This window comes from Stenotrophomonas sp. Steno-Z1, assembly GCF_056393175.1.
Genome location: NZ_JBWJPB010000002.1, coordinates 671,491 through 727,937 on the forward strand (window position 1 = coordinate 671,491; position 56,447 = coordinate 727,937).

A 56,447-nucleotide genomic window follows, 5' to 3' on the forward strand; every position below is an offset into this window, starting at 1 on the left:
AACGCGGTACCGCCGGCAGCGGCGAAACGGTTCACGTCGGCCTCGCCGTTCGGATACACCCGGGCCAGCAGCGGGATCAGCTGCGAGAGCTGGTCCATGTCGTCCCAGGTCAGCACGATGCCGGCCGCACGCGCCACTGCGATCCAGTGGATGGTGTGGTTGGTCGAGCCGCCCGTGGCCATCAAAGTGACCACCGCATTGACGATCGCGCGCTCGTCGATCAGCCGGCCGAGCGGACGGAAGTCATCGCCCAGCGCGCTGATTTCCAGGGCGCGCTCGCCGGCGCGGCGGGTGAGCGCGTCGCGCAGCGGCGTGTCCGGATTGACGAACGACGCGCCCGGCAGCTGCACGCCCATCGCCTCCAGCAGGGTCTGGTTGGAGTTGGCGGTGCCGTAGAAGGTGCAGGTGCCGGCGCCGTGGTAGGAGGCCGCCTCGGCTTCCAGCAGTTCCTCGCGGGTGGCCAGGCCCGCGGCGTAGCGCTCGCGCACTTCGGCCTTCTGCTTGTTCGGGATGCCCGGGGTCATCGGCCCGGCCGGCAGGAAGATCGCCGGCAGGTGGCCGAACGCCAGCGCGCCGATCAGCAGGCCCGGCACGATCTTGTCGCACACGCCGAGGTAGACGCTGGCATCGAACATGTCATGGCTCAGCCCGATCGCGGTGGACTGGGCGATCACATCGCGCGAGAACAGCGACAGCTCCATGCCGCCGCGGCCCTGGGTAACCCCGTCGCACATCGCCGGCACGCCGCCGGCGACCTGCGCGGTGGCGCCCATCTCGCGGGCCACCTGGCGCAGGATCTCCGGGTAGTGCTCGAACGGCTGGTGCGCCGACAGCATGTCGTTGTAGGCGGTGATGATGCCCAGGTTGGGGGTGACGCCGCCGCGCAGGCGCGACTTGTCGGTCGGGCCGCAGGCAGCGAAGCCATGGGCGAGGTTGCCGCAGCTCAGGCGCGAGCGGAACGGGCCGTCGCGCAGCGCGGCATCGATCCCGGCAAGGTAGGCGGCGCGCGAGGCGACACTGCGCTGGACGATGCGCTGGGTGATGGCATGGAGTTGGGGATGCAGGCTCATTGGCTACCGGCTATGAGAAGGCGAACGGAACAACACCGGAGGAGATCAGTCACACCAGTGGACGCGCAGTTTGGCGCCGTCGAGATCGATCGCGTTGAGGATGGGATACAGCTGCGGATTGTTGCTTTCCAGCGCCTGCTTGAGCACTTCCAGCTTCTGCTTGCCACGCAGCAGCAACAGGCGCTGGCGACTCTGCTTGAGGCCGTGCGGGGTGAGGGTGATGCGCAGCGGCCACTGGTTGGAACCGGGGCAACCGGTGGCGTCCAGTGCGGCGTAGGGCAGGGTGCTTTCCAGTGCGCGGGCCAGGTCGCGGGAGCCGGGGAAGAGCGAGGCGGTGTGCCCGTCGTTGCCCATCCCGAGCACGCTCAGGCACGGCGCCTGGCTGTGCTGGGCCTGCAGGTTGGCGGTGTAGACGCATTCGGGCAGCGGCTTGCCGACCCGCACCAGCGGATCGAAATGCGCGCCTTCGGCACGCGCGAGGAAGCTCTCGCGGACCAGCCAGGCATTGCTGTCGCGGTCCTGCGGCGACAGCCAGCGCTCATCGACCAGGCTCACTTCAACGCGGTCCCAGTGCACGTCCAGTTCGGCCAGCGCCTGGTACACCGGCGCCGGCGTGGTGCCGCCGGACAGCAGCATGCGCGCGCGGCCGAAGGTGGTGATGTCCTGGTTGAGCGCCTGCGCCATTTCCGCGGCGATGGCCTCGATCCAGCCATCGGCATCGCCGTGGCGGATCAGCGTGAAGCGATCGGAGGTGTCCAGCGTGTTCATGCGTTGATTCCTTGCAGGTCGCGCTCGACATCGGCAGCGTAGGCGGCCGAACCGAGCAGGCCCGCATGCGGGTGCATCACCGCCAGCGACGGGACGCGGGCCATGATCGAGGAGAAGCGCCCCTTGTGTTCGAAGCGCTGGCGGAAGCCGGAATGCTGCAGCGAGTCGAGCATCTTGGGGGTCAGGCCGCCGGTCAGGAACACGCCATCCCAAGCGCCCTGCATCAGCACCAGGTCGCCGGCGATCGCGCCGAACACCGCGCAGAACACGTCCACCGTGCGCATCGCCTGCGGGTCGCCGTGCAGCGCACGGGCGGTGACGTCCACCGGCTGCAGCTGGCCCGGATCGATGTCGGCCATCTCGCAGACCGCGCGATGGATGTTGACCAGGCCCGGGCCGCAGATCAGGCGCTCGTTGGAGACGCGGCCGAACTGCTCGGAGAGGATCTCCAGGATGCGGATTTCTTCCGGCGTGCCGGGCGGGAAGCTGACATGGCCGCCCTCGGTTTCCAGCGGGTAGCAGCGCCCGTGGCGCAGGATCAGGCCACCCACGCCAAGCCCGGTACCGGGCCCGATCACCGCGTAGTTGCGCGACTGGCCGGGCTTGCCGGGTACCCACGCCGCGCCGCCGACCTGGACCACGTCCTGCGGCTGCAGCAGCGAGATGGCCATTGCCTGCGCGGCGAAATCATTGATCAGGTGCAGCTCGTCGAAGCCGAGCATGTGCGCGGTGCGGCTGCGCGAGATCACCCACGGATGGTTGGTGATGCGCGCTTCGTCGCCGTCCACGCGCCCGGCCACGGCGAACACGCCGCGGGTGGCCTGTGCACCCACCTGTTCAAGGTAGTGCTGTGCCGCCTCGCCCAGCGAGGGAAACTCGGCGACCGCGAATTCGCGGATGCTGTCCTGCTGCAGCGGTGCGTCCAGGCTGGTGTCGGCCAGGGCGAAGCGGGCGTTGGTGCCGCCGATATCGGCGACCAGGACCGGTTGGTTCTGCAGCGTCATGCGTTGCCGTCCTTGCGGCCGGCATCGGCATCGACTTCGGCGGGCAGGAAGCCAGCGGCCTCGGCCGGGCCCCATTCGCCGGCAGGGTAGGGCTGCAACGGCAGGCTGGCGGCCTTCCATGCATCGCTGACGCTGTCGATCCACGCCCACGCGGCGCGCACTTCGTCGTCGCGCACGAACAGCGCGTGGTTGCCGTTGAAGGCGTCCAGGAACAGGCGCTCGTAGGCGATGCGGCGGTGCAGGCCGGTGGGCACGGACAGTTCCAGTTCCAGCGGATGCAGTTCCAGCGCGCCCCATTCCGGGCCGGCCAGCGAGCTCATCAGGCCCAGCTCGATGTTCTCCTGCGGCTGCAGCTGGAAGACGATGCGGTTGGGCGTGGCGTTGCGACGATGCGGCCGCTCGAACAGCCAATGCGTGACCGGCTTGAGCGTAACCACCACGCGGGTGGTGCGCTCGGCCAGGCGCTTGCCGGTGACCAGGTGGAACGGCACGCCGGACCAGCGCCAGTTGTCGATATGCGCGGTGACGCCGGCGAAGGTTTCCACGTCGCTGCCTTCCGGCGGCTGGTAGGCCTGGGCGGGCTGGCCGTTGATGGTGCCGGCGGTGTAGCGGCCGCGCACGCTGTCGCGCGCGGCGTGCTTGGCGTCGAGCGGGCGCAGGGCGCGCAGCACCTTGACCTTCTCATCGCGGATGCGGTCGGCTTCCAGCGAGGCCGGCGGCTCCATCGCCACCAGGCACAGCAGCTGCAGGATGTGGCTCTGGACCATGTCGCGCAGCGCGCCGGAGCGGGCGTAATAGGCATCGCGGCCATCCACGCCTTCGCTCTCGGCGACCAGGATGTGCACCGACTCGATGTAGTTGCGGTTCCAGACCGCTTCCAGCAGCGTGTTGCCGAAGCGCAGCGCGATCAGGTTCTGCACCGCGGCCTTGCCCAGGTAGTGGTCCAGGCGGAACACGCGGTCTTCGTCGATCCACTGGCCGATGGTGGAGATGATCTCCTCGGCACTGGCGCTGTCGCTGCCGATCGGCTTTTCCAGCATCAACCGGTGCGGTGCGGCCAGGGCGCCGCCCTTGGCCAGGCCTTCGCAGGTGGAGATGTACAGGCCCGGCGGGATGGCCAGGTAGCTCACGCAGTGGCGGTCGACCAGGTCGCTGACCGACTCGGCCACCGAGTCCGGGTTGCGCAGGTCCACCGAGCGGTAATCGATGCGCATCAGCAGCGAATGGATGTCGTCCTGGCTCGCCATCGGCATGGCCTGCTGCAGGCGCGGCCGCAGGATCTCGCGGAACCCCTCGGTGTCGTGCGGGGACAGGGCCAGCGCACGGATCTTGAAATCTTCCGCCAGCAGGCCGTCGCCCAGCAGGCGCAGCAGGGAGGGGAACAGGTAGCGCTGGGCCAGGTCGCCGGTGGCGCCGAACAGGAAGAGGGTGTCGTGCATCGCTCGAGTTTCAGATCCGGGTGACATCGTTGTCAATCGCTTCTCGTCTATGTTCTCGGGGGTCTCGCCGGGCGTGATGTCCGATGTTGCAGAGGCAACATGAACAGGCACGCGCCTGCGCATCATGGGGCATGTTGCGGGCGGATCGGGAGACTGTGGACTCCCCGACGCGTCGCGGTCATGACCGACCAACGGATACTGCCACGTGAAAACGTTTACATGGCAGAATGAGCAGACTGTATTCGATTGCAGTGGTCGCCGTCATGCGGCACCACGCCATCGACCTGCCATCGGGAGGGCCGAAGGCAGTTCCGCACAACAGCCCGGCAGCGGGCGGACTGGAATGGGTGATATGGCAAAAGTGCAGTTGCAGGGCGTGCGCAAGGTCTACGACAACGGCCAGGTGGCCGTCCAGGGCGCGACCTTCGAAGTGGCCGATGGTGAATTGATGGTGCTGGTCGGGCCGTCCGGGTGTGGCAAGTCGACCTTGCTGCGCATGGTCGCCGGCCTGGAAGAGATCAGCGGCGGCACGCTGACGATCGGTGACCGGGTGGTCAACGACGTGGCGCCCAAGGACCGCGACATCGCCATGGTGTTCCAGAGCTATGCGCTGTACCCGCACATGACCGTGGCCGAGAACCTGGCCTTTGGCCTGAAGCTGCGCGGCCACGACAAGGCGACGATCGGCAAGCGGGTCAGCGAAGCGGCCGAGACGCTGGGCCTGACGGACATGCTCGACAAGCTGCCCAAGGCGATGTCCGGCGGCCAGCGTCAGCGCGTGGCGCTGGGCCGTGCGCTGGTGCGCGAGCCGGCCGTGTTCCTGCTGGACGAGCCGCTGTCCAACCTGGACGCCAAGCTGCGCCACAGCGTGCGCACCGAAATCGCGCAGCTGCACCGCAAGCTGGGCACCACGATGATCTACGTGACCCATGACCAGGTCGAGGCGATGACCCTCGGCCAGCGCATCGTGGTGCTGAAGGATGGCGTGATCCAGCAGATCGATACGCCGATGGCGTTGTACGACCGCCCGGCCAATCTGTTCGTGGCCGGCTTCCTTGGCAGCCCGGCGATGAATGTACTGCGCGGCACGCTGCAGCGCACGGACAGTGGCATCGCGGTGCAGGAAGCGCAGTTGACCGCGCCGCTGGGCCAGGCGACGGTCGATCCGGCCTGGATCGGCAGGACCGTTGCGGTGGGCGTGCGCCCGGAGCACCTGCAGCCGGCGGCGGCGGGGGATGCGACGGGCTTCGAGGCGACCATCGACGGTATCGAGCCGGTCGGCAACGAGATCTTCGTCAACATGACCCGTGGCGGCCAGGCGCTGGTGATGCGCGTGGCGCCGCAGGCATTGCCGCAGGTCGGCGAGAGCATCCGCGTGGCGATCCACCCGAAGGGGCTGCACTTCTTCGACGCCGAGACCGGCGAGCGCTTGAACGCGGGCTGAGGTGGCAGGGTGCGGTGGATGCCGGCCAGCGGCCGGCTCCCCGCACCCCCATCAACGCGCCTGGGATGGCGCATCGACGTGTAACGTCTCGACCCGCGTGGGGATGCCTACCGGGCCAGCCCGTCCAGCAACGGCAGCGGCGCGGCGTCGAGGCCGTCCACCGACAGCGGATCGCTGGCGATCTCCAGCGGCAGCACCGCCAGGGCGAGGTCACCGGCCACGCTGGCCACCGTGCCGATCGCCGCGCCGTTCTGCTGCACCTGCGCGCCGCTGGCGATACCGTCGCCGACCCGCAGCAACTGCAGGGCCCGCTTGGCCTTGCCGAGGAAGTGGGTGCGCGCCACGATTTCCTGGCCGGGATAGCAACCTTTCTTGACGCTGTAGCCGTTCAAGCGGTCCAGGCCCAGCTGTTGCGGCGTCCATTGTTCGCGCTGGTCAGCGGCCAGGCGGGGCACGCCAAAGCGCAGGTCCGATTGCCGCCAGGCCAGCGCAATGCCGGCGTCGTCGAGCGCCGCGGTACCTGCACGCGGTGCGATCCGCAGCGTGCGAGGCAGCGCATCGCTGCCCACATCCAGCTCCAGCGTCTCACCGTTGACGGCGATTGCTGCGCCAGCGGCGGCATCCGGCGCGGTGAAGCTGCCGCCCACGGCATGGTCATCGCGCACGGTGATGCTGAGCTTGCGGCGGAAGACAAAACGCTGCAATTGCGACGCAATCGCATCGGCATCGCCGTCGGCGAGCACCAGCAGAATGCGATCCTGGTCCACCCGGATCAGCTGGAACACAGCAATGGTGCGGCCTTTGGCGTTCAGCCAGGCGCTCCACTGCCAATGCCGGACGGGCAGGGCGGTCACGTCGCTGGCGAATTGGGCGTGGGCAAACACGGCCGCATCGGGCCCGTCCAGACTGAGCAGCTGGTGACCGGAGAGGCGCGGAAAACCGGTGAAATCCATGGGCAGGTTGTCAGGCAAGTGAACGGGGTCTAAAATTTGTGCGTTGCGAGACCACCCATGATAGGCCAAACAACCCCCACTCCAGATACCGACTCCGAAGCCCCGCAGGTCGACCAGGCGCAACCGCTGCCTGAGACGCCCGCGGTGCCCGTGGAAATTGGTGGCCGCGGCGGACTCGATCCGGTGCGGTATGGAGACTGGGAGAAAAACGGACGCTGCATCGATTTTTGATCAGCATTGAGCCAACGCGGCATTGCGCCGCCCAGCCGAGACAACGAGCCCAGCGAATGGCCGCCAGAGAACGTCCCCTTTCCCCGCACCTTCAGGTGTATCGCTGGCAGATCCAGATGGCCACCTCGATTCTGCATCGAGCGACCGGCATCTTTCTGTCTGTTGGAGCCCTGATCATTGCCGGCGGCCTGCTCGCCCTCATGATGGGCCCTGCCTCCTGGAACTGCTTCACCGATCACGCTGGTAGCTGGTACGGCAAGCTGTTCCTGTTCGCCTGGACCTGGTCCTTCGCCTACCACCTGTGCAACGGCCTGCGCCACATCGTGCAGGACTTCGCGATCGGCTTCTCGATCCCGGCGTTCGTCCGCAGCAGCTGGATCTCCGTCTTCGCCAGCCTGGTGATCACCGCCTTGGTCTGGGCCTATGTGTTCGTCGGAGCCGCCGCATGAACAAGTTCCGTACCCCGTTGAAGAACGTGCGTGGCCTTGGCGCTGCCAAGACCGGCACCGAGCACTTCGTAATGCAGCGCCTGACCGCCACCGCGCTGGTCGGCCTCACCGTGTGGTTCCTGGTGTTCGTGCTGAGCCTGATCGGCGCCGATTACGTGACCGCCACCGACGCGGTGTCCAAGCCGTGGAACGCGGTGCTGCTGGTCGGCTTCCTGGTCGCGATGTTCTGGCACGCCCAGCTCGGCCTGCAGGTCGTGCTGGAAGACTACATCCACAACTCGCTGCTGGCCCTGGCGCTGCAGACCACGGTGAAGTTCATCGCCGTGCTCGGCGCGATCGTCAGTGTTTTTGCGGTCGCCCGCATTGCGCTCGGCGTTGCCTGAGTCCAGGCACCAAGACAGGAATCCAGATTAGATGTCCGCTTACAAGATTACGGAACACAAGTACGACATGGTCGTGGTCGGCGCCGGTGGCGCAGGCCTGCGCGCTACGTTCGGTCTTGCCGCCAAGGGCCTGCAGACCGTCTGCCTGACCAAGGTCTTCCCGACCCGCTCGCACACCGTGGCCGCGCAGGGCGGTATTTCCGCCGCGCTGGGCAACATGGGCGAAGACGACTGGCGCTACCACTTCTTCGACACCATCAAGGGCTCGGATTGGCTGGGTGACCAGGACGCCATCGAGTACATGTGCCGCGAAGCGATCCCGGCCATCATCGAGCTGGAACACTACGGTGTGCCGTTCAGCCGCACCGAAGACGGCAAGATCTACCAGCGCCCGTTCGGTGGCATGACCACCAAGTACGGCGAAGGCCCGTCCGCGCAGCGTACCTGCGCCGCCGCCGACCGTACCGGCCACGCCATGCTGCACACGCTGTACCAGCAGTCGCTGGCGCACAACGCGCGCTTCATGATCGAGTACTTCGCCCTCGACCTGATCTTCGATGAGGAAGGCGTCTGCCGCGGCGTGCTCGCCCTGGACATGGCCGACGGCTCGCTGCACCTGTTCCGCGCCCACGGCGTGGTGCTGGCCACTGGCGGTTACGGCCGCGCCTACTTCAGCGCCACCTCGGCCCATACCTGCACCGGCGACGGCGGCGGCCTGGTCATGCGTGCCGGCCTGCCGATGCAGGACATGGAGTTCGTGCAGTTCCACCCGACCGGCATCTACGGCGCGGGCTGCCTGATCACCGAAGGCGTGCGTGGCGAAGGCGGCATCCTGCGCAACAGCAATGGCGAGCGCTTCATGGAGCGCTACGCACCGCACTACAAGGACCTGGCCTCGCGCGACGTGGTGTCGCGTTCGATGACCATCGAAATCCGCGAAGGCCGCGGCGTCGGCGAGCACAAGGACCACATCCTGCTCGACCTGACCCACCTCGGCCCGGGCGTGATCGACGACAAGCTGCCGGGTATCGCCGAAAGCGCCCGCATCTTCGCCGGCGTGGACGTGCACAAGCAGCCGATCCCGGTCATCCCGACCGTGCACTACAACATGGGCGGCATCCCGACCAACTACCACGGCGAAGTCGTGCGCAAGGTCGGCGACAACCCCGATGCGGTCGTGCCGGGTCTGTACGCGATCGGCGAAGCGGCCTGCGTGTCGGTGCACGGCGCCAACCGCCTGGGCTCCAACTCGCTGCTCGACCTGGTGGTGTTCGGCCGTGCGGTGGCCAACCGCTGCGCCGAGACCATCAAGTCCGGCGCGCCGCACAAGACCCTGCCGTCGGACGCGTGCGACAAGGCGCTGGGCCTGCTGGACAAGCTGCGCTACGCCAACGGCGACACCCCGACCTCGGTCATCCGCGACAACATGCAGCGCACCATGCAGAACGACGCGGCGGTGTTCCGTACCAGCAAGACGCTGGAAGAGGGCTGCAGCAAGATGGCCGAGATCTTCGACTCCTTCCAGGACGTCAAGGTCTCCGACCGTTCGCTGGTGTGGAACTCGGACCTGATCGAAACCTACGAGCTGAACAACCTGCTGCTCAACGCGGTGGCGACGATTAACTCGGCCGAACAGCGCAAGGAAAGCCGTGGCGCGCATGCGCATGAGGACTTCCCGGACCGCGACGACGTCAACTGGCAGAAGCACACGCTGGTCAACGTCGACGACAACGGCAAGTGCAGCTTCGACTATCGCCCGGTGCACATGTACACGTTGAGCAAGGACGTGGACGTGGTGCCGCCGAAGCCGCGCGTGTACTAAGAGACCTGCGGCATGACCTCCGGCCACGCAGCGCCAGCACGCCTTCCTGCCCGCCAGGGCAGGGGGCTGCGCGCGCCGCTGGTCGGCGGTGTCGACTTCCTCACCTTCCGTGCTAGCCGCGCCTGCATCGCAGCGCGAGCCGCCTGAGCCAACGAGAACAGCCATGGCCGAGTTTTCCCTCCCCAAGAATTCCAAGATCGGAAAGGGCAAGCACTTCCCCGCCAAGAGCGGTGCGAAGAATACCCGCACGTTCAAGATCTACCGCTGGAGTCCCGACGACGACAGCAACCCGCGTACCGATACGTATGAGATCGACCTGGACAGCTGCGGCCCGATGGTCCTGGACGCGCTGATCAAGATCAAGAACGAAATCGATCCGACCCTGACCTTCCGTCGTTCCTGCCGCGAGGGCATCTGCGGTTCGTGCGCGATGAACATCGACGGCACCAATACGCTGGCCTGCACCCGCGCCATCGCCGACTGCGGCAAGGCCGAAGTGCCGATCTACCCGCTGCCGCACATGAGCGTGATCAAGGATCTGGTCCCGGACCTGACCCACTTCTACGCGCAGTACGCCTCGATCAAGCCGTGGATCCGCACCCAGACCCCGCCGCCGCCGGATCGTGAGCGCCTGCAGTCGCCGGAAGACCGCAAGAAGCTGGATGGCCTGTACGAATGCATCCTGTGCGCGTGCTGCTCGACCAGCTGCCCGAGCTACTGGTGGAACGGCGAGCGTTACCTGGGCCCGGCGATCCTGCTGCAGGCCTACCGCTGGATCGTCGACTCGCGCGATGAAGACACCGGTGCGCGCCTGGACGATCTGGAAGACCCGTTCAAGCTGTACCGCTGCCACACCATCATGAACTGCGCCCGGACCTGCCCGAAGGGCCTGAACCCGGCGTTGGCGATTGCCGAGATCAAGAAGCTGATGATGGCGCGCCGCGCCTGACCTGGCGGTTCATGTCATCGCTGCCCGTGCGGCGGCGATCGCGGCGGCACCGACCGGAAGGTCCGGTGCCGCTGTTGTTTCCGGCCCTGGTTGGCCGGCACCTTGAGGAATGCGATGTCGATGGACGAAGCCACTGAACTGAAGAAGCTGCGCTGGCGTTGCCGGCGTGGCATGCGCGAGCTGGACCAGCTGTTTGGCCGCTACCTGGACCGCTGCTGGCTGCAGGCGCCTACCGAAGAGCGCGAGGTTTTCCTGTTCCTGCTGGAGAGCGAGGACGATAAGTTGTGGCGCTGGTTCATGGGTTACGAGGAATGCCCGCATGCCCAGCCTGCCGCGCTCATCGCCCGGATCCGCGCCCTGCCGGCTTGAGTGGCGCCCCTCGCGCTGGCAGTGCGGCGCGCAGCTGCTGATGACCGCGCTGGCGCCGTGGGCGCTGTACCGCACGGCAGTGCCGGATGGCTGGCACGGCCCGGCTGCCGTGCTGGCGGTGGCCTGGGGGCTGGCGCAGGCCTGGCGCTACTGGCACGCGCCCACCCGCTCGATCGTGATCCCGCCCGACGACGCGCCGGCGCAGGTCGATGGCGAGCCGGTGCAGGACCTGCAGCTGTCCGACCGGGGCGTGCTGCTGCAGGTGGCCTGGCGCTGCCGGGGGCGCCGCCACTGGCGGCTGTTCTGGCCCGATACGCTGTCCCCTGCACAGCGACGTGAACTGCGACTGGCCGTCCGCGCACACTGCATTTCCCGTTCACGTCCGGCAGTGGCACCATAGCCTGAATTGTCCGGCGTACCTGCATGTTCAAACCCATTCCTGTCTCGATCGGCCTGCGCTACCTGCGGGCCAAACGCCGCAACGGTTTCATCTCCTTCATCTCGATGGCCTCCATCCTCGGCATCGCGCTCGGCGTGACCGTGCTGATCACCACCCTGGCGGTGATGAGCGGGTTCCAGAAGGAGATCCGCGACCGCCTGTTGCAGATGACCGCCCATACCACCATCACCACCGACGGCGCGCCGATGTCGGACTGGCAGCGCGCGGTCGATACGGCAAAGAAGGATCCGCGCGTGGCCGGTGCCGCGCCGTACATCGAGATCCAGGCCATGCTTAGCGGGCCGCGCGTGCAGGGCGCGATCGTGCAGGGCATCGACCCGGCGCTGGAGCCGGGCGTCTCGGTGATCAACCAGAAACTGGTCAAGGGCAGCTTCGACAGCCTCACCCCCGGCAGCTACCACCTGCTGGTCGGCAAGGAGCTGGCGCTCTGGCTGGGCGTGGACGTGGGCGACACCGTGCTGGTGACCCTGGCCGAAGTGCAGGGCACCCCGGTCGGCGCGATGCCGCGGCTGAAGCGCTTCACCGTCAGCGGCATCTTCGAGGCCGGCTACAACGAAATCGACAAGGGCGTGGCGTTCGCCAACATGGCCGACCTGGAGCGCGTGCTGCGCATGGACGGAGTGACCGGCGTGCGGCTGAAGCTGCATGACATGGACAAGGCGCTGGACGTGGGCGTGGACCTGGCCCACACCCTCGGCGGCGGTTACCGGGTCAGCGACTGGACCCAGCAGAACGCGAACCTGTACCACTCGCTGCGCATGGAGAAGGTGGTGATGGGCATCCTGCTCTCGCTGATCATCGCCATGGGCGCGTTCAACCTGGTGTCCTCGCAGGTGATGCTGGTCACCGACAAGCAGGCCGACATCGCCATCCTGCGTACGCTGGGCCTCACCCCGGGCGGGGTGATGCAGGTCTTCATGGTGCAGGGCTCGCTGATCGGCATCATCGGCACCGTGGCCGGCGTGATTGGCGGCATCACCCTGACCTTGAACCTGGAGCGCATCCTCGGGGCGATCGAGACGCTGTTCAACGTCAAGCTGCTGCCCGAGGACGTTTACTACATCACCGGCCTGCCGACCGACATGCAGACCCCGGACATCATCGTCATCACCGTGATCGCGCTGGCCATGAGCTTCCTGGCCACGCTGTACCCCGCGTGGCGCGCCGCCCGCACCCAGCCGGCGGAGGCCCTGCGCTATGAATGAGCCGATCAACCGCGGCGATGAAGTGATCCGCGCCGAAGGGCTGGCCAAGACCTATGCCGAAGGCCGCATGCAGACCCCGGTGTTCAATGGCCTGGACCTGAGCGTGAGCGCCGGCGAGACGGTGGCGATCATCGGTGCCTCCGGTGCGGGCAAGAGCACCCTGCTGCACCTGCTCGGCGGGCTGGATACGCCCACCGCCGGCGAAGTATTCGTGGCCGGCCAGCGCATGTCCGGGTTGTCCGACGGCCAGCGTGGCCAGTTGCGCAACCGCGCGCTGGGCTTCGTGTACCAGTTCCACCACCTGCTGCCGGAATTCACCGCGCTGGAAAACGTGATGATGCCGGTGCTGCTGGGGGGCGAGGACGTGGCTGCGGCGAAAAACCGCGCGCAGGCCTTGCTGGAGTCGGTCGGGCTGGGGCATCGCCTGGAGCACAAGCCGGGCGAGCTGTCCGGTGGCGAGCGCCAGCGTGCCGCCGTCGCCCGTGCGCTGGTCAACCGCCCGGCCTGCGTGCTGGGCGACGAGCCGACCGGCAACCTGGACGACAAGACCGCCGGCACCGTGTTCGAGCTGATGCTGGAACTCAACCGGGCGTACCACACCAGCCTGGTGCTGGTGACCCACGATCGCAGCCTGGCGCGCAAGCTCGACCGCGTGCTGGAACTGCGCGAAGGGCGGCTCCACGCCTTGGCCCACAGCCAGGTCTGAGCTGGCCGCTGAATGGCCGGCGCGACGCTGTCGCCGGCCTCACGCGATGGGTGCATCATCGGCGTAGTCATCCCTGCTGGAGGCGCCATGAAGACCCTGATTGCAACGGCCGCGCTGTGCCTGACCCTGGTCGGCTGCGCGACCACCGGTCGCCTGAGCGGCGAGGAGCGGCTGGCGCTGTACCGCGCCCATGCCGCGCCGCCGCAGCAGGACATGCCGCTGTACGGCGCGTTGTCGGGCTGGACCGAACTGGGCGACAGTGCGCTGGCGGTGTGGACGCGCCCCAGCGAAGGTTATCTGCTGGAACTGCGCGGGCCCTGCCAGGGCCTGGATTACGCGCCGGCGATCGCCCTGACCAGCCGGGTCGGGCGGGTGTCCGCGCGGTTCGACAAGGTACTGGTGCGCGACCCGACGCCGGGCCCGATGAACATGCCGTGCTTCATCGGCAGCATTCGCAAGCTGGATGTGCAGGCGCTGCGCGCGTCGGAAAAGGAATTGCGCCAGGCGCAGGTGCAGGAGCGCGAGGAAGGCCAGGCCGCCCCCGCGAAGTAAGCGGGAGCCGTCGATCGCGTACCAACCGAGGGTCGGTACCGGCCGGAATCATGCTTCGGGGATGAAACCCGCCGGCTTTTCCGCATCCTTCTCGAACAGGTATTTCACCAGTTCGGTTTCCAGGAACGCGCGATGCTTGGGATCGCGCGGCGACAGCCGGTTCTCGTTGATCAGCATGGTCTGGTGGGCCAGCCAGGCGCTCCAGGCGCTCTTGCCGATGCCGTTGAAGATGCGCTGGCCCAGCTCGCCGGGGTAGGGCACGAAGTCCAGGCCTTCGGTGTCGCGTTGTTCGTACTGGCAGAAAACGGTGCGGGGCATGGCTTACTCGGACTCGGGTGAAGGTGGTGCGCCACGCATTGTACGGCGCTTGGGCCGGGCCGGCGGGGCGCCGGTGGCCAGCAGCTTGCGGATCGGGGCGGGCAGGCCGAGGCTGGGCAGGTCGGCTGCGGCGACCCAGCGCAGGCCCGGGGCCTCCTGTCGCAGGCCGTGCACGCGCTGCACCAGCACCTGCAGGTGCAGTCGATAGTGGCTGAAGGTGTGCTCCAGCACCGGCAGCGCATCGGCATCGTCCAGCGAGCCGTCCACGTGGGCATCGAACCAGTCCTGCAGGTCGCTGCCGGCGTCGGCCTGCGGCAGCGTCCACAGCTGCGCCCAGATGCCGGTATCCGGGCGCTTCTGCAGCAGCACGCGGCCCTGGCCATCGCGCAGCAGCAGCGCGGTGGCCTCGCGTTCCGGCAGGGCCTTGGCGGGCTTGGGCGTGGGCAGGTCGTCGATGCGGCCCTCGCGCCGCGCCACGCAGTCCTCCTGCAGGGGGCAGATCACGCAGGCCGGCCGGCTGCGGGTGCACACCGTGGCGCCCAGGTCCATCTGCGCCTGGGTGTAGTCGGCCAGGCGCGCGTCGGGCACGTGCTGTACGTGCGCGTCGGCCAATGCCCACAGCACCTTTTCCACCGCTGGCAGGCCGGGAAAACCCTCGATGCCGTGGTAGCGGGTCAGCACGCGCTTGACGTTGCCATCGAGGATCGCGAAGCGGTCGTTCCAGGCCTGGCTGAGGATCGCCGCGGCAGTGCTGCGACCGATGCCGGGCAGTGCGTTCAACGCCTCGACATCGCGCGGCAGCTCGCCGCCGTGCAGCGCGACGCAGCGCTGGGCGGCGGCGTGCAGGTTGCGCGCACGGGCGTAGTAGCCCAGCCCGGCCCACTGCGCCATCACGGCATCGTTGCTGGCCGCGGCGAGGTCGGGCAGGGTGGGAAACACGCGCAGGAACGCCAGGAAATACGGAATGACCGTACTGACCTGGGTCTGCTGCAGCATGATCTCCGACAGCCACACCCGGTAGGGCGAACGCGGGTGCTGCCAGGGCAGGTCGTGGCGGCCGTGGCCGTCGAACCACGGCAGCAGGCGCGCGACGAAGGCGTCGTCGGTGGGGGCGGGGTCGCGGGCGGTTGGCTGGCGTGGCATGGGGCTTCCGCAGAAGGATAGAGCCACCCCATGGGTGGCTGCGGCGGCGATGGCTGCGGCGGCGGTGGGAGGCCTTGGCCGCACCTGGGCGAGCAGCCACCCATGGGGTGGCTCTACCCCGACGCGCGTGGCGTGCGCGCGCGCGCGCCTGGGTCAGCCGCCCAGCGCGTCGGGCAGCAGGGCGTCGACGAAGGCTTCCGGGTCGAACACGCGCAGGTCTTCCGGGCGCTCGCCGATGCCGGCGAAGCGGATCGGAATATTGAACTCGCGGGCCAGCGCGAATACCACGCCGCCCTTGGCAGTGCCGTCCAGCTTGGTCACCACCAGGCCGGTCACGTTGACCGCGGCGTGGAACTGGCGCAACTGGGAGAGGGCGTTCTGGCCGGTCGTGCCGTCGATCACCATCAGCACCTCATGCGGTGCGGCCGGGTCGATCTTGCCGAGCACGCGGCGGATCTTGCCCAGTTCGTTCATCAGCCCGCCCTGGGTATGCAGGCGGCCGGCGGTATCGGCGATCAATACCTCGGTGCCGCGTGCCTTGCCGGCCTGCAGCGCGTCGAACGCCACCGAGGCGGCATCGGCGTTTTGCCCCTGGGCGACCACGGCCACGCCGTTGCGCTCGCCCCAGGCCTGCAGCTGGGCCACGGCGGCGGCGCGGAAGGTGTCGCCGGCGGCCAGCATGAGGCTGTGGCCGTCGTCCTTGAAACGCTTGGCCAGCTTGCCGATGGTGGTGGTCTTGCCGACGCCGTTGACGCCCACGGTGAGGACCACGAACGGCTTGGCGCTGCGGTCGATCACCAGCGGTTTGGAGACCGGCTGCAGGATCGCGATCAGTTCGCCACGCAGCGCGGCGAGCAGCGCGGTGGCGTCGGCGAATTCGCGCGCCTTCATGCGCTTGCGCAGGCCTTCGACCAGTGCGGTGGTCGCGCCGACGCCGACATCGGCGGTGATCAGCGCGGTTTCCAGTTCATCCAGCAGGTCGTCGTCGAGCTTGGGGTTGCGCGAGAACAGGCCGCCGAAGCTGCGCGCGATGACGCTGTTGCGCAGCCGGTCACGCCAACCGGGCTTGCCCGGCGCGGCGGCGGGGGCGCTGTTGTCGTCGGGCACGCTGGCCAGCGGCTGCGCGGCCTCCTGCACGATCTCGCTGGCGACCAGGACCGGCGGCGGCAGCGGTGCGGCGATCGGCTCGGCGATGGCGACCGGGGCGGTCTGGACGACAGGTGCGACCGGTGCAGCGGGGGCCGCTCCAACCGGCATCGTCGGAGCCGCAGGTGCCTGCTCGACCGGCGCGGCCGGTTTCGGGACCACGGGCAGTACCGGCGGCGCCTCGTCCACGGGCGCAACCGGTGCGACCGCCGCTGGCGCAGGCGCGGCCACCGGCACGGCGACGCCGGGAACCACGGCGGCGGGCGGCTGGACAGGCGCGGGCGCCGACGGGCCGTCTTCACTGGCCTGCGGGAACGCTGCGGCCAGCTCTTCAGCCGAGTAGTGCTGGGTCTTGGGCGCGTCCTGCGGAGCGTCCTGGGGCTTTTTGCGACGGAAGAAACTGAGCATTGGATTCGGCGCTGAAATCAGGGGGATATGCTACCACTGCGCCCTTGGAGGGCAGTGCGAACGTGGGGTGGTGCGGTGTCGGCGGGCGGCCGACCAACGATCGGGGGGCAGCCCACCAACGGTCGGCGGGCAGCCGACCAACGGTCGGCTCTACAGACGTTGGGATTGCGGCCGTTAACGGCTTTGGATGCCTGCGTCATCGGACGCCGGCCATGCATCGTGGAGTGCAGCAGCGTGAACGTGATGTCCATTGCCAGCTCCGGCATGCGTGCCGCGAGCCTTGAGGTGCAGGCTGCTGCGAGCAACGTGGCGCGTCTATCGGTGGAAGGGGCCGCCCGGATCGGAGTGGCGCAGACCTCGGTGGTCGGAGGTGGGGTGGAGGCCGGCGTGGTCGAGGCGGCGCCCGATCCCGGCGCCCCGGTCTCAGACCTGCTCGCCGCGAAGGACGCGGTGCTGGCCTTCACTGCCAACGCCACGTTGATTCGCCGCAGCGATCAGATGCTCGGCGCGTTGCTGGACGAGCGCGGCTGAGACCGGATCCAGCCCGCTGACGGGAGGTGCCGACCCCTGGCCGGCACCTCCCGGTCCTGCGAGCGCCACCACCGTGCCGGCCAGCGGCCGTCACGGTGGTCTCGCGTCGCCTTACGCCGACAACTCCAGCAGCAGCTTGTTGAGCCGGCGCACGTAGCCGGCCGGATCCTTCAGCGTATCCCCGGCGGCCAGCGCGGCCTGGTCGAACAGCACGCGGCTGAGGTCGTCGAAGCGTGCGGCATCGGCTTCCTGGTCCAGCTTGCCGATCAACGGGTGGCCGGGGTTGAACTCGAACACCGGCTTGCTGTCGGGCACCTTCTGGCCGCTGGCTTCCAGGATCTGGCGCATCTGCAGGCCGAGGTCCTGTTCGCCGATGGCCAGGATCGCCGGGGAGTCGGTGAGGCGGTGCGAGACGCGCACGTCGGCGACATCCTCGCCCAGTGCGCGCTTGATGCGATCGACCAGACCCTGCTTGTCCTTGGCCGCTTCTTCCTGGGCCTGCTTGTCTTCGGCGGTTTCCAGCGCGCCCAGGTCGAGGTCGCCACGGGCGACGTCGACGAACGCCTTGCCGTCGAACTCGGTCAGGTAACCCATCAGCCACTCATCGATGCGGTCGGTGAACAGCAGCACTTCGATGCCCTTCTTGCGGAACACTTCCAGGTGCGGGCTGTCCTTGACCTGGGTGTGGCTGTCGCCGGTCAGGTAGTAGATCTTGTCCTGGCCTTCGACCATGCGACCCACGTAGTCGGCCAGCGACACGCTCTGCTCGCCGCTGGCGTCATGGGTGGAGGCGAAGCGCAGCAGGCCGGCGATCTTCTCGCGGTTGTTGAAGTCCTCGGCGGGGCCTTCCTTGAGCACCTGGCCGAACTGCGCCCAGAAGCCGGCATACACCTCGGGCTTGTCGGTGGCGAGCTTGTCGAGCATGTCCAGCGAGCGCTTGGTCAGCGCCGACTTCATCGAGTCGATGACCGGGCCGGACTGCAGGATTTCGCGCGAGACATTCAGCGACAGGTCGTTGGAATCGACCACGCCCTTGATGAAACGCAGGTACATCGGCAGGAACTGCTCGGCCTGGTCCATCACGAACACGCGCTGCACGTACAACTTCAGGCCCTTGGGCGCGTCGCGGTGGTACAGGTCGAACGGCGCATGGCCAGGCACGTACAGCAGCGAGGTGTATTCGAGCTTGCCTTCGACCTTGTTGTGGCTCCAGGCCAGCGCGTCCTGGTGGTCGTGCGCGGCGTGCTTGTAGAACTCCTGGTACTCGGCGTCGGTGATCTCGGTGCGCGGGCGGGTCCACAGCGCGCTGGCGCGGTTGACGGTTTCCCATTCGACCTCGGCCGGGGCATCGTCGCCGTGGTGTTCCTTGACCATCTGGATCGGCAGGCCGATGTGGTCGGAGTACTTCTTGATGATGCCGCGCAGGCGCCAGCCGTCGGCGAAGTCCTGCTGGTCGTCCTTGAGGTGCAGGACGATGCGGGTACCGCGCTCGGGCTTGTCGAGGGGTTCGACGTCGAACTCGCCCTCGCCACGCGAGGACCAGTGCACGCCCTCGCTGGCGGGCAGGCCGGCGCGGCGGGAATAGACGTCGACCTGGTCGGCGACGATGAAGGCGCTGTAGAAGCCGACGCCGAACTGACCGATCAGCTGGGAATCCTTCTTCTGGTCGCCGGAGAGTTGGCGCAGGAAGTCGCCGGTGCCGGACTTGGCGATGGTGCCAAGGTGGGCGATGGCGTCCTCGCGGCTCATGCCGATGCCGTTGTCGTCGATGGTGAGGGTGTGGGCGTCGGCATCGAAGCTGACGCGGATGCGCAGGTCGCCGTCGTTTTCGAGCAGGGCCGGCTGGGTCAGCGCTTCGAAGCGCAGCTTGTCGGAGGCGTCGGCGGCGTTGGAGATGAGCTCGCGAAGGAAGATTTCCTTGTTGGAGTACAGCGAGTGGATCATCAGCTGCAGTAGCTGTTTGACTTCGGTCTGGAAGCCCAGGGTCTGCTTTTGGGTCTGCTCGGTCATGGGTGGCGATGCTCCTTGGACGATGCCGCGCCCGGCGCGGCGACTGGTCAAGGGGTAGGGGTGGATTGTCCCGAATTCAAGAGTCGGCCGTAGATCCCCGCCATGCGTGGATGCCCGGTTCCGGTGAGGGGATGCTTGATCGGCACAACCGCCGGACCGCCTAGAATGTCGGCATGAATCGCCTGATCTTCGTAACTATGACCCGTTCCCGCCCGTCCGCCCTTTCCACCGTCTTCGCCCGGAGCCGCGCATGAAGCCGCGCCAGCCAGTGGCGGCGGCCGTGGGCCAGGTGCGGATCATCGGTGGCAAGTGGCGCGGGACGAAATTGCCGGTGCCGCTGTCGCCGGGGCTGCGGCCCAGCAGCGACCGGGTGCGGGAGACGCTGTTCAACTGGCTGATGCCACGGATCGGCGGGGCACGGGTGCTGGACCTGTTCGCCGGCAGCGGGGCGCTGGGGCTGGAAGCGGTGTCGCGCGGGGCGGGGCAGGCGACGCTGGTGGAGCGCGACGCGGCATTGGCCCGGCACCTGCGTGAATCGGTGGCCAGGCTGGGCGCGGAGGGGCAGGTGCAGGTGGTCCAGGCCGACGCGCTGCAGTGGCTGGGCCAGGCGCCGGCCGGGCAGGCCGACATCGTGTTCGTGGACCCGCCGTTCGCGGCCGGGCTGTGGGCGCAGGTGCTGGCCGGGCTGGGCCCGCACCTGGCCGCCGATGCCTGGCTCTACCTGGAGTGCCCGGCCGACCAGTTGCCGGCGGTACCGGCGCCATGGCTGCTGCACCGCGAGGGCGGCACCCGGGAGGTCCATTTTGCCCTGTACCGCCGCGCCGCTGCTACACTTTCACCAGATCACAACACGTAGCTGCCGTATGACCGTGGCCAACCGCCGCATTGCCGTGTACCCGGGCACCTTCGATCCGATCACCAATGGTCACATCGACCTGGTGAACCGGGCCGCGCCGCTGTTCGAGAAGGTCGTGGTCGGCGTGGCACAGAGCCCGTCCAAGGGGCCGACGTTGCCGCTGGAGCTGCGCGTGCAGTTGGCGCGCGACGCCCTCGGCCACAACCGCAACGTGGAGGTGATCGGGTTCGATACCCTGCTGGCGCATTTCGTGCGCTCGGTGCAGGGCGGGATCCTGCTGCGCGGCCTGCGCGCGGTCTCCGATTTCGAATACGAATTCCAGATGGCCAGCATGAACCGGCATCTGATCCCGGAGGTCGAGACCCTGTTCCTGACCCCGGCCGAGCAGCACAGCTTCATTTCGTCGTCGCTGGTCCGCGAGATCGCCCGCCTCGGCGGCGACGTGTCCGGCTTCGTGCCGGCGTCGGTGCTCGAGGCGCTGCGCAAGGTCCGCGAAGCGAAGTCGGCCCAGTCGTAATACCCGTCAGACCCATACATACCAAGAACCACCAAGGGAGGAATTCCATGAACAACACCATGCGTGCCATGTTGATCGCGTCGTTCGCGCTGGCCTTCACCGCCTGCAAGAAGGAAGAGGCCGCGCCGGTCGTCGAGGCCCAGCAGGCGCTGGTCGCCCCGGACGCCAACGATGACGCCGGCTGGAAGAAGTACCTGCAGGCCGTGGCCGTGCAGAACATGGGCAACATCACCAACAGCCCGTTCCTGTACTACCTCTCCCCGGAGTCGGACCCGGAATTCGCCGCCAAGTACGATCGCCAGGTCGAGAGCGCCACCCAGGCCGTGGCCCGTGGCGTGCAGCCGGGCAACATGCTGGCCTTCGGTTCGTCGGCGTCGGCGAAGATGGCCGACATGATCCAGGCCGTGTTCAAGGACGTGTCGCCGGATTCGATGAAGGGCGTGCGCGTGGTGTTCATCGGCAAGGCGGCGGACAACGCCCGCGTGCAGGCCATCGTGCAGCCGACCGGCGCCGAATACATCTTCGTAGAAGCCAAGTAACCCGTGCAGTGGCGGCCGCGCCCAAGGCGTGGCCCGGGCGGCTTCCGCGAGGAAGCCGCCGTTGACCGGCCTGCGCCTTGGCGCGGGCCGGCCTTCATCCGCCGGCGCGGGCGTGGAGTAACGCCATGTCGCTGAAAATCAATGCGCTCTGCGTCAACTGTGACGTCTGTGAGCCGGCCTGTCCCAACCAGGCCATTTCGATGGGTGAAACCATCTACGTGATCGATCCGGCCCGCTGCACCGAGTGCGTGGGACATTTCGACGAACCCCAGTGCGTGGTCGTCTGCCCGGTCGAATGCATCGATCCCGATCCGGATATCCCGGAAACCCAGGACGCCCTGCTGGCGAAGTTGTACGGCCTGCAGCGCGACCATCCCGAACTTTATGCGGAGCCCCCATCCGAATGAACACGTTGTCGCGTCGCTGGTTGCTGCTCGTCCTGTTGTGGTCCCCGGTGGCATGGTCCGCCGCACCCGCGCAGGGTTCCCTGGCCAGCCATCCGGACGGCGCGGCGATCGCCAGCGGCCACCACCTGGCCACCGAGGCCGGGATGGAGATCCTGGCCAAGGGCGGCAATGCCTTCGACGCGGCAGTGGCGGTGTCCTCCACCCTGGCGGTGGTCGAGCCGATCAGCTCCGGGCTGGGCGGCGGCGGGTTCTTCCTGCTGCACGATGCGGCCACCGGCAAGGACGTGATGCTGGACGCGCGCGAGACCGCGCCGCAGGCCGCCAATGAAGCCGCCTTCTTGGACAGGAAGGGCGAGCTGGACCGCGACCGCTCGGTCAACGGCCCCTGGTCGGCGGGCATCCCCGGTCTGCCAGCGGCGCTGGTCGAGCTGTCGGGCAAGCACGGCAAGCTGCCGCTGCGTACCTCGCTGGGCCCGGCGATCCGCATCGCCACCGAGGGCTTCCCGGTGTATGCGCGGATGGCCAAGGGCTATGCCTCGCGCCGCGAGGTGATGGAGCGCTACCCCGGCACCCGCGAGGTGTACCTGCGCAATGGCAAGCCGATCGCCGAGGGCGATGTGTTCCGCCAGCCGGAACTGGCCGCCACGCTGACGCGCCTGGCCGACCAGGGCTTCGACGGCTTCTACCGCGGCCAGACCGGCAAGGCGCTGCTGGCCGGCGTGAAGCAGGCCGGTGGCAGTTGGAGCGCCGAGGAACTGGCCGGCTACCGGGTCAAGCTGCGCGAGCCGATCGTGTTCAACTACCGCGATTGGAAGATCACCACCGCCTCGCCGCCGTCCTCCGGTGGCATCGCGCTGGCGGCGATGCTGCAGATCCTGGAAGGCTGGGACCTGAAGTCGATGGATGAAGCGCACCGCACCCACCTGGTGGTGGAAGCGATGCGCCGCGCCTACCGCGACCGCACCTTCTTCCTGGGCGACCCGGATTTCGTGCAGATTCCGCAGAAAGTGCTGACCAGCAAGGACTACGCCCAGGGCCTGCGCGCCACCATCCACCCGGAGAAGGCCACCCCGAGCGACCTGCTGTCGGGCAACCCGACCCCGCTGGAAGACGACGAGACCACCCACTTTTCGATCATCGACCGTGACGGCAACCGCGTGGGCGCCACCCAGACGGTGAACCTGCTGTACGGCTCGGGCCTGATTCCCAAGGGCACCGGCGTGCTGCTCAACAACGAGATGGACGATTTCGCGCTGAAGCCGGGCACGCCCAATGCCTTCGGCGTGATGGGCTATGCGGCCAATGCGCCCAAACCGGGCAAGCGCATGCTCAGCTCGATGACCCCGACCTTCATGGAGTCGCCGGACAAGGTGGTGGTGCTGGGCACGCCGGGCGGCAGCCGCATCATCACCATGGTGCTGCTGGGGATCCTCGGTTACGACGATGGCCTGACCGCGCAGCAGGTGGCCGCGTTGCCGCGTTACCACCACCAGTGGCTGCCGGACGAGATCTCGGCCGAAACCGGTGCGTTGTCGGTGGACACCATCAAGCAGCTGCAGGCGATGGGCCACAAGATCGACCTGCCCGGCGACAGCGCCGAAGGCGGGCGCGGTTCCAGCCACGTCTGGGGCAACCTGCAGACCGTGGAGTGGGACCGTCGCAGCAACGTGCTCAGCGGCGGCAGCGACCCGCGCAACCCGGTGGGCAGCGCGGCAGTGTCAGCGGCCGCGAGCCGCTGATCCGACCCGCCCGGTCGCTTTCCAGACCCCGCCACCCGGCGGGGTTTTTCGTGGCGCGCCCGCGCAGCCGACTAGCGAATATTTAACGCGTCGCGCCGGATAATTTACCCATGAAACTATGGTCGATTCGCGGTAACTCACAGAAACTGGATGGCGGGGCGATGTTCGGCAACGCCCCACGCGCGGTGTGGGAAAAATGGGCGGCACCGGATGATCTGAACCGTATCGAGCTGGCCTGCCGCGCCTTGCTGGCCAGCCCGCTGGCTGGCAAGACGGTGTTGTTCGAGACCGGTATCGGCGCGTTCTTCGAGCCGAAACTGCGTGACCGTTACGGCGTGCAGGAGCCGCGCCATGTGCTGATGGAATCGCTGCGCGAGGCCGGGTTCGAGCACGAGGACATCGACGTGGTGGTGCTCAGCCATCTGCATTTCGACCATGCCGGAGGGCTGCTTGCGCAGTGGAGCGAGGGCCGTGGCCCGGAGCTGCTGTTCCCCAATGCCACCTTCCTGGTGGGCGCCGAACATTGGCAGCGGGCGCTGCACCCGCACCCGCGCGACCGCGCCAGCTTCATCCCGGAACTGCCGGGGCTGCTGCAGGACAGTGGCCGGCTGGAGATCGTCGAGGGGCCGTATTCGAAGGCGCTCGGCAACAGCGTGCGCTTCAGTTTCAGCGACGGGCATACCCCGGGCCTGATGCTGGCCGAAATCGTCGGCCCCGAGCAGGTCGATGGCCAGCCGCGCGGCGGCGTGGTGTTCTGCGCGGACCTGATCCCTGGTCGCTCGTGGGTACACGTGCCGATCACCATGGGGTACGACCGCAACGCGGAGTTGCTGATCGACGAAAAGCGCAGCTTCCTGGAAGACAAACTGGCGCGCAACGTGCACCTGTTCTTTACCCATGACCCGCAGTGCGCGCTCGCGCAGGTGGCCCGCGACGACAAGGGCCGCTTCGGCACCATCCACGAGCAGGGCGAATTGAAGGCCCGCGCGCTGGCCTGAGCTGCGGGCCGCCCCCGTCATCGGGGTCGGCGGCAGGGTGCCGGGTGCTGGCCGGCACCACCGGATCATCGGTCGGGCGCGGTCAATGCGCCTTCAGGCAGCTGCTCATGAAGGTCTTGCGCGCATCGCCGGCCAGCTTCTTGCTGGCCGCATCGGCATTGCAGGTCTTCATGCGTTCCTGCGGCGTGGTCGCCGCCGGCGCGGGCGCACTCAGGCACGCCTTCTGCGCGGCCTTGTAGTCCTCGCCGGTCTTGCCCTTGTTCCTGGCCGAACAATCGGCCATGCGCTGCTGCTGCGGGGTGGCCGCACTGGCGACCAGGGGGCTGCCAAGCAGCAGTAGGCAGGCCAGCAGGGACAGGGTCTTCATGACGCAGCTCCACGCACGGGTTGAGGATGTGCGCAGCTTCTGCCGGGACATGGCTAGGCCGCGTGAAACACCGGCGGCGACTGGCAGCCGCCGGTCAAGGGGGCAAAATCAGCCGGCCACGCGGGTGCCGAAGATGCGGTCACCCGCATCGCCCAGGCCCGGCAGGATGTAGCCCTTCTCGTTGAGGCGCGCGTCGATCGCGGCGGTGAAGATTTCCACGTCCGGGTGGACGGCCTGCACGGCCGCGATGCCTTCCGGCGCGGCGACCAGGAAGATGCCCTTGATGCGGCGGGCACCGGCGCGCTTGAGCATGTCGATGGTGGCAATCAGGGTGCCGCCGGTGGCCAGCATCGGGTCCAGGATCAGCGCATCGCGCTCTTCCAGGCGGCCGGTCAGGCGCTCGAAATAGGGCACCGGCTGCAGGGTTTCCTCATCGCGCTGCAGACCGACCACGCTCACCCGCGCGGCGGGGATCAACGACAGCACGCCGCTGAGCATGCCCAGTCCCGCACGCAGGATCGGCACCACGGTGATCTTGGCCCCCGCGATGCGCTGCACCGTCACCGGGCCCGCCCAGCCGGCCATGGCGTGGGCTTCGGTATCCAGGTCGGCGGTGGCCTCGTAGGCCAGCAGCCCACCAAGTTCGTTGGCCAGTTCGCGGAAGTCCTTGGTGCTCAGGGACGCATCGCGCATCAGGCCGATTTTGTGCTGCACCAGCGGATGGCGCACTTCGACGATTTTCATGGGAGGGGCAACGAAGAGGGGAGACCCGTAGTTTGCCGCAACGCCACCCGAAGCCAAAGCCCAGGGGCCGAAGGCAGAAGCCGAAGCCGAAAGCCGAAAGCCGAAAGCCGAAGCCGCGATCTCCGGTAGTGCCGAGCCATGCTCGGCAGGCCAGACAATGACGGAGCCGATGCTCGGCAGGCCAGACAATGACGGAGCCGACGCTCGGCAGGCCAGAAAACGCCGAAGCCGACGCTCCCCACCACCCGACAGCCGACGCGCCGCCGACAGCAGCCGAGCATGGCTCGGCTCTACCACCCGACAGGCGACGCGTCCCCAACAGCAGCCGAGCATGGCTCGGCTCTACCACCCGGCAGGCGACGCGCCGCCGACGGCAGCCGAGCATGGCTCGGCGCCACCACCCGGCAGCCGACGCGTCCCCAACAGCAGCCGAGCATGGCTCGGCGCCACCACCCGACAGCCGACGCGCCGCCGACAGCAGCCGAGCATGGCTCGGCTCTACCACGCGACAGCCGACGCGCCCCCAACAGCAGCCGAGCATGGCTCGGCTCTACCACCCGGTAGCCGACGCGCCCCCAACAGCAGCCGAGCATGGCTCGGCTCTACCACCCGACAGGCGACGCGCCGCTGACAGCAGCCGAGCATGGCTCGGCTCTACCACCCGACAGGCGACGCGCCCCCAACAGCAGCCGAGCATGGCTCGGCTCTACCACCCGGCAGGCGACGCGCCGGCGACAGCAGCCGAGCATGGCTCGGCGCTACCACGCGGCAGGCGGCGCGCCGCCGACAGCAGCCGAGCATGGCTCGGCTCTACCAACCCTCAAAACCGCGATTCCCCCGTCGCCTCTACCAACCGACCAACCGACCAACTGACCAACCGACCAACCGCCCGATCCCAAACCCAAATCCCCAATCCCTCGTTACGCCCCCAGTGTCACGCCCATGCAACCTCGCGGACATACCGTGCTGACCCAATCTTTACACCGTTGGGGAAAGCCGTGCAGAAGCAGAATGCGTTGGGTCGGGCGATCAGCCTGTCGTTGCTGGTCATGGCCAGCCCGTCGCTGTTCGCCGCCGAGGCCGGGGCGGTTGCCGCCGGCGCTGCGGCGATCGACCTGGACCGGGTCGAGGTGCGGCCGCAGCTGGAATCGCAGACCCGCGCGGTCGACCTCAAGCGCAGCAGCGACGCCATCGAGGACGCCGTGTCGTCCGATGCCATGGGCGTCTACCCCGACAAGAACGTGGCCGAATCGCTGCAGCGGCTGCCCGGTGTCAGCGTTACCCGCGACCAGGGCGAAGGCCGCTTCGTGGTGATCCGCGGCCTGGACGCCAACCTCAACAGCGTCAGCGTCGACGGCATCGCGATCGGCACGCCGGAGGATGCCAGCCGTGCCGCGCCGCTGGATGTGATTCCCTCCGACTCGACCGAACGCCTGCGCGTGGTCAAGTCGCCCACCCCGGACATGCCCGGTGATGCCATCGGCGGGGCGATCCTGGTCGAGTCGGCCTCGGCCTTCGACCGCGACGGGCGCAGCCTGCGCGGCAAGATCGAAGCCAGCCACCAGCAGCTGTCCGGCAACACCAGCCCGAAGGCGGCCTTCAACTACAGCGAGGTATTCGCCGATACCGTCGGCGTCGCGCTCGGGGTGAACTACCAGAAGCGCACGTTCGAATCGGACAACACCGAAGTGGAGTACGGCGCGTTGGACGGCGGCGCCGACGAGGACCTGTTCGCCACCAGCCTGCAGCGCCGCAAGTACGAGATCGAACGCAAGCGCATCGGTGCCAACCTCAACCTCGACTGGCACCCCAGCGAAGACAGCCGCTACTACCTGCGCACGCTGTACAGCCAGTTCGACGATGCCGAAACCCGCCAGCGCACCCTCTTCAACTTCGGCGATGGCGAGGTCGCCGCGCTGGGCAACGGCCAGTACCGCATCGATGACCTGCCGGCCGACGCGATCCAGAAGCGCATGCGCTACCGCACCAAGAAGGAAAACACCTTCGCCGCCAGCGTCGGTGGCGAGAACCGCCTGACCGGCGCGGTGGTCGATTACAAGGTGGGCTACACGCGCACCGAAGAACGCGTCAACGACGAAATGGAAGCGCGCTTCGAGTACGCCGGCGATGACACCCGCGCCACCGTCGACCAGCGCAGCCGCGTTCCCGGCTTCACCCTCGGCGATGCCGGCTGGATGGACAACGGCAACTACGATTTCGACCGCGTGGTGCTCTCGCCCAAGCGGGTGGACGACAAGGAACACAGCGCGCAGGTCAACGTCCGCTTTGACGGCGACGCGTCCAGCTACAAATTCGGCCTGCTCGGCCGCTGGCGCGACCGCAACGTGGACACCAACGAGCGCGAACTGCGCGTGGGCCCGGAGATCGCGCTGTCGGACTGGACCACCGGCAGCCCCGACCACCGCGGCGGCTCCCTGGGCCAGGGCATGAGCTCGGATGCGATGCGCCGGTACTGGGCGCAGTATGGCGGGCAGTACAGCGCGCGTCCGCAGGACCTGGGCGGTAATGCCCTGGCCTCGCTGGAAGAGGATTACACCGCCAGCGAAGATATTTTCGCCAGCTACGCGATGGGCACCTGGGACATCGGCGCGCTGCGCATCATCGGTGGGGTGCGCGCGGAGGCGACCCGGTTCAGCGCCACCGGCAACAGCGTGGACGTGGCCAGCAACGGCCGCAGCTACAGTGTGACCCCGCTCAGCGTGAGCCGCAGCTACAGCAACGTGCTGCCGGGCCTGCACCTGCGCTACGACGCCGGCGACACCTGGGTGCTGCGCGCGGCCGCGAACAAGACCGTATCGCGCCCGTCGTTCGGTGACATTGCCCCGCGCATCGGCCTGAGCCGGGGCGACGAGGAGGTGCGGATCGGCAACCCGCAACTGGACCCGTACGAATCGACGAACATCGACCTGTCGATCGAGAAGTACATCGGCAGTACCGGAATCCTCTCGCTGGGCCTGTTCCACAAGCGCATCGACGGCTACATCGTCAACACCGTCAGCAACAACGATCCGGCGTACCCGGGGTATGAGGTCACCCGCGTGATCAATGGCGAGAAGGCCAGGGTCAACGGCGCCGAGTTCAACTGGCAGCAGCAGTTGGCGTTCCTGCCGGCTGGCTGGGATGGCGTGCTGGTCGGCGCCAGCGGCACCTGGCTGGATACCGATTTCGACCCCGGCCTGGCCGGCCGCGAGGGGGACGACTTCATGCTGCCGCGTGCATCTAAGCACGTATACAGCGCGCATGTGGGCTATGAGAAGGCCGGTTTCAGCACCCGCCTGGCGGCGGTCTACCGCAGTGAGTACCTGGATACGTTGGGCGACAGCCGCGCGTACGATATCTACGTGGCGCCCAACACCCAGCTCGACTTCAGCCTGGACTACAAGATCACCGCGAACGTGAGCGTCTACCTCGAAGCGCAGAACCTGCTCGACAAGCCACTGGAGCTGTACCAGGGCACCCGTTCGCGCACCCTGCAGATGGAAGAGTACGGCCGCACCTACGCGCTTGGCCTGAAGGTGGCCCTGTGATGCGTACCCGCACTGCGGTCGCCGTCGTGAGCCTGGCCCTGTTGGCGGCCTGCCGCCCCGCCACGCCGGCGCAGGCGGCAGCCGATGCCGAACCGGCGCGCGCGGTTGCCACCGTGGCCGAGGCCTTCCTGACCCCGATGACCCCGGCCGACAACATCGACTCGCCCGCCAGCTGGACCACCGCCGATGGCCGGCAGTGGTTGATCGCCACCGCCAAGGCCACCGACAAGCTGGTGGTCTACGACGGCCAGACCGGCGCGCATCTGCGCGACGTGGGCAGCACCGGTACCGCACCGGGCCAGTTCGTGCGCCCCAACGGCATCGCGGTGGTCGACGACCTGGTGCTGATCGTGGAGCGCGACAACCACCGCGTGCAGGTATTGAAGCTGCCGGACTTCACCCCGCTGGGCGTGTTCGCCGCCGACGACCTGCGCAAACCCTACGGGTTGTGGGTCAACAAGCAGCGCGAGGGCTACGAGGTCTACGTGACCGACTCCTACGACGCCGGCGAGGACGCGCAGGGCAACGACGTGCTGCCGCCGCTGGCCGAACTGGATAAACGCGTGCGCCGCTATACGCTCACCCTGCATGGCGACGCGCTGGATGCCCAATTGGTGGGCAGCATCGGCGACACCAGCGAGGCCGGCGCGCTGCGCGTGGTCGAGTCGATCTGGGGCGACCCGGCCAACGACCGCCTGCTGATCGCCGAGGAAGACGAAACCTACGCCAGCGAGATCAAGGTCTACACGCTGGAAGGCCGCTTCAGCGGCACCACCTTCGGCCGCGGGGCGTTCAAGGCGCAGGCCGAAGGCGTGATGCTGCGCACCTGTGGCAAGGATGGCTGGTGGATCACCACCGAGCAGGGCAAGCAACGCAGCGTGTTCCACCTGTTCGACCGGCACACGCTCAAGCACGTGGGCGCGTTCCAGGGCAACACGGTGGCCAACACCGATGGCATCTGGCTGGACCAGGCCGCGTCGGCGCGTTTCCCGCATGGCGTGCTGTATGCGGTGCACGATGACCAGGGCGTGGTCGCCTTCGACTGGGCCAGCGTGGCCAAGCAGCTGTCGCTGCCGCTGGAGTGCGCCGCATGAGCCGGGCCCCCGTCGTTACGGCCGGCCTGCTGCTGGCCATCCTGCTGGGCACTGGCCCGGCCGCTGCGAAGCAGCCCGCCGCCGCCGCCGAACCCAACACCCAGGTACCGGCAGGCAACCGCCACTACGCGGCCAGCGGCTTCCCCGACCGCATCGTCGCCTCGCCCGCGCAGGACGCCGCGCGCGGCTTCGGCGTGTCCTGGCGTACGGACGCAGCGGTCAGCGCGCCGGTGCTGGAATGGGTGCTGGCCGGCGACTCGCCGGATGTCGGCACGCCGACCCGCGTCGCCGCCACCACGCAGCCGCTGGATACCGAGAACGGTCGCGCGCATTACCACCGTGCCGACGTCAACGGCCTGCAGCCCGATACGCTGTACCTGTGGCGCGTGCAGGGCAAGGACACGTGGAGTGCCTGGAACCAGCTGCGCACCGCCGGCAGCGCCGCGCAGCCGCTTACCCTGCTGTATTTCGGCGACACCCAGAACAAGAACCTCAGCCATGTCTCGCGCGTCCTGCGTGCCGGCCTCAAGGCCGCCCCGCAGGCACGCCTGAGCCTGTTCGCTGGCGATCTGGTCAGCGGCGGTGACGGCCAGGACGACAGCGAATGGGGCGAGTGGTTCGCCGCGGCCGGCTGGCTGCCGCAGGAAACCGTGGTGGCCCCGGCGATCGGCAACCACGAGTATTTCGAGGAGTTCGAAGACACGCCGCAGGAACGCCGGGTGCTCGGCCGCCATTGGCCGGTGACCTTCGCGCTGCCGCGCAACGGCGTGGACGCGGCCGATACCAGCACCTACTGGTTCGACTACCAGGGCGTGCGCATCGCCGTGCTTGACGGCACCTCGGCGCTGGACCTGGGCACCGCCCAGGCGCAGGCCGCGTGGCTGGACAAGGTGTTGGCCGACAACCCGCACCCCTGGAGCATCGTGCTGCTGCACCAGCCGTTCTACTCCCCGCGCGAAGGCCGCGAGAACGCCGAGCTGCGCGACGTGCTGCTGCCGGTGGTGCGCCGGCACCAGGTGGACCTGGTGCTGCAGGGCCACGACCACACCTACGGTCGTCGCGGCGAAGGCCAGGCGGCCACGCCGCAGTTCATCGTCACCGTGGCCGGCCCGAAGCAGTACCGGCTGTCCGCGCAGGCCCGCGCCAGCATGGCGCCGGTCGGCGAGGACACCCAGCTGTTCCAGGTCCTCCAACTGGACCCGCAGCACCTGCGCTACGAAGCGCGTACCGTCACCGGACGCCTGTATGACGGCTTCGAGTTGACGCGCGACGCCAATGGGCGCAAACAGAAGACCGAGCTGACCGACGGCCGTATCGCCCCCCGCGACTGCACCCGTGCGCAGACCCTCAAGGGCCGTGCCGACCGTTGCTGGGAATGACCCCCGGGCCGGGCTGCCCAGGCGCGCCCGGCCGATGCTGGAGATGACGATGCACACCCGACGCGCTGTACCCCTGGCGGCCCTTGCTGCTGCGCTGCTGATGCTGGCCGGCGCCAGCACGGCCACCAATGCCGTGCTCCACCCGTTCCTGGCCGCGCAGCCCAAGGACGCTCCGGACGAGGCCAACCTGGCCGTGGAGATCCCGGCCGGCAGCTTCACCAAGTACGAAATCAAGGAGGACGGCCTGGTCCATGTCGACCGCTTCCAGTCGATGCCGGTGGCGTACCCGGCCAATTACGGCTCGATGCCGCGCACCCTGGCCGGCGACAACGATCCGCTCGATGCCCTCGTGCTGACGCGGGAGCCGCTGCACCCCGGCGTGATCGTGCGCTTCCGCCCGATCGGCTTCCTGAAAATGGTCGATGACGGCGAACAGGACGAGAAGGTCATCGGCGTGCCCACCGACAAACTCGACCCCACCTACGCCACCATCCGCGATCTTGAGGACCTGCCGTTGATCGAGCGCCAGCGCATCGAAGCCTTCTTCCGCGTCTACAAGGACCTGCCGGCAGGGCGCAACCCGGTGCAGTTGAACGGCTGGGGCAATGCCGCCGAGGCCAAGGCGTTGATCCGTGCCTCGATGCAGCGCTTCGACCTGGAGCAACAGCGGCGCAAGGGCGACTGAGCTGCGTGGGTCGCCGCCGCCGGGCTCAGGGCACCGGCGGCATCGCCTTGATCGCGCGGCGCAGGAATACGCGCATTTCCTTTTCGGCCTGCGTGTCGCCGTTGGTGTGTGCCACCTCGATCCCCTGCCGCCACGCCTGCGCCGCAGTGGCAGGATCGCCCGCTGCCAACCGCGCCTTGCCCAGCAGTTTCCAACCGGCCGAATAGGCGGGGTCCAGTTCGACGCAGCGCTGCAGGTGTCGGCTCGCCTGGCCCGGCTCGCCGGCATCGAGCAGGGCCTTGCCCAGGCTGAGGCGAAGCAGGGCAGTGTCGCGGCCGCCGTCCAGCAGGCGCTGCAGGGCGGTCACGTCCATGCGCGCTGCCCATCGATGCGGGTGTAGCGACTGCGGTGGTAGGCCAGTGCCTCGCCGGGCTGCACCGCGAAGCGCTCTACCTGGCAGATCAGCATCACGTGGTCGCCCACGGCGAGGCTGCGTTCCACCCTGCAGCAGAGCCATCCCACCGCATCGCGCAGGCGCGGCGTGCCGTTGTCCAGGTCGAGCAGGGCGGCGCTGGCCGGTGCACGGCGCAGCAGCGGATCGGCGAATCGACGCGCCTGCGGTTCCTGTGCCGAGGACAGCAGGCTGATGCCCAGGCGCCCGGCATCGCAGAACGCAGCCAGGTCGGCCGAGCGCGCGCCGATGCTCCAGGCGACCAGCGGCGGGTCCAGCGACAGCGTGCTGAACGAGTTGATCGTCATCGCCACCACCTGCCCCTGCGCATCGCGGGCGGCGGCGATGGCCACGCCGGTCGGATACTGGCCGAATACGTGGCGCAACGCGGTCGCCTCCAGGCCCGGCGCGCTGGCCAACGGTGCCGACTCGCGCCCCGGGCCCGCCGCCATCAGCGTCCGCCCGCGGCCTGGAAGCGGCGCGCCACTTCGGTCCAGTCGATCAGCGCGAAGAACGCGGTGATGTAGTCGGGGCGGCGGTTCTGGTAATGCAGGTAGTAGGCGTGTTCCCACACGTCCAGGCCCAGCACCGGGGTGCCGCCGGACAGGCCGGCGTAGGCGCCCATCAGCGGGCTGTCCTGGTTGGCGCTGCTCTCCACGCCGAGGGTGCCGTCGCTGGCCACGCTCAACCAGGCCCAGCCACTGCCGAAACGGCTCTGCGCGGCCTTGGTGAAGGCCGTCTTGAACGCGTCGTAGCCGCCGAGGTCGCGCTCGATCGCGGCCGCCAGCGCGCCCTCCGGCTGGCCACCCTGGGCACTGAGCACGGTCCAGAACAGGCTGTGGTTGGCATGCCCGCCGCCATTGTTGCGCACGGCCGTGCGCACGCCTTCCGGGAGTGCGGCGATATCGGCGATCAGCGTCTCGATCGGCAGCGCCTCGATGCCCGCGTCGGCCAGCGCGGCATTGAGGTTGTTGACGTAGGTTTGGTGGTGCCGCGCGTGGTGGATTTCCATGGTCAGCGCATCGAAGTGCGGCTCCAGCGCGTCGTAGGCGTAGGGCAGGGCGGGGAGGGTGTAGGGCATCGAAGACAACTCCATCGGGGGGAGCCGTCATCATCGGACCTGAAGCGTGGTTGAGGTCAACAGGGGAAATGCGAAGCGCAGCGGAACGTGCAGCCGTCGGCATCGACGCGGCGCCAAGGCAGCAGCGCCGGCAGGGCGCCGTTGCCTGCGTCCACCGGTGCGGTGCATGGCATCATGGCCGGGATGAGCAACGGAGCAATCGCGATGAGTACCAGGGACACGCTGCAGGCGCAGCGCCGGGTTCTGCTCGACCTGACCTACCGCAATCGACTGCTGAACCTGCCGCGCAAGCCGTCCAGCCGCAGCATCGTCATCCACGACGAGCGATGCGTGCCGACCCTGCAGACCCTGCTCGAGAAGAAGGGCATGACCTTCGCTGCGGTGCGCGCGGAGGATGCCGAAGAGCCGCTGCCCGATGGTGCGGTGGAACCGGCCCCGGATGCGCCGCCCCTGCCGCAGCCGGGTGAGGGCGAGCCCGGCGTGCTGGCCGAGCATCACCTCGACGCACGCCTGCAGACCCGGCTGAGCTCGGAGCACCTGCAGAAGCGCCTGCTGGAGATGTACTACGAGTACCGCACCATGCTCGAAGAGCAGGGCGTGAACGTGTTGTACCTGGCCATGGGGCAGTTGCAGTTCCGCGAACCCACTGCCGCCGCGGATGATGAGCGCCGTGCCCCGCTGGTGCTGCTGCCGGTGGTGCTGGAGCGCCGCAGCGCCCGCGAGCGCTTCGTGCTGCGCTGGGCCGATGAGGAGCCGCAGGAAAACCTGTCGCTGCGCGAGAAGCTGCGCGCCGATTTCGGCATCGTACTGCCGCCGTTCCCGGACACCGACGAATTCGACATCGCCGCCTACCTGGCCGCCGTGCGGGAGTGCATCGCCGCCCAACCCGGCTGGAGCGTGCTCGACAACGCGCTGCAGCTTGGCTTCTTCTCATTCTCCAAGCTGCTGATGTTCCTCGACCTGGACCCGGACAAATGGCCGGAAGGAAAGGAGATCGACCGCAACCGGCTGGTCGCGGGCCTGCTCGGCGACGGCTTCGCAGAGGATGACATCGGCCTGCCCAGCACTGGCGCGGGCTTCCTCGACGCGCTCATCCCCGCCGCCGAACTCAAGCACGTCATGGACTGCGACAGTTCGCAGGCCCTGGCCATCGAGACCGTTCGACGCGGGCAGGATCTGGTCATCCAGGGCCCCCCGGGCACCGGCAAGTCGCAGACCATCGCCAACCTGATCGCCACGGCGGTGGGCGATGGGCGCACGGTGCTGTTCGTCTCGGAGAAGATGGCCGCGCTGGACGTGGTGAAACGGCGCCTGGAGAACGTGGGCCTGGGGCCGCTGTGCCTGGAGTTGCACAGCAACAAGGCCAACAAGCGCGCGGTGCTCGAGGAACTGGGCCGGACGCTGCAACTGGGCCAGCCGGAGGCGGCCGACGTGGCCGCGGGCGTACGCCAACTGGAGGAGGTGCGCGGCCAGCTCAACGCCCATGCGCAGCGCATGCACCTGCCGGTGGGCAGCGCCGGGCTGACCCCCTTCCGCATCCTCGGCATGTTGGCGCGCTGGTTGCCGCACACGGGGCGTCCGCCGTACCGGCTGGAGGCCGCCGGTGAGTGGTCTGCGCTCGAACTGGACCGCCGCGCCGCGCTGCTCGGCGAGCTGTGCGGCCACCTGCCAGGGATCGGCAACCCGGACACGCACCCGTGGCGTGGCATCGGCCACCCGCCGGTGATGCGCACCGAGGCCGAAGACCTGGTCGCCCGGAGCGCGCCACTGGCCGCTGCCGTGGCGCAGGCCAGCGCCGCCGCCGCTGCGCTCGCGGCCGGGCTCGGCGTGGCCCCGGCCGGCAACCTGACCGTGCTGGCACAGCAGTGCCAGGTGGCCGATACCCTGGCCAGCGCGCCGCCGTTTGATCGCGGCACGATTTCCTCCGGGGTCTGGACGGCGGGCCTGGCGTCGCTGCGCGAGGGCCTGCAGCAGGGGCGGGCGCTGGCGACCATCGTTGCGCAACGCGCGCCGGCGCTGGCCGATGTGGCCTGGATGAGCGACTGGCTGCCACAGCGCCTGCTGGTGGCTGCGCATGGCGGGCGCCTGCTGCGGTTCCTCAACGGGCCGTATCGGCAGGCGATCAGCCAGTTGCGCAGTGTCAGCAAGGAGCCGTTGCCCAAGCCCCTGGCGGCGCGGCTGGCGCTGCTGGACGACCTGATCGCCGCGCGCAAGGCCCGCCAGGCGCTGGCGGCGATCGACGCCACCGCGCGCGCTGCATTCGGGGCGGTGTGGCAGGGCGAGCGAACCGACTGGGACGCCGCAGACGCGATCCTGGCCTGGGTGCAGCACGCCGAGCCGGTCGGCGGGATGGATGTGCGCGCGTTGGCGGCAGGGCTCGACAACGCCCCCGCGCTTGCGGCGTCCGCCGGGCAGGCGAGGGCGGCGGGCACGCAGCTGCGCAGCGCGTTCGAGACGGTGGTACAGGCGCTGCAGATCGAGGTGGGCGAGGCATTCGGCAGCCCCGCGCTGGAGCAGGTGCCCCTGGCGCTGCTGCAGCAGAAGACCACGGCCTGGGCACACGACGTGGAGGGATTGATGGCGTGGCTGGCTTACGCCGACATTGCCCGCCGTTGCACCGCTGCCGGACTCCAGGGGCCGATGGCGCTCGCCGCCGACACCGGCCAGGGCGTGGAGGCCGCCGTGGCGATGTTCCGCTGCGCCTTCCACCTGCAGATGTTGACGCTGGCCACCCAGGCCTACCCCGAGCTGGCCGCGTTCGATGGCCGGCGACATGAAACGCTGGTCGCCGAGTTCCGCCACTGGGATCGCCAGCGCCTGGCCCTCGCCCAGATCGAAGCCGCCCAGGCCCACCATGCCGGGCTTCCGCGGGGCAACGCCGGCGGCGTCGGTGCCCTGGGCACGCTGCGTGGCGAGATCGCCCGCAAGCGCAACCACATGGCGCTGCGGCGGCTGTTCCGGCTGTGCGCGTCTCCGATCCAGGCCATCAAACCGGTGTTCATGATGAGTCCGTTGTCGGTGGCCCAGTTCCTGGAACCCGGCGCCATCGAATTCGACCTGCTGGTCATCGACGAAGCCAGCCAGGTGGAGCCGGTGGATGCGCTGGGAGCCATCGCGCGTTGCCGCCAGATCGTGGTGGTGGGCGACGACAAGCAGTTGCCGCCGACGGCTTTCTTCGCCCGCCTGTCCGGCGGGGAAGACGTCGACCCGGACGAGGCGGGTGCGCAGGCCAACGATCTGGAAAGCGTGCTTTCGCTGTGTGCGGCCAAGGGGCTGCCGCAACGCATGCTGCAGTGGCACTACCGCAGCCGCCACGAATCGCTGATCGCGGTATCCAACAAGGAATTCTACGAAGGCAAGCTGTTCATCGTGCCCAGCCCGGATCGGCAGCGCACCCACTCCGGCCTGCGCTTCCACCACCTGGCACACGGCCGGTTCGATCGTGGCAACAGCTACAAGAACGTGGTCGAGGCGGTCGCCATCGCCGAGGCCGTGGTCGAGCATGCGCGGCACAGCCCGCACCTGACGCTCGGCGTAGGGGCGATGTCGGTGCGCCAGCGCCAGGCGATCAGCGACGAACTGGAGCTGGCTCGCCGCCAGCATCCGGAACTGGAGCAGTACATCGCACGGCATCCGCACGAGCCGTTCTTCGTCAAGAACCTGGAGAACATCCAGGGCGACGAACGCGATGTGATCCTGATTTCCATCGGCTACGGTCGTGCCAAGGGCGATGACAAGCTGTACCAGAACTTCGGCCCGCTCAATGCCGACGGCGGGCATCGCCGCCTCAACGTGTTGATCACGCGGGCACGCCAGCGCTGCGAAGTGTTCTCCAGCATCACCGCCGACGACATCCGCGTGGACGAACGCTCGCGGCTGGGCGTGATCGCATTGAAGACCTTCCTCAAGTACGCCGAGCACGGCGACCTGGGGGTGCCTCGGCTGGCTGGCCGTGCCGCCGAATCTCCGTTCGAGGAGGCCGTGCAGGATGCGTTGGCCCAGCGCGGTCTGCAGGTGGACAACCAGGTGGGCGTGGCGGGCTTCTTCATCGATCTGGCCGTGGTCGATCCAAGCGCGCCCGGCCGTTACCTGCTCGGTATCGAGTGCGATGGCGCCACCTACCACGCCGCGCCGTCGGCGCGTGACCGCGACCGGTTGCGCCAGGAGATTCTGGAGGCGCACGGCTGGGCCATCCATCGCATATGGAGCACCGACTGGTTCCAGCGGCCTGACGCGGAACTGCAGCGGTTGCTGGATGCGGTGGACGCGGCACGTGCGCGACTGGCGGCCGGCGCCGCAGCGGCTGCACAGGCCGTGCCGGCGGCATCGCCCACCGTGCTGGCGCGGCTGGCGGCGGAAGACGCCCAGGATCCGCCCGCGATCGGCGATGGCCCTGCCTACGTGCAAGCTGACTTCACACCGGGCGACGCCGGTCTGGCGCCGCACGAGGTGCCGTTGGGCAGCATGGCCACGACGGTAGGCAAGATCGTGGCGGTCGAAGGCCCCATCCATGAGGAGGAAATCATCGCCCGGGTGCGCGACTTGTGGCAGCTGCAGCGGGCAGGCGCACGGATCCAGTCGGCGGTGCAGGCCGCCCTGCGCCACGCGGGGCGGGAGGGTGCGCTGGCGTGCGAGGAGAGCTGTTACATGGTGCCCGGCCAGCCCATCGTGGTTCGCAACCGGTCGTCGGCCGCATCGCGCACGCTGCGCAAGGTGGAACTGCTGCCGCCGCAGGAGCTGCGGCAGGCGTTGCTGGCGCTGATCGGCGAGGCGCATGGGGCGCGCGCCGACGAGGTGGCCACCCCGGTGGCCCGCATGTTGGGCTTCCAGGGCAGCAGCCAGATGCTGCGCGAGCGGATCCATGCGCAGCTGCAGGTGTTGCTGGGACAAGGGCAGCTGCAGGACCGCGACGGTGTGCTGCAGCGGGTGGAGACGATGACGACGCCCACGCTGGCCTAGCCGGACCCGCAATCCGTTGGAATCGGCGCGCCGGTACACGGCGCCGCCGGACCAGGCGCGTGGCTGGCGCGCAGGCCTCGCTCAGCCCTGCGCCGTACCGGGCTCGTGCAGTGGGCAGCGATTGAACTGCGACCGGAACTGGCGCGATGCCGCCATCACCACGCGGCGCGCGCGGTTCAGGCTGCCCAGCGGGCGATGCGCGGCGAGCGCATGCCAGGGCGCAAACGCGAGGGCGTCTTCGCGTGCCGCCGCTGCTGCGTTCCAGGACGGCTGCGCGCCGACCTGCAGGCGGCCCACCGCGACGAACGGGCTGATCGCCTCAGGCCAGGCCACCGACGCATCTTCGATCGGCATCTTCTCCAGGTCGCGGCACAACTGCACGCGCAGCTCCCATTCCACCGGCGCCGGCAGGTCCGCGAAGAACGCGGCGACGGCCTCGCGCTGGGCGTCCGCGCCGGACGGCAGCGGCGCGCCGGTCAGCGCCAGCAGCGCCGGCGATACCGGTACCCAGGAGAACTTGGCCATGTACGGCCCGTACAGGAACGGCACCTGGGTGAAGTAGGTCTCGCCCAGCGGGTGATGCCGGGGTTCGCCACCCAATGCCTTCAAGGTGGCGCTTTGCCCGCCCACCGCTTCCAGCGCCGCTTCGGCGCCGCGCAAGGTGGCCGACAGCGCCTGCTTGGTCCGCGGCATGCGCTCGGTGGTCGCGGCCAGCAGTTTTGCCGAGCGCAGGAACCCGTGCGCGCCCGGCGTGCTGAACGCGGGCCCGTTGACCATCAGGAAGTCCTGGCTGTGCAGCTCGTCGCCGCCATCGACGCGCGGCCCGTCCGCGCCCAGGATTTTCACCGCCATGGCGCGCGGCGTGGACACGTTGTCGGGCAGTTGCTCGGCGGGCGGTGAGGACAGGCGCACCAGCGCCTCGTAGCTGCCGGCGGTGGCGAACAGCCCGTGTGCGAGCTCGGCCGGGAGCCCATCGAGCACCCGGAAGCGGCCGTTCAGCAGCGCGTGGCCCTTGGCGTGCACCGCGCGATGCGCATGGCCTTCATGCTCGGCCACGGTGCGGGCCATGCCGGTGAACACCGTCGCCAGCTCGGCGATGGTCTCCTCCTCGTCGGCCTCGCGATGTTCAATCTCGGGCGAATAGACAACAGCGGGTGCGAACACGGCCATGGCAACGGCATCCTTGGGGCAGGGCAGGGGCCGGCGGATGGAACCATGCTTACGCCTTGGCAACAGCCGGCTGGGGCGGGGCAGGGCACCACCTTGGCGGGTGCGGCGTGCAGGGTGGGTGCAGGGCGCATGGCGTCCACGCGAAGACGCGGCGCGGCGCATTCACCACTCCAGCGTCTCGAAGAAGCGGTCGGCCGCGGCCTCATCGCCCAGTACCGTGGCCAGCGCGCCCAGCGCCGCGTCCCGGTGTGCCGGGCGCAGCTCGCCATCGTCGTCCTCCAGGTCGTCCCCGGCATCCAGGTACACCGTGCCGATGGCGGCGAGGGCGGCGAGGAACGTCGCCAGGTCCTGCGTCAGCACCGAAGCCTCCCAGCGGCCCGCGCCATGGAAGGCAAACAGGACCTGGCCGGTGTTGCGCTCGAAGATGAAGGGGTCGGCATTCTGCTCGGCGATCACCAGCCAGGCGTCGGGCCAATCGGCCAGGCGCTCACCGCGGGTGCCTTGCCACCGATAGCCGGCCTGCAGGGACCACAGCCGATGCAGGGGCGGGAAACAGACGTTGACGCCCGGGATGTCGATGCCGACCGGTCCCACGTTGGCATGCACGGTCTCGCCCCACGGGCCGATCTGCGCGTAGAACGCCGCCAGCGTGGTGGGCAGTGGTATCTCGCCACGCCACAGGTCTGCCGACTGCGCATGCAGCGGGCCGAAGCGGGCAAAGGAGGCGTGCAGTGTGTGCATGGCCGATGTCGTTGCAGGGAAGGAGGCGAAGACTAGCCATCGCGCCGGCAAGGCACAACCGTAGGGGCGCCGCCGCGCCCGGCACCGTCTTTCACGCGTGCTGGCTATCATGCGCCCTGTTTCCTTTCATTGGACGGTCGTCGTGTCGCTAGCGCTGGTGTGGTTCCGCCGTGATCTTCGTCTGCAGGACAACCCGGCGTTGCAGGCTGCGCTGGACGCCGGCCACGTGCCGGTGCCGGTCTACATCCATGCGCCGCATGAGGAAGGCGATTGGGCGCCCGGTGGCGCGTCCAATGCCTGGCTGAACCGGTCGCTGGCCGCGCTCGATGCAGACTTGCGTGCGCGTGGTTCGTCGCTGGTGCTGTGTCGCGGCGACAGCCAGGCCGAGCTTGAGCGGTTGATCGCAGCGTCCGGTGCGGTAGCGGTGTATTGGAACCGCAAGTACGAACCGGCTACCCAGCCGCGCGATGCGCAGATCAAGCGCGACCTGCGCGAGCAGGGCATCGAGGCGCAGAGCCACAACGGCAGCCTGATGCTGGAGCCATGGGAGATCACCACCCTGCAGGGCGGCCCGTACAAGGTGTTCACCCCGTACTGGCGCAACGCACTGACCCGCCTGCAGCTGCCCGCGCCGGTCCGCGCGCCGGCGTCGCTGCCGGCCCATCCATTGCAGGGCGAGGCGCTCGATACGCTCGGCCTGGCGGCAACGTTGCCGTGGGATGCCGAATTCTGGACGCACTGGCAGCCGGGCGAGGCCGGCGCGCAGGAGGCGTTGACGGTATTCATCGACGGCGCGCTCAACGGCTATCGGCAGCAGCGCGACCTGCCCGACCGGGTGGGCACCTCGCTGCTGTCCCCGCACCTGCATTTCGGTGAGATCGCACCGTGGCAGATCGTGCAGCGGCTGCAGGGCGAGCGCAGTGCCAGCCGCGATGCCGACATCGACGGCTACATCCGCGAACTGGGCTGGCGGGAGTTCTCCTACCACCTGCTGCATCATTTCCCGCAGACCACCGACCACAACCTCAACCCACGGTTCGACGGGTTCACCTGGGCCGCGCCCAACCCGGCGCAGCTGCAGGCATGGCAGCAGGGCCGCACTGGCATCCCGATCATCGATGCGGGCATGCGCGAGCTGTGGGCCACCGGCTACATGCACAACCGGGTACGCATGCTGGTGGCCAGCTTCCTGTGCAAGCACCTGCGCCAGCATTGGCGCGAAGGCGCGCGCTGGTTCTGGGACACGCTGGTGGATGCCGACCTGGCCAACAACACGATGGGCTGGCAGTGGGTGGCCGGCACCGGCGCCGATGCCGCGCCGTACTTCCGTATCTTCAATCCGGTGACCCAATCGGAGAAGTTCGATCCGCAGGCGCGTTACATCACCCGCTGGGTACCCGAGCTGGCGGCCCTGCCGCTGAAGGCGCGCTTTGCGCCGTGGCAGCACCCGCACCTGTTGGCCGAGCACGCGCCGGGGTATCCCACGCTGCCACTGGTGGACCTGGCGGCGGGGCGTGACGCGGCGCTGGCGGCGTACCGTCGAACCGGCGGAGCGTGACGCCGCGCCTGTACGCACCGCTCAGCAACCTGAACGCGGGGAAGATGGCCGCGCGGGTCGTCATGTCGGCATCGCGTCCGGCTGTTTATCCTCTGGGCGCTCGCAAGCCGGTAGTCCGGTAACCAAGGAGAACACCATGATCCGATCCGCACCCCGTAACGTGGCCCTGGCCCTGATGACCGCCGCTGCCTTGACGGCCTGCGCCACCGGCGGCTCGTACGTGCAGTCCGACCCGTATGGCAATCCGACCCAGCAGCAGAACAAGACCGGCCGCAATGCGCTGATCGGTACTGCCGTGGGCGTGGCCGCCGGCCTGCTGAGCGGCAACAGTGCCACCGAGCGTCGCCAGCACGCGATGATCGGTGCCGGCATCGGCGCGCTCAGCGGCGCGGCGATCGGCCAGTACCAGGACCGCCAGGAACGCGCGCTGCGCGAACGTACCGCCAACACGGGTATCGATGTGTCCCGCGATGGCGACAACCTCACCCTGAACCTGCCGGACGGGATCACCTTCGATTTCGGCAAGTCCACGCTCAAGCCGCAGTTCTACGGTTCGCTCAACGGCGTGGCCAGCACGCTGGCCGAGTACAACCAGACCATGATCGAGGTGGTCGGCCACACCGACAGCATCGGCAGCGATGCGGTGAACAACCGCCTGTCCAAGGAACGCGCCGACTCGGTCGCCGCCTACCTGACCGCACAGGGCGTGCAGAGCGCACGTATCGAAACCCTGGGCGCCGGCAAGGCGTATCCGATCGCCGACAACAGCACCGACGCCGGCCGCGCGCAGAACCGCCGCGTGGAGATCCGCGTGATTCCGCTGCGTCAGTAACATCTGGCGTTGTCGAGGCTCGGGCCATGTGCCGGAGCAAAAATGCCGCCTTTGCAGGCGGCATTTTTTTGTTTTCTTCCGTCGCGGGCGCAGGCACGAAACGCGCGGTACACCCTTTCGGACGCGGCTGTCGGTGGGCCGGGCGCTGGGCCCCCATGCCCTTTCCGGCGAATGTCCCCCGGCCGCTGCGCGGCCTCCTCCTTTATTTCGCCTCCAAGGGCATGGGGGCCCAGCGCCCAACCCACCGACTGCCCCCAAAGCCTGGCTTCCCCCCTGCGTACCGCAAGCCGCTACGGGGCCCTCACGCGCGCGGAACGCCAAAGCGGAGACAGCACCGATCAACACGGCGGCCAGGCTGCCCAGCCACACGCATATCGCGCTGCGTCATCTGCCACGGCCCTTGCAACAGGACGCTCCCCCATAGCGAGAGGGAGCGTCCTTTCTGTGGGATACCGCCGCTCTCACCAGTCGTACTGCACCTGCAGCCGCGCATACCGTGGCGTGGTGTTGTAGCGGGCCTTCCCGTAGTTGAAGTAGTCGGTCACCGTCCCGGCTGAATTGACGTCGTAGCGCGTCTCATACACCTGCACCGGCTTGATCGAGTTGAACAGGTTGATCACCGACAACTGCACGCTCAGTCCCGGCAGCGCCGCCGGCGAGTACACCACGTTCGGGTTGACCGACATCGTCCACGGCGTACGCCCACTGCTGCCCACCCTGGAAAGATCGTCCTCGCCGACATTGCAGGTATGGAACACACCGCGGTAGCCGAAATCGGTATCGAACGTACCGTTACCGCCGCCGAGGCAGCTGATCGGCGTGCCCGACTGCACCAGCAGATTCGCGCCCACCTGCCACTGCGGGCTCAGCTGGTAACTGCCGTACAGCTTGAAGCTGTGGCGACGGTCGTTGAACAGATAGCCATCGGCGCCGTAGGACAGTTCCTTGAAGTCGAAGTCCGAGGTGGTGCCGGTGTCGTCCTGGCCGTTGGTGCTCTTCACCAGGCCTTCGTAGTTGCCATACAGCTTGGCCCAGGTGTAGTTGACGCTGGCATACCAGCGCTCGGTACGCTTCTCCGCCGACAGGCTCAGCGAACGGTAGCTGCGCTTGGCCTTGGGGCCCAGTTCACTGCCGGGAACGGTGATGGTGTCCGGCGTGCCGTCGCCATCCACGTCGATGTCCAGGGTCAGGTCGCTGCCGGGATTGAAGATCCAGCAGCCGGGGAGACCGCCCGGCACTTCCCATTCGCTGTCCCAGTGCGAGACGTCGTAGCCGGCGGCCTTGGCCGCGTTGTACAGCGAGCGCGAATCGCAGGTGTCGTCGATCACCTGGTTGATCCGGCGCACGGTGAGCTTGGCGCCCAGGGTCCAGCCATCGACCCAGTCGTTGCTCGATCGCAGCAGCCGCTGATAGCCGAGGATCGCTTCGTCCTGCGTGTAAGGCTTCAATCCACGGGAGGCGACCGCGCGCGGATCGGGCGTGCTGCCGTCGGCGCCGTTGACCACGCTGTCGGCGCTGCCGTTGCGATACGAACCGGTGATGTTGGGTTTGCCGGTGACCGGGTCGTAGCCGTCGTAGGTGTAGTAATCCATCGTGTAGTACGACCCGGTGGCCGCGCGCAGGGCCACGTTGGCGGCGATGGGCAGCGAGTAGCGGCCAAGCGATGCGTACAGCTTGCTGTCGCCGTCGCCGGTGGGATCCCACGAAAGGCCCAGCCGCGGCTGCCAGATGTTGTCCTGCTTGACGAACGTCGCGCCGCTGCCGTTGCGGTTGTCGAACGAGTCGTTGCGCAGCCCGGCGTACAGCATCAGCCGGTCGTTGACCTGCCAGTGGTCTTCCAGGTACCACGACGCCTGCTTGACGCCGATGCGGCCACCGGTACGGAAGTTGATGCGCTGAGCATAGTTGGCGTAGAGGTTCCAGTACGCGCCGCTGGAATAGGCCGTGCCCTGCACCGAGGTCCAGTCTTCCTTGCTGTAGCCGCCGCCCAGCTGGTGGTTGCCCACCTGCCAGACCAGGTCGGCCTGGGTGTTGCTGCGCTCGTTGCTGCCGGCGCGCAGGCCCAACTGGCTGTTGACGGCGCAGCCGACCTGCTTGCCCAGCATGCGGTCGACCACGTATGGGCAGTCGCCATCGGCGGCATTGATGTCGCCATCGTAGTCGCCACGCTGTCCATCCGGACTGATCGTGTACTGGCCATTGGTGTTGCGCATGCGCCCGTGCTGCAGGCTGGCGGTGACGTCGTCGCTGAGCTGGCTGGTCCACTTGAACACGTTGGTGTTGCCGCCCGAGCGGCCTTCCAGGCGCCCTCGGTAGTCGCGCTTGTCCACGGCCGCGCCGGGCTGGTCGTTGGCGTAGTCGGCGTCGTAATAGTCGTACTGGTAGCGGCGGCGGTTGTCGAAACCGGTGTATTCCAGGTGATTGCGGTCGTTGAGGTACCAGTCGAGTTTCAGCAGCCAATAGGGATCGCGCGAGCGGTAGTCCTGCGCGGACGTCGCCAACGATGTGGGCGGCACGGGCGTGTCCGGATCGCGCGTATTGCGCGGGTTGCTGGCCGAACGTCCGCCGAAGGCGGTGTTGTCCGATCGCGTCATGCTGCCCAGCGCGAACACGAACAGCGTGTCCTCGATCAACGGGCCGCCGGCCCAGGCGCTGAACACATCGCCGGACTGGCGGTTCTTGTCGTACGAACGCAGGATGCTGCCATCGGTGCGCAGCGTGTCGGGCGCGTTCTCGCGCAGCGCATCCGGCGTGGTGGTCCAGCTGGCCCCGCCTTTCCACGTGTTGGTGCCGCGCTTGACGTTGACGCTGGTGACTCCGCCGGTGGAGAACCCGTACCGCGCGCCGTAGCCACCGGTCTGCACGTCCAGCTGGTCGATGGCCTGGAACGGCACCTCGGCGAAGGACAGGCTGTCGAACAGGTTGGTGACGTTGAAGCCGTTGATGTAGTAACTGTTCTCCGCCGCCGACGCACCGCCGAACGAGGCCGGCCCGAAGAAGCTGCTGCTGGCCACCGTACCCGGGGTGAGCAGCGAGATGCTGGTGACATCACGCGCCACCGGCAGCGTGTTGAGCTGTTCGGCGGTGAAGGTGGTGCGGGTCTCCACGCTGCCGAGGTCGATCGGGGCCACGTTGCTGGCACGCACGTTCACCGCGTCCAGGGTGGCGGCCTTGGCGAAATCGGCCTGGGTGGTCTGCCCGGCCACCACCGTGACCTGGCGTTGGTCGGTACTGCCATCGGCGCGGGTGACACGGATTTCGTACTGGCCGGTAGGCAAGGCCGGCAGACGGAACCTGCCGTCGGCGGTGATGCGGGTTTCGCGCGAGGTGCCGGCCTCCACGCTGCGGATCTGGACATTGCCGCCGGCGGCATCCGGGACGTGCCCGAGGACGTCGCCGACCGTGCTCTGGGCCAGCGCGGGCAGCGGGGTCAACATGGCCATCAGCAGGAGGGACAGGGTGGTCTTGCGCGGTTGGATCCTGCACGTGCGGAACGGGTGTTGCATGTCTTCGCCTCCAGTGCGTCCGGCCGGGGTGGCCGGGTCGAGTGGGGCGGACGCTAGTCGTCAGGCGTGGAGAAAAAAGCGCGGGGCGTCGCCAGGACCTCGTGTAGCGTGACGCCGCGCAAAAATAGTGCCGCCGCGCGCATCGAGACGTGACGAGGTTCGCTGAAAAACCTTCTGCACCAGTGCGCAGGGTGTAAATCGGGATCGTGCCGTTCGCGACAAACCGCGCGTCGTCGCCGAACGGAAAACGCCGCCCGGAGGCGGCGTTTTCAGGGGGTACGACCGTGTTCCGCTCCGCCGTGGGTCAGCCCGCGGTCACCGTTTCCAGGATCCGCTTGCCGGTGGCCTGCAGCTCTTTTTCCGCCTGCTCGCTCTTCTGCTTGGCGAACTTGGCGTTCGGACACTGCGCCAGCATGTAGTTGGCGTCGAAGTCGAGCTTGGCCACCAGGAAATCGACAAACGCGCGCACCTTCGGCGAGACCAGGCGACCGCCGGCGAACACGGCGTTGAAGTCCACTTCCGGGCCGGTCCAGCCGGCCAGCACGCGGCGCACCATGCCCGATTCGACGAACGGTTTGGCCATCACATCGCCGGTGAGCAGCAACCCTTCGCCGCACACCAGCGCACCATTCAGCGCGGACGGGTCGTTGGCCACCAGCAGCGGATTGACCGGGAAATCGCGCAGGTCGCCGCCGTTCTCGCCGAGCTGCCAGAAGAAGCGGTTGTTGTTGATGTTGCGTGCCTTGCGCATCGCCAGGATGCGGTGGAACTGCAACTCGTCCGGGTGCAGCGGCTCGCCGTAGCGCTCGATGTAGGCCGGGCTCGCGAACACCTGCGTGCGCAGGCTGCCGAGCTTGCGCGCCACCAGGTTGGAGTCGGGCAGGGTACCCACGCGCAGGGCCAGGTCGGCTTCGCCGGCGATCAGGTCCAGCTTCTCGTTGCCCAGGTGCATGTCCAGCTGGATTTCCGGGTACTGCGCATGGAACTCGCCGAGCAGCGGCGCGATCCAGGTGATGCCGATCGAGTAGGGCACGGTGAAGCGCAGCCAGCCGCGAGGGCCGGACTGCAGCTGGTTGACCGCGCCTTCGGCTTCTTCCAGTTCGCGCGCGATGCGCTGGCAATGCTCGTGGTACACCGAGCCGGCCTCGGTCAGGCCCAGCCGGCGCGTGGTCCGGTGCAGCAGGCGCGCGCCCAGGCGCGTCTCCAGTTCCTGCACCTTGCGGCTGACCGTGGTCTTGGGCAGGCCGAGCGCGGTGGCGGCGGCGATGAAGCTGCCTTGCTCGACCACCTTGACGAAGATCAGCGTGTCGTTGAGATCGTGTGCCATGACGGGGATCCGAAGTGGGGAGGGCTAGGGTGCCCGAAAGATTGTGCCGGGTACGGGACGATTATTCCCCTTAATCCGGACTAATCAAGGGGGAGTTTGGGGACTAATCTGGCGCCATTCCCGAAATGAAGGACCCCAGCCATGTGGTTGCGGAACATTCTTGGCCGCGTACTCAGCGGCCCCACCTCCCCGCTGGAGCTGGCCATGACCGTAGAGAAGCGCCCTTCGGCGTTCTCGCACAAGGCTTTCCGCGAGTTCACCCCGCCCGCCAAGATGCAGCGCGGCGGTAGCCTGCGACTGGGTTCACGCCATCTCGACCAACTGGGTCGAATTGGGATTATCCCGGGCGCGGGAGTGAAAGTCCCATGAGTGGGACGCTGGCCCCCGAGGTCCTGGTCCTGGGCGGCACCGGCAGTGTCGGCCAGGGCATCGTGGCTGCGCTGCTGGAGGCCGGCAGCCCGGTCCTGGTGGTCGGCCGCGACCCCGGGCGGCTGGCGGCCCTGCAGGACCAGTTCGCCGACGAGCCCGGGCTGGAAACGATGCTCGGTTCGCTGGGGGACGATGGTTCGGCGCGTGCGCTCGTCGAACGCCTGGCGCTGCGGCGGCGCCCGTTGGCGGCCGTGGTCGATGCAATGGGCGGCCCGTACAACCGCGGCCGCGTCACCGACCGCAGTGGCGATGCACTGCTGCAGGCACTGCAGGCCGACGTGATGCCGCACGTGCACGCCGGGCGCCACCTGCTGCCGCTGCTTCGCGGTGGCGCACAGGTGCGCCGCTACGTGCTGGTCGGTGGCCCGGCCGGCTTCAAGCCGTGGGCCGGCCACGGCGAATCGTCGATCACCATGTCCACCACGCGCATGTACGCCCAGGTGCTGCACCAGGAAGCGCAGGCGCTGGGCGTGCGTGCGCAGATGCTGGAAGTGTGCAACCCGGTGTGTACGACGACCAATGCAGCCAATGCCTGCATCGAGTGGCCGAGCGCGCTGCTGGTCGGGCGGCGGCTGGTGTCCCTGCTCGATACCTGCACCGACAACCGCGCCATCGTGCGCTGCGACACCCGCGACGCCGAGCTGCCGCGTGGCCTGCTGCACCTGGACAGGCCTCCCCCGCTGTCGCGCGATACCGCAGGCGCCGCTTGACCTTTACCAAGGTTCAGGTCGCAGGATGTGCCCCCTAGTTGCGCCTTCCCCCCGATTTCGTATCACCACCCCCTCCGTACGGATGCATGCCATGACCACCTCCAACTCCACTTTCCCACGTTTCACCCGACGGCTGGCCATGGTCGGTGTGTCCGTCCTGGCCGCCGCCGTCCTGGCCGCCTGCAGCGGTGGCCACGCCGAAGAAGCCGGCATGCCGCCGCCGCCGTCGGTCAGCGCCGCCCCGGTGCTGGTCAAGCAGGTCAGCCAGTGGGATGAATTCAGCGGCCGCGTCGAGGCGGTGCAGAGCGTCGAGCTGCGCCCGCGCGTGTCCGGCTACATCGACAAGGTCAACTACGTCGAAGGCGACGAGGTGAAGAAGGGCGATGTCCTGTTCACCATCGACGCGCGCAGCTACCAGGCCGAGTACGACCGTGCCCGCGCTGAGCTGGCCCGTGCCCGCACCCAGTCCACGCTGGCCCGCAGCGAGTCCGACCGCGCCAAGAAGCTCTCCGAGCAGCAGGCGATCTCCACCGAAACCTGGGAGCAGCGCCGCGCCGCGGCCGACCAGGCCGGTGCCAGCGTGCAGGCCGCGCAGGCCGCGCTGGATGCCGCCGCGCTCAACCTGGAGTTCACCAAGGTGCGCGCGCCGATCAACGGCCGTGCCGGGCGCGCGATGGTGACCGCCGGCAACCTGGTCACCGCCGGCGACAGCGCCAGCGTGCTGACCACGCTGGTTTCGCTGGATACGGTGTTCGTGTACTTCGATGCCGACGAGAGCACCTTCCTGCGGTACGCGCAGATGGCGCGCAAGGGCGAGCGCCCGAGCGAGCGCGACAGCGACCTGCCGGTCAAGGTGGGCCTGTCGGGCGAGGAGGGCTTCCCGCATGAGGGCAAGGTCGACTTCCTCGACAACCAGGTCACCCGCAGCACCGGCACCATCCGCGTGCGCGCGCTGCTGGACAACGCCGACCGCACCTTCACCCCGGGCCTGTTCGCCCGCGTGCAGCTGCTGGGCAGTGGCCAGTTCCAGGCCATGCTGATCGACGAGAAGGCCGTGCTCACCGACCAGGACCGCAAGTACGTCTACGTGGTCGACAAGGACGGCAAGGCGCAGCGCCAGGACATCACCCTGGGCCGCAACGCCGACGGCCTGCGCATCGTGCAGCAGGGCCTGAAGGCCGGCGACCGGGTGATCATCGACGGCGTGCAGAAGGTCTTCATGCCCGGCATGCCGGTGCAGGCCAAGGCCGTGGTCATGCAGCCCGCTGCGGCACCCGCTGTTGCGTTGAAGTGAAGGGCAGCCGACTGACCGTCGGCCCTACATAGCAGCCGACCCCACCGTCGGCTCTACCGTGTCTGCCAGCGCCCCGTGCAGGGGAGCCCGCCACCGCTGTCGCCTGCGACAGCGGCCGGGGTCGTGCACGCCGGCGTTGGTGAAACCCCAGGAATCCACCCATGGACTTTTCCCGTTTCTTCATCGACAGGCCGATTTTCGCGGCGGTGTTGTCGATCGTGATCTTCGCCGCCGGCCTGATCTCCATCCCGATGTTGCCCATCGGTGAGTACCCGGAAGTGGTGCCGCCGTCGGTGGTGGTGCGTACCGTGTATCCCGGCGCCAACCCCAAGGTGATCGCCGAAACCGTGGCCACCCCGCTGGAAGAGGCGATCAACGGCGTCGAGGGCATGATGTACCTCAAGTCGGTGGCCGGCTCCGATGGCGTGCTGCAGATGACCATCACCTTCCGCCCGGGCACCGACCCGGACGATGCGGCGGTGAAGGTGCAGAACCGCGTCGCCCAGGCCCAAGCGCGCCTGCCCGAGGACGTGCGCCGGCAGGGCGTCACCACCCAGAAGCAGTCGCCGACCTTCCTGATGGTGGTGCACCTGACCTCGCCCAAGGGCAAGTACGACACCCTCTACCTGCGCAACTACGCGCGCCTGCACGTCAAGGACGCGCTCGCGCGCATCCAGGGCGTGGGCGATGCGCAGATCTTCGGCGGTGGCGACTACGCCATGCGCGCCTGGTTGGACCCGGACAAGGTCGCCGCCCGCGGCCTGACCGCCAGCGACGTGGTCGGCGCGATGCGCGAGCAGAACGTGCAGGTCTCGGCCGGCCAGCTCGGTGCCGAGCCGATGCCCAACAGCCAGTTCCTGACCCTGATCAACGCGCAGGGCCGCCTGCGCAGCGAGAAGGAGTTCGGCGACATCGTGCTCAAGAGCGGTGCCGACGGTGAAGTGGTGCGCCTGTCCGATGTGGCCCGCGTGGAGCTGGGCGCCGGCGACTACACCCTGCGCTCGCAGCTGGACGGCAAGAACGCGGTCGGCATCGGCATCTTCCAGGCCCCCGGCGCCAACGCGCTGGACATCCGCGACGCGGTGATGGCCAGCATGGACGAGATGCAGAAGTCCATGCCGGACGACGTCAAGTACGAGGCGGTGTACGACACCACCATCTTCGTGCGCGACTCGATCAAGGCCGTGGTCTCCACCCTGCTCGAAGCCATCGCCCTGGTGGTGCTGGTGGTGATCCTGTTCCTGCAGACCTGGCGCGCCTCGATCATTCCGCTGATCGCCGTGCCGGTGTCCATCGTGGGTACGTTCGCCGCGCTGTACCTGCTGGGCTTCTCGATCAACACGCTGAGCCTGTTCGGCCTGGTGCTGGCGATCGGCATCGTGGTCGATGACGCGATCGTGGTGGTGGAAAACGTCGAACGCAACATCGAGGAAGGTCTCACCCCGCTTGCGGCCGCCCACCAGGCGATGCGCGAAGTGTCCGGTCCGATCATCGCCATCGCGCTGGTGCTGTGCGCGGTGTTCGTGCCGATGGCGTTCCTGTCCGGCGTCACCGGCCAGTTCTACAAGCAGTTCGCGGTCACCATCGCCATCTCCACGGTGATCTCGGCGATCAACTCGCTCACCCTGTCGCCGGCCCTGGCCGCGCGCCTGCTCAAGCCGCACGGTGCGCCGAAGGATGCCCCGACCCGCATCATCGACCGCCTGTTCGGCTGGGTGTTCCGCCCGTTCAACCGTTTCTTCAAGTCCAGCTCGGAGAAGTACGAGCGCGGCGTGTCGAAGATCCTCGGCCGGCGTGGCGCGGTGTTCGTGGTGTACGCGGTGCTGCTGGTCGGTACCGGCTTCATCTTCAAGCTGGTGCCGCCGGGCTTCATTCCGACCCAGGACAAGCTGTACCTGATCGCCGGCGTGAAGCTGCCGGAAGGCTCCTCGATCGCGCGTACCGATGAAATGCTGCGCAAGGTCGCCAAGATCGCCCAGGAAACCGAGGGCGTGGCCCACACGATCTCGTTCCCCGGCCTGAACGCACTGCAGTTCACCAATACGCCCAACACCGGCGTGGCGTTCATCCCGCTCAAGCCGTTCAACGAGCGCCATGGCCGCACCGCCGCGCAGATCAACGCCGAGATCAACCAGAAGATCGCCGGGCTGCAGGAGGGCTTCGCCTTCGCCATGATGCCGCCGCCGATCCTCGGCCTGGGCAACGGCAACGGCTACCAGATGTTCATCGAAGACCGCGGCAACCTCGGTTACGGTGCGCTGCAGAACGCCGTGCAGGCGATGCAGGGCGCGGTGTCGCAGACCCCGGGCATGGCGTTCCCGATCACCAGCTACCAGGCCAACGTGCCGCAGCTGGATGCCGAAGTGGACCGGGTCAAGGCCAAGGCGCAGGGCGTGCAGCTGACCGAGCTGTTCGACACCCTGCAGACCTATCTGGGGTCGTCGTACGTCAACGACTTCAACCAGTTCGGGCGTACCTGGCAGGTGATCGCCCAGGCCGACGGCCAGTTCCGCAACAGCGTGGAAGACATCGGCAAGCTGCGTACCCGCAACGACCGTGGCGAGATGGTGCCGATCGGTTCGATGGTGACCGTCAAGGAAACCTTCGGCCCGGACCCGGTGCTGCGCTTCAACGGCTACCCGGCGGCCGACCTGGCCGGCGAAGCCGACCCGCGCGTGCTGTCCTCGGCCGAGGCGATGAACAACCTCACCGCCATCGCCGCCAAGGTGCTGCCGGTGGGCATGACCACCGAATGGACCGACCTGAGCTACCAGCAGGCCACCCAGGGCAAGGCCGCCTTCATCGTGTTCCCGGTGGCGATCCTGCTGGCGTTCCTGGTGTTGGCTGCGCTGTATGAAAGCTGGTCGCTGCCGCTGGCGGTGATCCTGATCGTGCCGATGACCCTGCTGTCCGCGCTGTTCGGCGTGTGGCTGACCGGCGGCGACAACAACGTGTTCGTGCAGGTCGGCCTGGTGGTGCTGATGGGCCTGGCGTGCAAGAACGCGATCCTGATCGTCGAATTCGCCCGCGAGCTGGAGATGGGCGGCAAGGGCATCGTGGAAGCCGCGCTGGAAGCCTGCCGCCTGCGTCTGCGTCCGATCGTGATGACCTCCATCGCCTTCATCGCCGGCACCGTGCCGCTGGTGCTCTCCCACGGTGCCGGCGCGGAAGTCCGCTCTGTCACCGGCATCACGGTGTTTGCCGGCATGCTGGGCGTGACCCTGTTCGGCCTGTTCCTGACCCCGGTGTTCTACGTGGCCCTGCGCAAGTTCGTCAGCCGTAATGGCGGCGGCCAGCTGGTGACCCACGGCGCACCGACCATCCACCATTGATCCCGTCCCCCGCGAGGTTTTTCACATGAATACCGCTACCCAAACGATTGCCCTGGTCACCGGTGCCACCCGCGGCATCGGCCTGGAAACCGTCCGCCAGCTGGCCCAGGCCGGCGTGCACACGCTGCTGGCCGGGCGCAAGCGCGACGTCGCCGTGGCCGAGGCCCTGAAGCTGCAGGCCGAAGGCCTGCCGGTGGAAGCGATCCAGCTCGACGTCGGCGATGCCGCCAGCATCGCCGCCGCCGTGCAGACCGTCACCGAGCGCCACGGGCGCCTGGACATCCTGGTCAACAACGCCGGCATCCTGCTCGATGACCCCACGCTGGCGCCGTCGGCGCAGACCCTGGACACCTGGCGCACCACCTTCGACACCAACGTGTTCGCGGTGATCGCCGTCACCCAGGCCTTCCTGCCGCTGATCAACGCCTCGCCCGCCGGCCGCATCGTCAACGTGTCCAGCATCCTCGGCTCGCTGACCCTGCACAGCCAGCCCGGTTCGCCGATCTACGGCTTCGCGGTGCCGGCCTACAACGCCTCCAAGAGTGCGGTGAACGCCTGGACCGTGCAGCTGGCCTACGAGCTGCGCGAGAGCACCACCAAGGTCAACACCGTGCACCCCGGCTACGTGAAGACCGACATGAACGCGGGCGAGGGCGAGATCGAGATCAGCGAAGGCGCGCGCTCCAGCGTGGGCATGGCGCTGATCGGTGCCGACGGCCCCAACGGCAGCTTCACCTACCTCGGCGAGGTGCTGCCATGGTGATCCGCCTGTTGACCGTGGCCGTGACCAGCGCGCTGCTGGCCGGCTGCGTCAGCGTCGGCCCCAACTACCAGGCGCCACCGGCACAGCCGGTGACCCTGCAGGGCGCGGCCGCGCCGGTGTTCAGCACCACCTCGCCGGTGGCCAGCTGGTGGGCGCAGTTCGACGATCCGGTGCTGGAGCAGCTGGTGCATGACGCACTGGGCGACAACCTGGACCTGCGCATTGCGATGGCCCGCGTGCGTGAAGCGCGCGCGGTGTTCGTCGAGCAGCGCCTGGACCAGTTGCCGCACGTCACCAGTGGTGGCAGCTACGACCGCCGCAAGCAGCCCGACGCCAGCCTTGGCGGCGAGCGCGTCTTCAGCGAGACCTACCAGCTCGGCTTCGACGCCGGCTGGGAACTGGATCTGTTCGGTCGCCAGCGCCGTGCCGCCGAAGCGGCGCGCGCCGACCTCGGTGCAGAGCAGGACAACCTCGCCGATGCGCAGGTCACCGTGGCGGCGGAAGTGGCACGCAACTACTTCGAGCTGCGTGGCACGCAGAAGCGCATCGACGTGGCCAAGCGCACCCTGGTCAACCTGCGCGACACCCAGCGCCTGACCGAAGCGCGCTGGGAACTCGGTGCGGGCAGCGAGCTGGACGTGCAGAGCAGCCGCGCGCGCTTGAAGGCGATCGAAGCGGACATCCCGCTGCTGGAAGTGGCCGAAGTGCAGTCGCGGCATCGCCTGGCGGTGCTGCTGGGGCAGCGTCCGGATGCACTGGATGCCCTGCTGCAACCGCGCGAGGTCCCGGCCTATGCCAAGCAGTTGCCGCTGGGCGACACCACCGACCTGCTGCGCCAGCGCGCCGACGTACGCAGTGCCGAGCGTCGCCTCGCGGCGGCGACGGCACGCGTCGGCGTGGCCACCGCCGACCTGTTCCCGCGGATCAGCCTCACCGGGTTCGTCGGGTTCCTGTCCGGCGACGCCAGCGGCCTGGTCAACGGGGCCAACAAGGCCTGGTCGGTGACGCCGTCGATCAGCTGGGCCGCGTTCGATTTCGGCACCGTGCGCGCGCGGCTGCGCGCCAGCAAGGCACAGGCCGACGGAGTGGCCGCCGAGTACGAAAAGGCGGTGCTGCTGGCACTGGAAGACACCGAGAACGCCTTGACCCGCTATGCCAAGCAACAGGCCCGGCTGGGCATCGTTGCCGAGCAGGCGCAGGCCGCACGACGTGCCGAGCAGCTGGCGCAGATCCGCTATCGCGAGGGCTCCGAGGACTTCCTGACCCTGCTCGATGCGCAGCGCACCCAGCTGGCGGCCGATGATGCGTTGGCGGCGGCCGAATCCACGGTCAATGTCAGCGTGGTTGGCGTGTACAAGGCCCTGGGGGGTTGGGGCCAGCAACAGGACGCGGCGCCGCCGGCGGTGGCCGGCACGCTGCGTTGAGGTGACACGGGAGGGCGGCATCTGGCCGCCCTCCCGTGTGTCGGGCGTCGGAGTTCGCAAAGACGCCGCGTCGGCAATGCCGCCATTGGCGGCTTTGCCCCTGACGCACGCATCCCTCCGGGTGCTACAAGATTTCTCTTTTCCAGGGAGGGACGCTATGGGCGGACATGACCGATGGCGCACCGGGTCGATCACCGGCCTGCGCGCGCGGGCGGCGATGTCACCGGCGGTGATCGTGCTGCTGGTGCTGGCCGCATTGGCGGTGGCCCTGGGGTTCGGCCGGCTCCCGGATCAACTGCTGGACATCGGCGTGCTGCTGGTAGGCGTGTTCCTGGCCGTGGTCGCGCGCATCTGCCAGGCGCGCGACCAGCACCTGGTGTTGAGCCGCCTGCTGGGCGAGGGGCACCGGCAACGCCGGTACTGAGCGCTAGTCCCAGTGGTTGGCCGCGGCCCGCCCGTCATCCTCGCGCATACGCACGATGCAGAAACGGTGGCCGGTCGGCGCTTCCATCACCCACCAGCGTTTGACGAACCCGATCCGGCGCGCGCCGAGCGCCTCCAGCCGGTCGGCCTCGGCATCGATGTCGTCGCTCTCGATATCCAGATGCACCCGCGAGGCATGGGGCACCCGCTGCACTTCCACGTTCAATCCCGCCGG

The 56,447-nt window shown here is 68.3% G+C and carries 51 protein-coding genes (2 of these 51 only partly in view); 32 read left to right on the top strand and 19 right to left on the bottom strand.

What is annotated here, in order from left to right:
- The 4 genes in view from edd to zwf are tightly spaced (at most 45 nt apart) and all read right to left on the bottom strand, a layout consistent with a single transcriptional unit that may run on beyond the window.
- Positions 1-1,070: the 5' portion of a phosphogluconate dehydratase gene (edd, locus tag AC06FD_RS09870; protein ID WP_259204716.1), read on the bottom strand. 847 nt of this gene lie to the left of the window's left edge; only the first 1,070 of its 1,917 coding nucleotides appear in the window; its start codon is at positions 1,068-1,070; its stop codon lies beyond the left edge, outside the window.
- A 45-nt stretch (positions 1,071-1,115) separates the two neighbouring features.
- Positions 1,116-1,838: a 6-phosphogluconolactonase gene (pgl, locus tag AC06FD_RS09875; protein WP_394164430.1), complete on the bottom strand. Its 723-nt coding sequence runs from the start codon at positions 1,836-1,838 to the stop codon at positions 1,116-1,118.
- Positions 1,835-2,842, bottom strand: coding sequence for a glucokinase (glk, locus tag AC06FD_RS09880; protein ID WP_394164429.1), 1,008 nt, complete (start codon positions 2,840-2,842; stop codon positions 1,835-1,837). Before glk ends, pgl begins: the two co-directional genes overlap by 4 nt.
- The gene (gene zwf, locus AC06FD_RS09885) at positions 2,839-4,281 is read right to left on the bottom strand and encodes a glucose-6-phosphate dehydrogenase (protein WP_259204743.1); all 1,443 of its coding nucleotides are present in this window, start codon (positions 4,279-4,281) and stop codon (positions 2,839-2,841) included. Before zwf ends, glk begins: the two co-directional genes overlap by 4 nt.
- 352 nt (positions 4,282-4,633) lie before the next feature.
- On the opposite strand from zwf, the gene AC06FD_RS09890 reads away from it, so the two are divergent.
- A complete protein-coding gene (locus AC06FD_RS09890) occupies positions 4,634-5,725 on the top strand; it encodes an ABC transporter ATP-binding protein (RefSeq protein ID WP_259204751.1) in 1,092 nt (363 codons plus the stop codon).
- A 107-nt stretch (positions 5,726-5,832) separates the two neighbouring features.
- On the opposite strand, the gene ygfZ is transcribed toward AC06FD_RS09890, so the two are convergent.
- On the bottom strand, positions 5,833-6,696 hold the full coding sequence (ygfZ, locus tag AC06FD_RS09895) for a CAF17-like 4Fe-4S cluster assembly/insertion protein YgfZ (RefSeq protein ID WP_478077658.1): 864 nt from the start codon (positions 6,694-6,696) through the stop codon (positions 5,833-5,835).
- 39 nt (positions 6,697-6,735) lie between these two features.
- Here ygfZ and AC06FD_RS09900 point away from each other — a divergent pair, with 39 nt between their 5' ends.
- From AC06FD_RS09900 to AC06FD_RS09945, 10 genes are all read left to right on the top strand, one after another.
- A complete protein-coding gene (locus AC06FD_RS09900; protein ID WP_259204761.1) occupies positions 6,736-6,909 on the top strand; it encodes a DUF1674 domain-containing protein in 174 nt (57 codons plus the stop codon).
- A 56-nt stretch (positions 6,910-6,965) separates the two neighbouring features.
- A complete protein-coding gene (gene sdhC / locus AC06FD_RS09905) occupies positions 6,966-7,358 on the top strand; it encodes a succinate dehydrogenase, cytochrome b556 subunit (protein WP_259205047.1) in 393 nt (130 codons plus the stop codon).
- Positions 7,355-7,741: a succinate dehydrogenase, hydrophobic membrane anchor protein gene (sdhD, locus tag AC06FD_RS09910; RefSeq protein WP_259204770.1), complete on the top strand. Its 387-nt coding sequence runs from the start codon at positions 7,355-7,357 to the stop codon at positions 7,739-7,741. The genes sdhC and sdhD overlap by 4 nt, the downstream gene beginning before the upstream one ends.
- A 31-nt stretch (positions 7,742-7,772) precedes the next feature.
- A complete protein-coding gene (gene sdhA / locus AC06FD_RS09915; RefSeq protein WP_259204774.1) occupies positions 7,773-9,563 on the top strand; it encodes a succinate dehydrogenase flavoprotein subunit in 1,791 nt (596 codons plus the stop codon).
- 163 nt (positions 9,564-9,726) lie between these two features.
- Positions 9,727-10,512: a succinate dehydrogenase iron-sulfur subunit gene (locus AC06FD_RS09920; protein WP_259204781.1), complete on the top strand. Its 786-nt coding sequence runs from the start codon at positions 9,727-9,729 to the stop codon at positions 10,510-10,512.
- Between the two features lie 120 nt (positions 10,513-10,632).
- Complete coding sequence (locus AC06FD_RS09925) at positions 10,633-10,881, top strand: FAD assembly factor SdhE (protein ID WP_128095617.1); 249 nt, start codon at positions 10,633-10,635, stop codon at positions 10,879-10,881.
- Positions 10,832-11,281, top strand: a complete 450-nt coding sequence (locus AC06FD_RS09930) for a hypothetical protein (protein ID WP_478077659.1) — start codon at positions 10,832-10,834, stop codon at positions 11,279-11,281. Before AC06FD_RS09925 ends, AC06FD_RS09930 begins: the two co-directional genes overlap by 50 nt.
- Positions 11,282-11,304: 23 nt before the next feature.
- Positions 11,305-12,546 (top strand): lipoprotein-releasing ABC transporter permease subunit, encoded by a 1,242-nt coding sequence (locus tag AC06FD_RS09935; protein ID WP_259204793.1) that lies wholly within the window; start codon positions 11,305-11,307, stop codon positions 12,544-12,546.
- Entirely contained in the window at positions 12,539-13,252 is a 714-nt protein-coding gene (gene lolD, locus AC06FD_RS09940) for a lipoprotein-releasing ABC transporter ATP-binding protein LolD (protein WP_259204796.1), read from the top strand. Before AC06FD_RS09935 ends, lolD begins: the two co-directional genes overlap by 8 nt.
- 87 nt (positions 13,253-13,339) lie before the next feature.
- Positions 13,340-13,804, top strand: a complete 465-nt coding sequence (locus AC06FD_RS09945) for a DUF6491 family protein (RefSeq protein ID WP_259204797.1) — start codon at positions 13,340-13,342, stop codon at positions 13,802-13,804.
- A gap of 48 nt (positions 13,805-13,852) precedes the next feature.
- Here AC06FD_RS09945 and AC06FD_RS09950 read toward each other — a convergent pair whose 3' ends face one another.
- From AC06FD_RS09950 to ftsY, 3 genes are all read right to left on the bottom strand, one after another.
- Complete coding sequence (locus AC06FD_RS09950) at positions 13,853-14,122, bottom strand: oxidative damage protection protein (protein WP_128095612.1); 270 nt, start codon at positions 14,120-14,122, stop codon at positions 13,853-13,855.
- A gap of 3 nt (positions 14,123-14,125) precedes the next feature.
- Positions 14,126-15,265 carry an A/G-specific adenine glycosylase gene (mutY, locus tag AC06FD_RS09955; RefSeq protein ID WP_259204808.1) on the bottom strand — a complete coding sequence of 380 codons (1,140 nt, stop codon included), beginning with the start codon at positions 15,263-15,265 and terminating at the stop codon, positions 14,126-14,128.
- A gap of 153 nt (positions 15,266-15,418) precedes the next feature.
- The gene (gene ftsY, locus AC06FD_RS09960; RefSeq protein ID WP_478077660.1) at positions 15,419-16,819 is read right to left on the bottom strand and encodes a signal recognition particle-docking protein FtsY; all 1,401 of its coding nucleotides are present in this window, start codon (positions 16,817-16,819) and stop codon (positions 15,419-15,421) included.
- 243 nt (positions 16,820-17,062) lie between these two features.
- Here ftsY and AC06FD_RS09965 point away from each other — a divergent pair, with 243 nt between their 5' ends.
- Positions 17,063-17,350 carry a hypothetical protein gene (locus AC06FD_RS09965; RefSeq protein WP_478077779.1) on the top strand — a complete coding sequence of 96 codons (288 nt, stop codon included), beginning with the start codon at positions 17,063-17,065 and terminating at the stop codon, positions 17,348-17,350.
- Positions 17,351-17,461: 111 nt separating this feature from the next.
- Here AC06FD_RS09965 and htpG read toward each other — a convergent pair whose 3' ends face one another.
- Positions 17,462-19,360 carry a molecular chaperone HtpG gene (htpG, locus tag AC06FD_RS09970; protein ID WP_394164422.1) on the bottom strand — a complete coding sequence of 633 codons (1,899 nt, stop codon included), beginning with the start codon at positions 19,358-19,360 and terminating at the stop codon, positions 17,462-17,464.
- Between the two features lie 250 nt (positions 19,361-19,610).
- Here htpG and rsmD point away from each other — a divergent pair, with 250 nt between their 5' ends.
- The 6 genes from rsmD to AC06FD_RS10000 all read left to right on the top strand — a co-directional run bounded on the left by rsmD (position 19,611) and on the right by AC06FD_RS10000 (position 24,416).
- Positions 19,611-20,216 (top strand): 16S rRNA (guanine(966)-N(2))-methyltransferase RsmD, encoded by a 606-nt coding sequence (rsmD, locus tag AC06FD_RS09975; protein ID WP_478077661.1) that lies wholly within the window; start codon positions 19,611-19,613, stop codon positions 20,214-20,216.
- Between the two features lie 7 nt (positions 20,217-20,223).
- Positions 20,224-20,733, top strand: coding sequence for a pantetheine-phosphate adenylyltransferase (coaD, locus tag AC06FD_RS09980; RefSeq protein ID WP_259204818.1), 510 nt, complete (start codon positions 20,224-20,226; stop codon positions 20,731-20,733).
- 47 nt (positions 20,734-20,780) lie between these two features.
- Positions 20,781-21,272 carry a hypothetical protein gene (locus tag AC06FD_RS09985; RefSeq protein ID WP_259204819.1) on the top strand — a complete coding sequence of 164 codons (492 nt, stop codon included), beginning with the start codon at positions 20,781-20,783 and terminating at the stop codon, positions 21,270-21,272.
- Positions 21,273-21,397: 125 nt separating this feature from the next.
- Positions 21,398-21,679, top strand: coding sequence for a YfhL family 4Fe-4S dicluster ferredoxin (locus AC06FD_RS09990; RefSeq protein ID WP_259204824.1), 282 nt, complete (start codon positions 21,398-21,400; stop codon positions 21,677-21,679).
- A complete protein-coding gene (ggt, locus tag AC06FD_RS09995) occupies positions 21,676-23,418 on the top strand; it encodes a gamma-glutamyltransferase (RefSeq protein WP_478077662.1) in 1,743 nt (580 codons plus the stop codon). The genes AC06FD_RS09990 and ggt overlap by 4 nt, the downstream gene beginning before the upstream one ends.
- A gap of 110 nt (positions 23,419-23,528) precedes the next feature.
- Entirely contained in the window at positions 23,529-24,416 is an 888-nt protein-coding gene (locus tag AC06FD_RS10000) for an MBL fold metallo-hydrolase (protein WP_259204827.1), read from the top strand.
- 82 nt (positions 24,417-24,498) lie between these two features.
- On the opposite strand, the gene AC06FD_RS10005 is transcribed toward AC06FD_RS10000, so the two are convergent.
- Entirely contained in the window at positions 24,499-24,783 is a 285-nt protein-coding gene (locus AC06FD_RS10005; RefSeq protein ID WP_478047770.1) for a PsiF family protein, read from the bottom strand.
- Between the two features lie 108 nt (positions 24,784-24,891).
- On the bottom strand, positions 24,892-25,527 hold the full coding sequence (gene upp, locus AC06FD_RS10010; RefSeq protein ID WP_259204831.1) for a uracil phosphoribosyltransferase: 636 nt from the start codon (positions 25,525-25,527) through the stop codon (positions 24,892-24,894).
- A gap of 1,049 nt (positions 25,528-26,576) precedes the next feature.
- Here upp and AC06FD_RS10015 point away from each other — a divergent pair.
- From AC06FD_RS10015 to AC06FD_RS10030, 4 genes are read left to right on the top strand one after another with little or no spacing between them, the layout of a single operon-like run.
- Positions 26,577-29,075: a TonB-dependent receptor gene (locus AC06FD_RS10015; protein ID WP_478077780.1), complete on the top strand. Its 2,499-nt coding sequence runs from the start codon at positions 26,577-26,579 to the stop codon at positions 29,073-29,075.
- Positions 29,075-30,169 carry a phytase gene (locus AC06FD_RS10020; RefSeq protein WP_478077663.1) on the top strand — a complete coding sequence of 365 codons (1,095 nt, stop codon included), beginning with the start codon at positions 29,075-29,077 and terminating at the stop codon, positions 30,167-30,169. Before AC06FD_RS10015 ends, AC06FD_RS10020 begins: the two co-directional genes overlap by 1 nt.
- A complete protein-coding gene (locus AC06FD_RS10025; protein ID WP_478077664.1) occupies positions 30,166-31,548 on the top strand; it encodes a purple acid phosphatase family protein in 1,383 nt (460 codons plus the stop codon). Before AC06FD_RS10020 ends, AC06FD_RS10025 begins: the two co-directional genes overlap by 4 nt.
- 49 nt (positions 31,549-31,597) lie before the next feature.
- Positions 31,598-32,233: an inorganic diphosphatase gene (locus AC06FD_RS10030; RefSeq protein ID WP_394164416.1), complete on the top strand. Its 636-nt coding sequence runs from the start codon at positions 31,598-31,600 to the stop codon at positions 32,231-32,233.
- Between the two features lie 25 nt (positions 32,234-32,258).
- On the opposite strand, the gene AC06FD_RS10035 is transcribed toward AC06FD_RS10030, so the two are convergent.
- The 3 genes from AC06FD_RS10035 to AC06FD_RS10045 are packed head-to-tail and all read right to left on the bottom strand — an operon-like array spanning position 32,259 to position 33,744.
- Entirely contained in the window at positions 32,259-32,585 is a 327-nt protein-coding gene (locus AC06FD_RS10035) for a tetratricopeptide repeat protein (protein ID WP_478077665.1), read from the bottom strand.
- Positions 32,576-33,115 (bottom strand): flavin reductase family protein, encoded by a 540-nt coding sequence (locus AC06FD_RS10040; RefSeq protein ID WP_394164415.1) that lies wholly within the window; start codon positions 33,113-33,115, stop codon positions 32,576-32,578. The genes AC06FD_RS10035 and AC06FD_RS10040 overlap by 10 nt, the downstream gene beginning before the upstream one ends.
- On the bottom strand, positions 33,115-33,744 hold the full coding sequence (locus AC06FD_RS10045) for a superoxide dismutase (protein WP_478077666.1): 630 nt from the start codon (positions 33,742-33,744) through the stop codon (positions 33,115-33,117). The genes AC06FD_RS10040 and AC06FD_RS10045 overlap by 1 nt, the downstream gene beginning before the upstream one ends.
- Positions 33,745-33,948: 204 nt before the next feature.
- Between AC06FD_RS10045 and AC06FD_RS10050 the strand changes: the two genes are divergently transcribed.
- Complete coding sequence (locus tag AC06FD_RS10050; RefSeq protein ID WP_478077667.1) at positions 33,949-38,703, top strand: DUF3320 domain-containing protein; 4,755 nt, start codon at positions 33,949-33,951, stop codon at positions 38,701-38,703.
- Positions 38,704-38,784: 81 nt separating this feature from the next.
- Here the strand turns inward: AC06FD_RS10050 and AC06FD_RS10055 are convergent, their stop codons facing one another.
- The gene (locus AC06FD_RS10055; protein WP_478077668.1) at positions 38,785-39,873 is read right to left on the bottom strand and encodes a catalase family protein; all 1,089 of its coding nucleotides are present in this window, start codon (positions 39,871-39,873) and stop codon (positions 38,785-38,787) included.
- A gap of 162 nt (positions 39,874-40,035) precedes the next feature.
- Complete coding sequence (locus tag AC06FD_RS10060; protein WP_478077669.1) at positions 40,036-40,614, bottom strand: hypothetical protein; 579 nt, start codon at positions 40,612-40,614, stop codon at positions 40,036-40,038.
- Positions 40,615-40,756: 142 nt separating this feature from the next.
- On the opposite strand from AC06FD_RS10060, the gene AC06FD_RS10065 reads away from it, so the two are divergent.
- Both AC06FD_RS10065 and AC06FD_RS10070 read left to right on the top strand, forming a co-directional pair.
- A complete protein-coding gene (locus tag AC06FD_RS10065) occupies positions 40,757-42,172 on the top strand; it encodes a cryptochrome/photolyase family protein (protein ID WP_478077670.1) in 1,416 nt (471 codons plus the stop codon).
- Between the two features lie 136 nt (positions 42,173-42,308).
- Entirely contained in the window at positions 42,309-43,004 is a 696-nt protein-coding gene (locus AC06FD_RS10070; protein ID WP_259204862.1) for a YiaD family glycine zipper/OmpA-like lipoprotein, read from the top strand.
- A 461-nt stretch (positions 43,005-43,465) separates the two neighbouring features.
- Here the strand turns inward: AC06FD_RS10070 and AC06FD_RS10075 are convergent, their stop codons facing one another.
- Together AC06FD_RS10075 and AC06FD_RS10080 are read right to left on the bottom strand one after the other, a co-directional pair.
- Complete coding sequence (locus AC06FD_RS10075; RefSeq protein WP_478077671.1) at positions 43,466-46,510, bottom strand: TonB-dependent receptor; 3,045 nt, start codon at positions 46,508-46,510, stop codon at positions 43,466-43,468.
- 304 nt (positions 46,511-46,814) lie between these two features.
- Complete coding sequence (locus tag AC06FD_RS10080; RefSeq protein ID WP_478077672.1) at positions 46,815-47,837, bottom strand: LysR family transcriptional regulator; 1,023 nt, start codon at positions 47,835-47,837, stop codon at positions 46,815-46,817.
- A 204-nt stretch (positions 47,838-48,041) separates the two neighbouring features.
- Here AC06FD_RS10080 and AC06FD_RS10085 point away from each other — a divergent pair, with 204 nt between their 5' ends.
- The 7 genes from AC06FD_RS10085 (at position 48,042) to AC06FD_RS10115 (ending at position 56,213) form a co-directional block, all read left to right on the top strand.
- Positions 48,042-48,206 (top strand): hypothetical protein, encoded by a 165-nt coding sequence (locus AC06FD_RS10085; RefSeq protein WP_259208250.1) that lies wholly within the window; start codon positions 48,042-48,044, stop codon positions 48,204-48,206.
- Complete coding sequence (locus AC06FD_RS10090) at positions 48,203-48,976, top strand: SDR family NAD(P)-dependent oxidoreductase (protein ID WP_259208251.1); 774 nt, start codon at positions 48,203-48,205, stop codon at positions 48,974-48,976. The genes AC06FD_RS10085 and AC06FD_RS10090 overlap by 4 nt, the downstream gene beginning before the upstream one ends.
- Positions 48,977-49,067: 91 nt before the next feature.
- Complete coding sequence (locus AC06FD_RS10095; RefSeq protein WP_478077673.1) at positions 49,068-50,270, top strand: efflux RND transporter periplasmic adaptor subunit; 1,203 nt, start codon at positions 49,068-49,070, stop codon at positions 50,268-50,270.
- A 161-nt stretch (positions 50,271-50,431) separates the two neighbouring features.
- Positions 50,432-53,602, top strand: a complete 3,171-nt coding sequence (locus AC06FD_RS10100) for an efflux RND transporter permease subunit (protein WP_259208254.1) — start codon at positions 50,432-50,434, stop codon at positions 53,600-53,602.
- Between the two features lie 25 nt (positions 53,603-53,627).
- Positions 53,628-54,365: an SDR family oxidoreductase gene (locus AC06FD_RS10105; protein ID WP_259208256.1), complete on the top strand. Its 738-nt coding sequence runs from the start codon at positions 53,628-53,630 to the stop codon at positions 54,363-54,365.
- A complete protein-coding gene (locus AC06FD_RS10110) occupies positions 54,359-55,789 on the top strand; it encodes an efflux transporter outer membrane subunit (protein ID WP_394164544.1) in 1,431 nt (476 codons plus the stop codon). Before AC06FD_RS10105 ends, AC06FD_RS10110 begins: the two co-directional genes overlap by 7 nt.
- Before the next feature lie 157 nt (positions 55,790-55,946).
- Positions 55,947-56,213: a hypothetical protein gene (locus AC06FD_RS10115; protein ID WP_478077674.1), complete on the top strand. Its 267-nt coding sequence runs from the start codon at positions 55,947-55,949 to the stop codon at positions 56,211-56,213.
- Between the two features lie 3 nt (positions 56,214-56,216).
- Here AC06FD_RS10115 and AC06FD_RS10120 read toward each other — a convergent pair whose 3' ends face one another.
- Positions 56,217-56,447: the 3' portion of a VOC family protein gene (locus tag AC06FD_RS10120; RefSeq protein WP_394164543.1), read on the bottom strand. It continues 153 nt past the right edge of the window; the window shows 231 of its 384 coding nt (coding positions 154-384); its start codon lies beyond the right edge, outside the window; the stop codon is at positions 56,217-56,219.

Bases quoted from the DNA above. Each gene is read 5' to 3' on its own strand.
- pgl (WP_394164430.1), bottom strand. From the start codon at position 1,838: ATGAACACGCTGGACACCTCCGATCGCTTCACGCTGATCCGCCACGGC.
- glk (WP_394164429.1), bottom strand. From the start codon at position 2,842: ATGACGCTGCAGAACCAACCGGTCCTGGTCGCCGATATCGGCGGCACC.
- zwf (WP_259204743.1), bottom strand. From the start codon at position 4,281: ATGCACGACACCCTCTTCCTGTTCGGCGCCACCGGCGACCTGGCCCAG.
- AC06FD_RS09890 (WP_259204751.1), top strand. From the start codon at position 4,634: ATGGCAAAAGTGCAGTTGCAGGGCGTGCGCAAGGTCTACGACAACGGC.
- AC06FD_RS09900 (WP_259204761.1), top strand. From the start codon at position 6,736: ATGATAGGCCAAACAACCCCCACTCCAGATACCGACTCCGAAGCCCCG.
- sdhC (WP_259205047.1), top strand. From the start codon at position 6,966: ATGGCCGCCAGAGAACGTCCCCTTTCCCCGCACCTTCAGGTGTATCGC.
- sdhD (WP_259204770.1), top strand. From the start codon at position 7,355: ATGAACAAGTTCCGTACCCCGTTGAAGAACGTGCGTGGCCTTGGCGCT.
- sdhA (WP_259204774.1), top strand. From the start codon at position 7,773: ATGTCCGCTTACAAGATTACGGAACACAAGTACGACATGGTCGTGGTC.
- AC06FD_RS09920 (WP_259204781.1), top strand. From the start codon at position 9,727: ATGGCCGAGTTTTCCCTCCCCAAGAATTCCAAGATCGGAAAGGGCAAG.
- AC06FD_RS09925 (WP_128095617.1), top strand. From the start codon at position 10,633: ATGGACGAAGCCACTGAACTGAAGAAGCTGCGCTGGCGTTGCCGGCGT.
- AC06FD_RS09930 (WP_478077659.1), top strand. From the start codon at position 10,832: ATGCCCAGCCTGCCGCGCTCATCGCCCGGATCCGCGCCCTGCCGGCTT.
- AC06FD_RS09935 (WP_259204793.1), top strand. From the start codon at position 11,305: ATGTTCAAACCCATTCCTGTCTCGATCGGCCTGCGCTACCTGCGGGCC.
- lolD (WP_259204796.1), top strand. From the start codon at position 12,539: ATGAATGAGCCGATCAACCGCGGCGATGAAGTGATCCGCGCCGAAGGG.
- AC06FD_RS09945 (WP_259204797.1), top strand. From the start codon at position 13,340: ATGAAGACCCTGATTGCAACGGCCGCGCTGTGCCTGACCCTGGTCGGC.
- AC06FD_RS09950 (WP_128095612.1), bottom strand. From the start codon at position 14,122: ATGCCCCGCACCGTTTTCTGCCAGTACGAACAACGCGACACCGAAGGC.
- mutY (WP_259204808.1), bottom strand. From the start codon at position 15,265: ATGCCACGCCAGCCAACCGCCCGCGACCCCGCCCCCACCGACGACGCC.
- ftsY (WP_478077660.1), bottom strand. From the start codon at position 16,819: ATGCTCAGTTTCTTCCGTCGCAAAAAGCCCCAGGACGCTCCGCAGGAC.
- AC06FD_RS09965 (WP_478077779.1), top strand. From the start codon at position 17,063: ATGTCCATTGCCAGCTCCGGCATGCGTGCCGCGAGCCTTGAGGTGCAG.
- htpG (WP_394164422.1), bottom strand. From the start codon at position 19,360: ATGACCGAGCAGACCCAAAAGCAGACCCTGGGCTTCCAGACCGAAGTC.
- rsmD (WP_478077661.1), top strand. From the start codon at position 19,611: ATGAAGCCGCGCCAGCCAGTGGCGGCGGCCGTGGGCCAGGTGCGGATC.
- coaD (WP_259204818.1), top strand. From the start codon at position 20,224: ATGACCGTGGCCAACCGCCGCATTGCCGTGTACCCGGGCACCTTCGAT.
- AC06FD_RS09985 (WP_259204819.1), top strand. From the start codon at position 20,781: ATGAACAACACCATGCGTGCCATGTTGATCGCGTCGTTCGCGCTGGCC.
- AC06FD_RS09990 (WP_259204824.1), top strand. From the start codon at position 21,398: ATGTCGCTGAAAATCAATGCGCTCTGCGTCAACTGTGACGTCTGTGAG.
- ggt (WP_478077662.1), top strand. From the start codon at position 21,676: ATGAACACGTTGTCGCGTCGCTGGTTGCTGCTCGTCCTGTTGTGGTCC.
- AC06FD_RS10000 (WP_259204827.1), top strand. From the start codon at position 23,529: ATGAAACTATGGTCGATTCGCGGTAACTCACAGAAACTGGATGGCGGG.
- AC06FD_RS10005 (WP_478047770.1), bottom strand. From the start codon at position 24,783: ATGAAGACCCTGTCCCTGCTGGCCTGCCTACTGCTGCTTGGCAGCCCC.
- upp (WP_259204831.1), bottom strand. From the start codon at position 25,527: ATGAAAATCGTCGAAGTGCGCCATCCGCTGGTGCAGCACAAAATCGGC.
- AC06FD_RS10015 (WP_478077780.1), top strand. From the start codon at position 26,577: ATGGCCAGCCCGTCGCTGTTCGCCGCCGAGGCCGGGGCGGTTGCCGCC.
- AC06FD_RS10020 (WP_478077663.1), top strand. From the start codon at position 29,075: ATGCGTACCCGCACTGCGGTCGCCGTCGTGAGCCTGGCCCTGTTGGCG.
- AC06FD_RS10025 (WP_478077664.1), top strand. From the start codon at position 30,166: ATGAGCCGGGCCCCCGTCGTTACGGCCGGCCTGCTGCTGGCCATCCTG.
- AC06FD_RS10030 (WP_394164416.1), top strand. From the start codon at position 31,598: ATGCACACCCGACGCGCTGTACCCCTGGCGGCCCTTGCTGCTGCGCTG.
- AC06FD_RS10035 (WP_478077665.1), bottom strand. From the start codon at position 32,585: ATGGACGTGACCGCCCTGCAGCGCCTGCTGGACGGCGGCCGCGACACT.
- AC06FD_RS10040 (WP_394164415.1), bottom strand. From the start codon at position 33,115: ATGGCGGCGGGCCCGGGGCGCGAGTCGGCACCGTTGGCCAGCGCGCCG.
- AC06FD_RS10045 (WP_478077666.1), bottom strand. From the start codon at position 33,744: ATGCCCTACACCCTCCCCGCCCTGCCCTACGCCTACGACGCGCTGGAG.
- AC06FD_RS10050 (WP_478077667.1), top strand. From the start codon at position 33,949: ATGAGTACCAGGGACACGCTGCAGGCGCAGCGCCGGGTTCTGCTCGAC.
- AC06FD_RS10055 (WP_478077668.1), bottom strand. From the start codon at position 39,873: ATGGCCGTGTTCGCACCCGCTGTTGTCTATTCGCCCGAGATTGAACAT.
- AC06FD_RS10060 (WP_478077669.1), bottom strand. From the start codon at position 40,614: ATGCACACACTGCACGCCTCCTTTGCCCGCTTCGGCCCGCTGCATGCG.
- AC06FD_RS10070 (WP_259204862.1), top strand. From the start codon at position 42,309: ATGATCCGATCCGCACCCCGTAACGTGGCCCTGGCCCTGATGACCGCC.
- AC06FD_RS10075 (WP_478077671.1), bottom strand. From the start codon at position 46,510: ATGCAACACCCGTTCCGCACGTGCAGGATCCAACCGCGCAAGACCACC.
- AC06FD_RS10080 (WP_478077672.1), bottom strand. From the start codon at position 47,837: ATGGCACACGATCTCAACGACACGCTGATCTTCGTCAAGGTGGTCGAG.
- AC06FD_RS10085 (WP_259208250.1), top strand. From the start codon at position 48,042: ATGACCGTAGAGAAGCGCCCTTCGGCGTTCTCGCACAAGGCTTTCCGC.
- AC06FD_RS10090 (WP_259208251.1), top strand. From the start codon at position 48,203: ATGAGTGGGACGCTGGCCCCCGAGGTCCTGGTCCTGGGCGGCACCGGC.
- AC06FD_RS10095 (WP_478077673.1), top strand. From the start codon at position 49,068: ATGACCACCTCCAACTCCACTTTCCCACGTTTCACCCGACGGCTGGCC.
- AC06FD_RS10100 (WP_259208254.1), top strand. From the start codon at position 50,432: ATGGACTTTTCCCGTTTCTTCATCGACAGGCCGATTTTCGCGGCGGTG.
- AC06FD_RS10105 (WP_259208256.1), top strand. From the start codon at position 53,628: ATGAATACCGCTACCCAAACGATTGCCCTGGTCACCGGTGCCACCCGC.
- AC06FD_RS10110 (WP_394164544.1), top strand. From the start codon at position 54,359: ATGGTGATCCGCCTGTTGACCGTGGCCGTGACCAGCGCGCTGCTGGCC.
- AC06FD_RS10115 (WP_478077674.1), top strand. From the start codon at position 55,947: ATGGGCGGACATGACCGATGGCGCACCGGGTCGATCACCGGCCTGCGC.